The 55009-nt window shown below is 72.1% G+C and carries 53 protein-coding genes, 1 tRNA gene and 1 riboswitch (2 of these 55 cut by a window edge); of the genes, 28 read left to right on the plus strand and 26 right to left on the minus strand.

The window, feature by feature from the left end; all coding sequences use genetic code 11:
• A protein-coding gene (locus tag ABD361_RS00540; protein ID WP_344432554.1) for an acyltransferase family protein crosses the window boundary here: on the minus strand, positions 1-923 show its 5' portion. 217 nt of this gene lie to the left of the window's left edge; only the first 923 of its 1140 coding nucleotides appear in the window; it begins with the start codon at positions 921-923; the stop codon falls past the left edge of the window.
• Positions 924-1185: 262 nt separating this feature from the next.
• Here ABD361_RS00540 and cysS point away from each other — a divergent pair, with 262 nt between their 5' ends.
• The 3 genes from cysS (at position 1186) to ABD361_RS00555 (ending at position 5350) form a co-directional block, all read left to right on the plus strand.
• Positions 1186-2580 carry a cysteine--tRNA ligase gene (cysS, locus tag ABD361_RS00545; protein WP_344432555.1) on the plus strand — a complete coding sequence of 465 codons (1395 nt, stop codon included), beginning with the start codon at positions 1186-1188 and terminating at the stop codon, positions 2578-2580.
• Positions 2581-2656: 76 nt separating this feature from the next.
• Entirely contained in the window at positions 2657-3613 is a 957-nt protein-coding gene (rlmB, locus tag ABD361_RS00550) for a 23S rRNA (guanosine(2251)-2'-O)-methyltransferase RlmB (RefSeq protein WP_344432556.1), read from the plus strand.
• A 141-nt stretch (positions 3614-3754) separates the two neighbouring features.
• Entirely contained in the window at positions 3755-5350 is a 1596-nt protein-coding gene (locus tag ABD361_RS00555; RefSeq protein WP_344432557.1) for a DoxX family protein, read from the plus strand.
• Between the two features lie 100 nt (positions 5351-5450).
• Here the strand turns inward: ABD361_RS00555 and ABD361_RS00560 are convergent, their stop codons facing one another.
• From ABD361_RS00560 to ABD361_RS00570, 3 genes are all read right to left on the minus strand, one after another.
• A complete protein-coding gene (locus tag ABD361_RS00560; protein ID WP_344432559.1) occupies positions 5451-6173 on the minus strand; it encodes a nucleotidyltransferase family protein in 723 nt (240 codons plus the stop codon).
• A 66-nt stretch (positions 6174-6239) separates the two neighbouring features.
• A complete protein-coding gene (locus ABD361_RS00565) occupies positions 6240-6659 on the minus strand; it encodes a hypothetical protein (protein WP_344432560.1) in 420 nt (139 codons plus the stop codon).
• A gap of 257 nt (positions 6660-6916) precedes the next feature.
• On the minus strand, positions 6917-8053 hold the full coding sequence (locus ABD361_RS00570) for an ABC transporter ATP-binding protein (protein ID WP_344432561.1): 1137 nt from the start codon (positions 8051-8053) through the stop codon (positions 6917-6919).
• Positions 8054-8219: 166 nt separating this feature from the next.
• Here ABD361_RS00570 and ABD361_RS00575 point away from each other — a divergent pair.
• Positions 8220-8292: transfer RNA gene (locus tag ABD361_RS00575), tRNA-Thr, on the plus strand.
• 92 nt (positions 8293-8384) lie between these two features.
• Here ABD361_RS00575 and ABD361_RS00580 read toward each other — a convergent pair.
• The gene (locus ABD361_RS00580) at positions 8385-10532 is read right to left on the minus strand and encodes an MMPL family transporter (protein ID WP_344432562.1); all 2148 of its coding nucleotides are present in this window, start codon (positions 10530-10532) and stop codon (positions 8385-8387) included.
• A gap of 282 nt (positions 10533-10814) precedes the next feature.
• Here ABD361_RS00580 and ABD361_RS00585 point away from each other — a divergent pair, with 282 nt between their 5' ends.
• On the plus strand, positions 10815-11918 hold the full coding sequence (locus ABD361_RS00585; RefSeq protein WP_344432563.1) for a M24 family metallopeptidase: 1104 nt from the start codon (positions 10815-10817) through the stop codon (positions 11916-11918).
• 4 nt (positions 11919-11922) lie between these two features.
• Here ABD361_RS00585 and ABD361_RS00590 read toward each other — a convergent pair whose 3' ends face one another.
• The 3 genes from ABD361_RS00590 to ABD361_RS00600 all read right to left on the minus strand — a co-directional run bounded on the left by ABD361_RS00590 (position 11923) and on the right by ABD361_RS00600 (position 15399).
• Positions 11923-12411: a GNAT family N-acetyltransferase gene (locus ABD361_RS00590; RefSeq protein ID WP_344432564.1), complete on the minus strand. Its 489-nt coding sequence runs from the start codon at positions 12409-12411 to the stop codon at positions 11923-11925.
• A gap of 334 nt (positions 12412-12745) precedes the next feature.
• Positions 12746-14284, minus strand: coding sequence for an MFS transporter (locus ABD361_RS00595; protein ID WP_344432565.1), 1539 nt, complete (start codon positions 14282-14284; stop codon positions 12746-12748).
• 89 nt (positions 14285-14373) lie between these two features.
• Positions 14374-15399: a zinc-binding dehydrogenase gene (locus ABD361_RS00600; RefSeq protein ID WP_344432566.1), complete on the minus strand. Its 1026-nt coding sequence runs from the start codon at positions 15397-15399 to the stop codon at positions 14374-14376.
• A gap of 146 nt (positions 15400-15545) precedes the next feature.
• Between ABD361_RS00600 and ABD361_RS00605 the strand changes: the two genes are divergently transcribed.
• Positions 15546-16235 carry a pentapeptide repeat-containing protein gene (locus ABD361_RS00605; protein ID WP_344432567.1) on the plus strand — a complete coding sequence of 230 codons (690 nt, stop codon included), beginning with the start codon at positions 15546-15548 and terminating at the stop codon, positions 16233-16235.
• Between the two features lie 40 nt (positions 16236-16275).
• Here the strand turns inward: ABD361_RS00605 and ABD361_RS00610 are convergent, their stop codons facing one another.
• On the minus strand, positions 16276-16770 hold the full coding sequence (locus ABD361_RS00610; protein ID WP_344432568.1) for a hypothetical protein: 495 nt from the start codon (positions 16768-16770) through the stop codon (positions 16276-16278).
• 171 nt (positions 16771-16941) lie between these two features.
• Positions 16942-18492 carry a M4 family metallopeptidase gene (locus ABD361_RS00615; RefSeq protein WP_344432867.1) on the minus strand — a complete coding sequence of 517 codons (1551 nt, stop codon included), beginning with the start codon at positions 18490-18492 and terminating at the stop codon, positions 16942-16944.
• Between the two features lie 366 nt (positions 18493-18858).
• Here ABD361_RS00615 and ABD361_RS00620 point away from each other — a divergent pair, with 366 nt between their 5' ends.
• A complete protein-coding gene (locus tag ABD361_RS00620; RefSeq protein WP_425583100.1) occupies positions 18859-19422 on the plus strand; it encodes a GNAT family N-acetyltransferase in 564 nt (187 codons plus the stop codon).
• 33 nt (positions 19423-19455) lie between these two features.
• On the opposite strand, the gene ABD361_RS00625 is transcribed toward ABD361_RS00620, so the two are convergent.
• A complete protein-coding gene (locus ABD361_RS00625; protein ID WP_344432570.1) occupies positions 19456-19647 on the minus strand; it encodes an antitoxin in 192 nt (63 codons plus the stop codon).
• Between the two features lie 130 nt (positions 19648-19777).
• Positions 19778-20740, minus strand: coding sequence for an alpha/beta fold hydrolase (locus ABD361_RS00630; protein WP_344432571.1), 963 nt, complete (start codon positions 20738-20740; stop codon positions 19778-19780).
• Between the two features lie 114 nt (positions 20741-20854).
• Between ABD361_RS00630 and ABD361_RS00635 the strand changes: the two genes are divergently transcribed.
• A complete protein-coding gene (locus ABD361_RS00635) occupies positions 20855-21463 on the plus strand; it encodes a TetR/AcrR family transcriptional regulator (protein WP_344432572.1) in 609 nt (202 codons plus the stop codon).
• Here ABD361_RS00635 and ABD361_RS00640 read toward each other — a convergent pair.
• On the minus strand, positions 21460-22851 hold the full coding sequence (locus tag ABD361_RS00640; protein WP_344432573.1) for a serine hydrolase domain-containing protein: 1392 nt from the start codon (positions 22849-22851) through the stop codon (positions 21460-21462). The two genes, ABD361_RS00635 and ABD361_RS00640, sit on opposite strands and share 4 nt — an antisense overlap.
• A 132-nt stretch (positions 22852-22983) precedes the next feature.
• Between ABD361_RS00640 and ABD361_RS00645 the strand changes: the two genes are divergently transcribed.
• Entirely contained in the window at positions 22984-23733 is a 750-nt protein-coding gene (locus ABD361_RS00645) for a TetR/AcrR family transcriptional regulator (RefSeq protein ID WP_344432574.1), read from the plus strand.
• A gap of 517 nt (positions 23734-24250) precedes the next feature.
• On the opposite strand, the gene ABD361_RS00650 is transcribed toward ABD361_RS00645, so the two are convergent.
• Positions 24251-24511, minus strand: coding sequence for a hypothetical protein (locus ABD361_RS00650; protein WP_344432575.1), 261 nt, complete (start codon positions 24509-24511; stop codon positions 24251-24253).
• A gap of 196 nt (positions 24512-24707) precedes the next feature.
• Between ABD361_RS00650 and ABD361_RS00655 the strand changes: the two genes are divergently transcribed.
• The 4 genes from ABD361_RS00655 to ABD361_RS00670 are packed head-to-tail and all read left to right on the plus strand — an operon-like array spanning position 24708 to position 26474.
• Positions 24708-25553: a helix-turn-helix domain-containing protein gene (locus tag ABD361_RS00655; RefSeq protein WP_344432576.1), complete on the plus strand. Its 846-nt coding sequence runs from the start codon at positions 24708-24710 to the stop codon at positions 25551-25553.
• The gene (locus ABD361_RS00660; RefSeq protein ID WP_344432577.1) at positions 25543-25740 is read left to right on the plus strand and encodes a DUF397 domain-containing protein; all 198 of its coding nucleotides are present in this window, start codon (positions 25543-25545) and stop codon (positions 25738-25740) included. The genes ABD361_RS00655 and ABD361_RS00660 overlap by 11 nt, the downstream gene beginning before the upstream one ends.
• 48 nt (positions 25741-25788) lie before the next feature.
• Complete coding sequence (locus ABD361_RS00665; RefSeq protein WP_344432578.1) at positions 25789-25983, plus strand: DUF397 domain-containing protein; 195 nt, start codon at positions 25789-25791, stop codon at positions 25981-25983.
• Positions 25980-26474 carry an NUDIX hydrolase gene (locus ABD361_RS00670; protein ID WP_344432579.1) on the plus strand — a complete coding sequence of 165 codons (495 nt, stop codon included), beginning with the start codon at positions 25980-25982 and terminating at the stop codon, positions 26472-26474. Before ABD361_RS00665 ends, ABD361_RS00670 begins: the two co-directional genes overlap by 4 nt.
• 20 nt (positions 26475-26494) lie before the next feature.
• Here the strand turns inward: ABD361_RS00670 and ABD361_RS00675 are convergent, their stop codons facing one another.
• Both ABD361_RS00675 and ABD361_RS00680 read right to left on the minus strand, forming a co-directional pair.
• Positions 26495-27388, minus strand: coding sequence for an alpha/beta fold hydrolase (locus tag ABD361_RS00675; RefSeq protein WP_344432580.1), 894 nt, complete (start codon positions 27386-27388; stop codon positions 26495-26497).
• 72 nt (positions 27389-27460) lie between these two features.
• Complete coding sequence (locus ABD361_RS00680; RefSeq protein WP_344432581.1) at positions 27461-27979, minus strand: MarR family winged helix-turn-helix transcriptional regulator; 519 nt, start codon at positions 27977-27979, stop codon at positions 27461-27463.
• 68 nt (positions 27980-28047) lie between these two features.
• Between ABD361_RS00680 and ABD361_RS00685 the strand changes: the two genes are divergently transcribed.
• The 3 genes from ABD361_RS00685 (at position 28048) to ABD361_RS00695 (ending at position 30134) form a co-directional block, all read left to right on the plus strand.
• Positions 28048-28977: an EamA family transporter gene (locus ABD361_RS00685; protein ID WP_344432582.1), complete on the plus strand. Its 930-nt coding sequence runs from the start codon at positions 28048-28050 to the stop codon at positions 28975-28977.
• An 8-nt stretch (positions 28978-28985) separates the two neighbouring features.
• Positions 28986-29630, plus strand: coding sequence for an NAD(P)-dependent oxidoreductase (locus ABD361_RS00690; protein WP_344432583.1), 645 nt, complete (start codon positions 28986-28988; stop codon positions 29628-29630).
• Between the two features lie 129 nt (positions 29631-29759).
• Complete coding sequence (locus ABD361_RS00695) at positions 29760-30134, plus strand: peptidoglycan-binding domain-containing protein (protein WP_344432584.1); 375 nt, start codon at positions 29760-29762, stop codon at positions 30132-30134.
• Between the two features lie 63 nt (positions 30135-30197).
• Here ABD361_RS00695 and ABD361_RS00700 read toward each other — a convergent pair whose 3' ends face one another.
• Entirely contained in the window at positions 30198-30773 is a 576-nt protein-coding gene (locus tag ABD361_RS00700) for a TerD family protein (RefSeq protein WP_344432585.1), read from the minus strand.
• 131 nt (positions 30774-30904) lie between these two features.
• Between ABD361_RS00700 and arfB the strand changes: the two genes are divergently transcribed.
• Positions 30905-31342 carry an alternative ribosome rescue aminoacyl-tRNA hydrolase ArfB gene (arfB, locus tag ABD361_RS00705; RefSeq protein WP_344432586.1) on the plus strand — a complete coding sequence of 146 codons (438 nt, stop codon included), beginning with the start codon at positions 30905-30907 and terminating at the stop codon, positions 31340-31342.
• Between the two features lie 253 nt (positions 31343-31595).
• On the opposite strand, the gene ABD361_RS00710 is transcribed toward arfB, so the two are convergent.
• Complete coding sequence (locus ABD361_RS00710; RefSeq protein WP_344432588.1) at positions 31596-32144, minus strand: flavin reductase family protein; 549 nt, start codon at positions 32142-32144, stop codon at positions 31596-31598.
• Positions 32145-32508: 364 nt separating this feature from the next.
• Between ABD361_RS00710 and cdgB the strand changes: the two genes are divergently transcribed.
• Both cdgB and ABD361_RS00720 read left to right on the plus strand, forming a co-directional pair.
• Positions 32509-34308, plus strand: a complete 1800-nt coding sequence (cdgB, locus tag ABD361_RS00715) for a diguanylate cyclase CdgB (protein ID WP_344432589.1) — start codon at positions 32509-32511, stop codon at positions 34306-34308.
• 167 nt (positions 34309-34475) lie between these two features.
• Positions 34476-35432 carry a CBM35 domain-containing protein gene (locus ABD361_RS00720; RefSeq protein ID WP_344432590.1) on the plus strand — a complete coding sequence of 319 codons (957 nt, stop codon included), beginning with the start codon at positions 34476-34478 and terminating at the stop codon, positions 35430-35432.
• 83 nt (positions 35433-35515) lie between these two features.
• Here the strand turns inward: ABD361_RS00720 and ABD361_RS00725 are convergent, their stop codons facing one another.
• From ABD361_RS00725 to ABD361_RS00750, 6 genes are all read right to left on the minus strand, one after another.
• Complete coding sequence (locus ABD361_RS00725) at positions 35516-35857, minus strand: hypothetical protein (RefSeq protein ID WP_344432591.1); 342 nt, start codon at positions 35855-35857, stop codon at positions 35516-35518.
• A gap of 129 nt (positions 35858-35986) precedes the next feature.
• Positions 35987-36817: a class II fructose-bisphosphate aldolase gene (locus ABD361_RS00730; protein WP_344432592.1), complete on the minus strand. Its 831-nt coding sequence runs from the start codon at positions 36815-36817 to the stop codon at positions 35987-35989.
• Positions 36818-36839: 22 nt separating this feature from the next.
• On the minus strand, positions 36840-37754 hold the full coding sequence (locus ABD361_RS00735) for a 1-phosphofructokinase family hexose kinase (RefSeq protein WP_344432593.1): 915 nt from the start codon (positions 37752-37754) through the stop codon (positions 36840-36842).
• Positions 37755-37902: 148 nt separating this feature from the next.
• On the minus strand, positions 37903-39057 hold the full coding sequence (gene nagA / locus ABD361_RS00740; protein ID WP_344432594.1) for an N-acetylglucosamine-6-phosphate deacetylase: 1155 nt from the start codon (positions 39055-39057) through the stop codon (positions 37903-37905).
• Positions 39054-40022: an ROK family protein gene (locus ABD361_RS00745; protein WP_344432595.1), complete on the minus strand. Its 969-nt coding sequence runs from the start codon at positions 40020-40022 to the stop codon at positions 39054-39056. The genes nagA and ABD361_RS00745 overlap by 4 nt, the downstream gene beginning before the upstream one ends.
• Before the next feature lie 272 nt (positions 40023-40294).
• Positions 40295-41188 (minus strand): SIS domain-containing protein, encoded by an 894-nt coding sequence (locus tag ABD361_RS00750; RefSeq protein ID WP_344432596.1) that lies wholly within the window; start codon positions 41186-41188, stop codon positions 40295-40297.
• 234 nt (positions 41189-41422) lie between these two features.
• Here ABD361_RS00750 and ABD361_RS00755 point away from each other — a divergent pair, with 234 nt between their 5' ends.
• Genes ABD361_RS00755 through otsB form a run of 3 tightly spaced genes read left to right on the plus strand, consistent with a single transcriptional unit; the run spans position 41423 to position 43895 of the window.
• The gene (locus tag ABD361_RS00755; RefSeq protein ID WP_344432598.1) at positions 41423-42700 is read left to right on the plus strand and encodes an extracellular solute-binding protein; all 1278 of its coding nucleotides are present in this window, start codon (positions 41423-41425) and stop codon (positions 42698-42700) included.
• A gap of 17 nt (positions 42701-42717) precedes the next feature.
• Positions 42718-43008 carry a DUF3263 domain-containing protein gene (locus tag ABD361_RS00760; RefSeq protein WP_344432599.1) on the plus strand — a complete coding sequence of 97 codons (291 nt, stop codon included), beginning with the start codon at positions 42718-42720 and terminating at the stop codon, positions 43006-43008.
• A 47-nt stretch (positions 43009-43055) separates the two neighbouring features.
• Complete coding sequence (gene otsB, locus ABD361_RS00765) at positions 43056-43895, plus strand: trehalose-phosphatase (protein ID WP_344432600.1); 840 nt, start codon at positions 43056-43058, stop codon at positions 43893-43895.
• A gap of 35 nt (positions 43896-43930) precedes the next feature.
• On the opposite strand, the gene ABD361_RS00770 is transcribed toward otsB, so the two are convergent.
• Both ABD361_RS00770 and ABD361_RS00775 read right to left on the minus strand, forming a co-directional pair.
• On the minus strand, positions 43931-45409 hold the full coding sequence (locus ABD361_RS00770; protein WP_344432601.1) for an alpha,alpha-trehalose-phosphate synthase (UDP-forming): 1479 nt from the start codon (positions 45407-45409) through the stop codon (positions 43931-43933).
• A 41-nt stretch (positions 45410-45450) separates the two neighbouring features.
• Positions 45451-46398 (minus strand): glucosyl-3-phosphoglycerate synthase, encoded by a 948-nt coding sequence (locus ABD361_RS00775; protein ID WP_344432602.1) that lies wholly within the window; start codon positions 46396-46398, stop codon positions 45451-45453.
• Positions 46399-46579: 181 nt separating this feature from the next.
• Positions 46580-46726: riboswitch (SAM riboswitch) on the plus strand.
• Between the two features lie 17 nt (positions 46727-46743).
• On the opposite strand from ABD361_RS00775, the gene thrC reads away from it, so the two are divergent.
• The 6 genes from thrC to ABD361_RS00805 all read left to right on the plus strand — a co-directional run.
• On the plus strand, positions 46744-48051 hold the full coding sequence (gene thrC, locus ABD361_RS00780) for a threonine synthase (protein ID WP_425583116.1): 1308 nt from the start codon (positions 46744-46746) through the stop codon (positions 48049-48051).
• Positions 48052-48153: 102 nt separating this feature from the next.
• Positions 48154-48429: a ubiquitin-like small modifier protein 1 gene (locus ABD361_RS00785; protein WP_344432604.1), complete on the plus strand. Its 276-nt coding sequence runs from the start codon at positions 48154-48156 to the stop codon at positions 48427-48429.
• A 416-nt stretch (positions 48430-48845) separates the two neighbouring features.
• A complete protein-coding gene (locus ABD361_RS00790; protein WP_004954158.1) occupies positions 48846-49049 on the plus strand; it encodes a cold-shock protein in 204 nt (67 codons plus the stop codon).
• Positions 49050-49389: 340 nt separating this feature from the next.
• On the plus strand, positions 49390-51012 hold the full coding sequence (gene groL / locus ABD361_RS00795) for a chaperonin GroEL (protein WP_344432605.1): 1623 nt from the start codon (positions 49390-49392) through the stop codon (positions 51010-51012).
• A gap of 148 nt (positions 51013-51160) precedes the next feature.
• Positions 51161-53644 carry an ATP-binding protein gene (locus tag ABD361_RS00800; RefSeq protein ID WP_344432606.1) on the plus strand — a complete coding sequence of 828 codons (2484 nt, stop codon included), beginning with the start codon at positions 51161-51163 and terminating at the stop codon, positions 53642-53644.
• A 79-nt stretch (positions 53645-53723) separates the two neighbouring features.
• Positions 53724-55009, plus strand: partial view of a DNA repair helicase XPB gene (locus tag ABD361_RS00805; protein ID WP_344432607.1) — the 5' portion only. Its footprint extends 367 nt past the window's final position; 1286 of the gene's 1653 nt are visible here — the first part of the coding sequence; its start codon is at positions 53724-53726; the stop codon falls past the right edge of the window.

Here is a 55009-nt window from a genome sequence, read left to right on the forward strand (position 1 = left end):
TACGTCAGGACGCCCGCGGTCGACAGCCAGCCCCAGCGGATGCGGCGCGTCCAGCCCAGGGCCACCGCGGCCATCGCCAGGAAGAAGAGGGTGAGCAGCATGGTGGTCGGCCACTCGGGGATGTTGCGGCCGATGTACTTCTCCGCGTGCGTCTGCGCCTGCATCAGGAAGTGCTGGCTGATCAGGTAGCAGGAGGCCACGACGAGCCACAGCACCAGGTTGGGGCCGTAGCGGTACATCAGGTAGAAGGCGATGCCCGCGATGAAGTACCAGCAGTCGTCCGGCAGCAGCAGGGCGTCGAGCACCGGCACGTTCACCGTCGTCGCGAAGGCCGCGGCCAGGCCCCACACCACGCAGAAGCCCAGGGCGCGCCGGTAGGTCAGGCCCTTCCAGATCACCAGGGCGAAGAGCAGGTAGAACTTCAGCTCCACCCACAGCGTCCAGTACACGCCGTCCACGGGCGTGACCTTCAGCGGCTCGTGCAGCATGGTGAGGTTCACCGTGATGTCGCCGAGCTTGGGCACGTTGTTGATCCCCGGCCAGATAACGGAGACCAGCGCGGTGGCGATCACGGCGAACCAGTACGCCGGGTAGAGCCGGGTCACGCGCGAGGAGGCGAATTCGCCGACCGTGCGGCCCCAGGCGCTCATGCAGATGACGAAGCCGCTGATCAGGAAGAACAGCTCCACGCCCGCCCAGCCGTAGGAGGCGGGCCACGATCCGATCGTGAAGATCTGGGCGACCGGCTTGGACCAGGCGCCGGCGTTGAACGCCATGTAGTGGTAGAGGACGACCATGAGGGCCGCGAGCAGCCGCAGCCCGTCGAGGGCCGCCAGTCTTTCCTTGGCAGCTGCCGGTCGAGCGGGCGCCGGGACAGGGCGCTGCTCCTGCTGCCGTTGCTGCACCGTCACAGAGGACTGCAACGTCCCTCCTGAGTCCCGTGGCCGGGGTTCCGCTGGTCGTACCACCGGTCAATGCGCCGGTGAGCTCGCCGTCCCGCCGGGTGGCGTGACGCCCGGCGAAGCTACCATGCGGCTCTTTATCATGTGCAGATAGTAAAGAGACGTCAAAGAAGGCGGCCGGGTTCCGCGGAATGTATCGCTCCGTCGCAGCAGGCCCGCAAACCCGGGCTTTCCGGCCTTTCGGCGGGGCGAGGCACTGCCCGGGGCCCACTACCCTGGTTCCGTGACCATTCGCCTGTATGACACCAGCGCCCGGCAGATCCGTGACTTCTCCCCGCTGCGGCCGGGCTGCGTCTCGATCTACCTGTGCGGCGCGACCGTGCAGGCTGCGCCCCACATCGGACACATCCGGTCGGGTCTGAACTTCGACATCATGCGCCGCTGGTTCGCTTACCGCGGCTACGACGTCACCTTCGTGCGCAACGTCACGGACATCGACGACAAGATCCTCGCGAAGGGTGCCGAGCAGGGCCGCCCCTGGTGGGCGATCGGCTACGAGAACGAGCGCGCCTTCAACGACGGCTACGCCGCCCTCGGCTGCCTGCCGCCCACCGTCGAGCCCCGCGCCACCGGCCACGTCACCGAGATGGTCGAGATGATGCGCGGCCTGATCGAGCGCGGTCACGCCTACGTCGCCGACGGCAACGTCTACTTCGACGTGCGCTCCTTCCCCGGCTACCTGGAGCTGTCCAACCAGGAGCTGGACAACCTCCTGCAGCCCTCCGGCGAGGGCGAGACCGGCAAGCGCGACCCCCGCGACTTCGCCATGTGGAAGGCCGCCAAGCCCGGCGAGCCGTCCTGGGAGACCCCCTGGGGCCGCGGCCGCCCGGGCTGGCACCTGGAGTGCTCGGCGATGGCCCACAAGTACTTGGGCGAGGCCTTCGACATCCACGGCGGCGGCCTGGACCTGATCTTCCCGCACCACGAGAACGAGATCGCCCAGGCCAAGGCCTTCGGCGACGCCTTCGCCTCGTACTGGCTGCACAACGCCTGGGTCACCATGAGCGGCGAGAAGATGTCGAAGTCCCTCGGCAACTCCGTCCTCGTCTCCGAGATGGTCAAGCAGTGGCGGCCCATCGTCCTGCGCTACTACCTCGGCACCCCGCACTACCGCTCGATGATCGAGTACAGCCCGGAGGCGCTGCGCGAGGCCGAGGCGGCCTTCGCCCGCATCGAGGGCTTCGTGCAGCGCGTCGTGGAGCTCGCCGGCCCGGTCGAGCCCGCCGCCGAGGTGCCCCCGGCCTTCGCCGAGGCCATGGACGACGACTTCGGCGTGCCCCAGGCCCTGGCCGTGGTCCACACCGCCGTCCGCCAGGGCAACTCCGCCCTGACCGCCGACGACAAGGACACCGCCGTCGCCCGCCTGGCCGAGGTCCGCGCCATGCTCGGCGTGCTCGGCCTCGACCCGCTCGACGCGCACTGGGCCGGCGCCGACGGCGGCAAGGGCGAGGAGCTGCACGGCGTGGTGGACTCCCTGGTCCGCCTGGTGCTCGACCAGCGCGAGGCCGCCCGCACCCGCAAGGACTACGCCACCGCCGACGCCATCCGCGACAGCCTCCAGCAGTCCGGCCTGGTGATCGAGGACACTCCCTCGGGTCCGCGCTGGACCCTGTCCTGAGGGACACTTTCGTACGTACGTCTATGAGGAGCCGCCTTCCACGCGGCTCCGAGCAGTGAAGAAACAGGTGACCCCCATGGCCGGCAACAGCCAGCGCAGGAACCGCCGCACGTCCAACAAGAAGGGCGCGACGGTCGGCAGCGGCGGCCAGCGGCGCCGGGGGCTGGAGGGCAAGGGCCCGACCCCGCCCGCGCACATGCGCAAGGGACACAAGAAGAACCGCGTCGCGAACGCCCAGGCCAAGCACGCCGCCCGCCGCCCGGCCCCGCGCCGCGGCGGCCCCAAGGGCCCCAACGAGCTGGTCGTCGGCCGCAACTCCGTCGTCGAGGCGCTGCGCGAGGGCGTGCCGGCCAACACCCTGTACGTCCAGCAGTTCGTCGACAGCGACGAGCGCGTGCGCGAGGCGCTGCAGCTGGCCACGGAGAAAGGCCTCAACCTCATGGAGGCCCCGCGTCCCGAGCTCGACCGCATGACCAACGGGCTCAACCACCAGGGCCTGGTCCTGTCGGTGCCGCCGTACGACTACGCGCACCCCGAGGACCTCTCCGCCGCCGCCCTCGACGACGGCGAGGACCCGCTGATCGTCGCCCTCGACGGCATCACCGACCCGCGCAACCTCGGCGCCGTCGTGCGTTCCGTCTCCGCCTTCGGCGGCCACGGCGTCGTCGTCCCCGAGCGCCGCGCGGCCGGCATGACCGCCAGCGCCTGGAAGACCTCCGCCGGCACCGCCGCCCGTACGCCCGTCGCCCGCGCCACCAACATGACGCGCACCCTGGAGGCGTACCAGAAGGAGGGCCTGATGGTCGTCGGCCTCGCCGCCGACGGCGACGTCGAGCTGCACGAGCTCGACATCCTCGACGGCCCCGTCGTGATCGTCGTGGGCAGCGAGGGCAAGGGCCTGTCCCGCCTCGTCGGCGAGACCTGCGACTACCGCGTGCGCATCCCGATGCCGGGCGGCGCCGAGTCGCTCAACGCCGGTGTCGCCGCCGGCGTGGTGCTCTACGAGGCCGCGCGCCGGCGCGCACAGCGCTGACATCGACGTCGTACATCGACGACGTTTCGGGCGGCCGGGGACGATCTCCCCGGCCGCCGTGCGTTTGGCTGATGATGTTGACGGGTCTCGGACACATCCAACCGGTCAAGGCAGTGTCCTAACCTCCGGTCACTCGGTTAGATGAGTGTGGACACCAGAACACCCCGCACACCTACGGGGGGAAGCTCTTCCGGGTACGACGACCAGCCCGCGCTGAGTACGGTGAAGGTGCCGTCGGATCCGGCGCAGGTCATCGTCAACCACATGAGCTTCCGGGTGCAGCTCGCCCGCCCCCCACGCACCACCCGGCCCTTCGCCGGGGGAGCGGATTCGGCGCGGCTGCCCACCGCCAAGAGCGCGGCCAAGCGCCGCGCCCCCGTGGTGTGGAGCGGGCGGACGGGCCCGGGCGACGCCTCCACCCAGCTCCTGGAGGCCGTCAGGGACTCCGGCACCCCCCTGCACCCCGGCGGCGACGCCGGTGCCACGCAGGTCCTGCCCCGCATCGCCGTCGGCGACGACGCCCCCACCACCGTCATCGGCCCCCGCGGCCCCGCCGAGGCCACCGGGGCCCACCCCCGCCTCCTGGACGGGGTGCGCCCCACCGGCAGCGCGTACGACGAGGACGCCGGCGCGCACGGTCCGTACGAGGACTACCCGGACTACGACTCCGAGCACGACGACGAGGAGGAGCGGCGCGGCCGCCAGGGCGACCCCCTGCGCCACGCCTACTACCCCGGGCGCCGGATGAACCTCGGCGTCGTCCTGCTGCCCCTGCGGATCTTCCTCGGCCTCAGCTCGGTCTACGCCGGCATGGGCAAGCTGTGCGACCCCGCCTACTTCGACGGCGGCAGCCGCCGCGGCTCCATGGTCAACTGGCTGCGGCACCTCCACCCCTGGAGCGCCGCCGAGCCCCTGCGGGACTTCGCCCTCGCCCACCCCATCGGCTCCGGCCTGACGGTGGCCTTCCTGCAGATCGTCGTCGGCGTCCTGACCCTCTTCGGCCTCTGGCAGCGGCTCGCCGCCGCCATCGGCGCCCTGCTGTCCGCCGTGCTGCTGGTCACCGTCAGCTGGCAGAGCGCCCCCGTCTACGACGCCCCCGACATCATCTACCTGGCCGCCTGGAGCCCCCTGGTGATCGCCGGGGCGCCGTTCTACTCCATCGACGGCCGGCTGGCCGGCGAGGCCTGGCGGCGGCTCGGGCCGCGCGCCGAGCTGTGGGCGCTGCGCCGGCGGGTGCTGCGGCGGGGCACGGTCATGGCGACCGTCGTCATCGGTCTGGCGCTGCTCACCGGCTCGATGCTCGGCGGCGCCGTCCGCTCCTCGCGGGTCGCCGAGACACCGGGGACGCCCACGATCCCGGCCAACAGCCTGCCCGGCTCCCCGCTGCCGCAGTCGCCGTCGTCCTCGGCGCGGCACGGCTCGCACGGCCCCTCCGCGACGGGGACGCCCAAGCCGGGCGCGACCCACAAGCCCGTGGTGCCCGGGGCCACGCCCTCCGCGGCGCCCGGCACCCGTACGCCGGCCGGTTCGGCCGGTGCCACGGGGGCCGGCCCGGGCAGCACCGGCAGCGTCCGCCCGGCGCCGCAGAGCCCGCACCAGGCACCGGCCCCGGCGGCCCCGCCGCACAGCTCCTCGGGCTCGTCCACGGGCGGCACGAGCGGCACCGGCGCCGGAAGCGGCTCCAGCGGCCCCGGCAACGGCTCCGGCGGCGGCGCGCTGGGCGGCCTGCTGGGCTGACGCCGCCCCTGCACAAAGTTCCCCGCGCCCCATAGGGGCGCGGGGAACTGCGCGATCGGCCACCGACGACCCGCAGCCGACGGTGTACGGGGCGCACGCCCTAGCGGGCGAGCTCCTTGGCGGCCTCCGTGAGGTCCTTGGCGGTGTCGATGGCCCGCCAGTACGCGCCCTGCGGCAGCGGGAAGCCCGCCAGCCGGCGCTCACGGGCCAGCCGGGGGAACGTGGTGCGCTCGTGGTCACCGCGCTCCGGCAGCAGCGCCGTGAAGCCGGGGGCGAAGACGTACACGCCCGCGTTGATCAGGTACGGGGACGGGGGCGCCTCGATGAAGTCCAGCACGTGCCCGAACTCGTTGGTCTCCACCGCGCCCCAGGGGATGCGCGGGCGGGCCAGCGCCAGCGTGGCCAGGGCGTCGCGCTCGTGGTGGAAGGCCGCCATCTCGCGCAGCGAGAAGCGGGTCCAGATGTCGCCGTTGGTGGCGTACCACGGCTCGTCGGGCCGGGGCAGGGAGGCGGCGGCGAACTTCAGGCCGCCGCCCCGGCCGAGCGGTTCCTTCTCCACCACCGTCGTCACGCGCAGCGGCAGGTCGGCCGAGGCGAGCCAGTCCTTCAGGACCTCGGCCAGGTGGCCGCAGGAGACGACCGCGTCCGTCACTCCCTCGGCCGCCAGCCAGGCGAGCTGATGGCCGATGATCGGGACCCCGGTGCCGGGGATCTCGACCATCGGCTTGGGACGGTCGTCCGTGTAAGGGCGAAGCCGTGATCCTTGGCCACCGGCCAGGATCACGGCTTGGGTCGGATACGGGGAGGGCTGCGTGCCGGTCATGCTCCGCACGATATGCCGTGCCGCGAGCGGAGCCGTCGCCGGTGGCCCGCCCGGAGCCGTGGACCGTCAGTGGCCGCCCTGGACGACACCGGCCGCGAAGGCCGTGTCGCACACGGGGCGGGCGTAGGACTGCGCCTGCTTGACCGAGCGGTACTTCTTGACCGCCGCCTGGCCCAGTGCGCGGGCGATCTCCACGCAGTGCTGGGCCAGCGAGGGGCGGCCGTTGGTCGCCTCCTGCAGGTGGGTGAGCGCGACCCCGGGGTTCTTCTCCTGGAGTTCGCCCAGCAGCCGGTCGCGCAGGACCTCGTGCGGGGCGCGCGCCTTGGCGACGGTGGAGGCGTTCTCCGAGGATGCGGTGAGCACCTGGGACTCGGCGTTCGGAGCGGCCCAGGGAACGCGCGTGACCGCGAGGGTCCCCGAGAGCACGAGAACGACCGGGAGGACGAGAGCGAGAGTTCTGCCGATGCGGCGGGCGGCCTGGTTCATGCCGCAGATGGTAGCGAGGGGTAATGGGCACGCGACATTTAGTCACCCGGTCGAGGGATGTCGTCGGGCGGCATTGTGACGAGCGCGTTGACGTACGGAAGTCGAAATGGGCGGTCTGCCGCGGTATTTTCCCGGGCGGTCACCGGGCCGGCGCAGACGCATACCCCGCGCCGCCCGGTCCGCACACATGGCGTAACGCATCGTGTACGGAGCGCGGGCGGCGCGGGTGTCGTGCGAGAGGGCCCCGGGCCGGTCGCTCAGTCGCTCAGGCGCTCGCCGGAGGACGTGGAGAACACGTGCAGCTCGCCCGGGCGCGGCACGACGTGCAGCACCGAGCCCTTCTCCGGCACCCGGCGGCCGTGCACGCGCACCACGAGGTCCTGCTGGGCGCCGCCGACCTCGGCGGTGCCGTAGACGTAGCCGTCGGCGCCGAGCTCCTCGACGACGTTGACGGTCACGGCCACGCCGGCCGGGTCGCCGGCGGACTCCTTGCTCAGCGAGCGCGCGGCCTCGCCGTTCTGCTCCACGACGTCGAAGTGCTCGGGGCGCACGCCGACGGTGACCGTGCGGTCGCCCTTGTCGGCGGCGGTGGTCAGCGCCTCGCGGGAGACGGGCACCACGCTGTTGCCGAACTTCACGCCGCCGTCGGTGATCGGCACCTCGACGAGGTTCATCGCGGGCGAGCCGATGAAGCCCGCGACGAACAGGTTGGCCGGGCGGTCGTACATGTTGCGGGGGGAGTCGACCTGCTGCAGCAGGCCGTCCTTGAGGACCGCCACCCGGTCGCCCATGGTCATCGCCTCGACCTGGTCGTGCGTGACGTACACCGTCGTGATCCCCAACCGCCGCTGCAGGCTCGCGATCTGCGTACGGGTCTGCACGCGCAGCTTGGCGTCGAGGTTGGACAGCGGCTCGTCCATGAGGAACACCTGCGGCTCGCGCACGATGGCCCGGCCCATGGCCACGCGCTGCCGCTGGCCGCCGGACAGCGCCTTGGGCTTGCGGCCCAGGTACTCGGTGAGGTCCAGGATGCGGGCCGCGTCCTCGACCTTCTGCCGGATCTCCGCCTTGGGCACGCCGGCGATCTTCAGCGCGAAGCCCATGTTCTCGGCGACGGTCATGTGCGGGTAGAGCGCGTAGTTCTGGAACACCATGGCGATGTCCCGGTCCTTGGGCGGCAGGTGGGTGACGTCGCGGTCGCCGATGCGGATCGCGCCGGAGTCGACGTCCTCCAGCCCCGCCAGCATCCGCAGGGAGGTGGACTTGCCGCAGCCGGAGGGTCCGACGAGGACCAGGAACTCCCCGTCCTCGATGGTGATGTCGAGCTGGTCGACGGCGGGCTTCTCGGCGCCGGGGTAGATCCTGGACGCCTTGTCGTACGTGACCGTGGCCATGATGGTGTGGTGGTCCCTTCACCGGCAGGAACGTGCCGGACGATCCGTTGTAGAGGGAGTGGTCCAGTCCAATAGGACGGGAGTGCTGGTGACGGTACCCGCGCGGCAAGCGCTTGTCAGCAGGTGGCGGGTCACAATGCGGGTGTGGGTAGACTGCGTCACGCACGCCGCCTTAGCTCAGCTGGTAGAGCACCGCTCTTGTAAAGCGAAGGTCGTCGGTTCGAGCCCGACAGGCGGCTCTCTCACCACCACACGCGAAACCGCAGGCCCCTCCCCGAGGGACCTGCGGTTTGTCGTTGCTCGGTGTTGCTCGTCGCTGCCCTGCGGGCCGCTAGGCGCGGACCCGCTCGCCCGCGTCGGCCGCCCGGGCGGCCTCGCCCTGCGGCTCGTCCTGGTGACCGGGCCACCAGGCCTTGTGGCCCAGCAGCGAGGTGACCGTCGGGACCAGCAGCATCGCCATGATGAAGGCGGTGAGCAGGATGCCGAAGCCGACGGCGAAGCCCATCTGCTGCAGCATCGAGTTGTCGGCCAGGATCAGCACGCCGAAGGTGCCGGCGAGGATGATCGCGGCCGCCGCGACGGTCGGCGTGGACTGGGTGACCGCCGTGCGGACGGCCTCCCGGGCGGGAACGCCGCGGCGCACCTCCTCGCGCAGGCGGGCGACCATGAGGATGTTGTAGTCCGTGCCGATGGCCACCACGAAGAGGTAGACGATCACCGGCAGCATGAACAGCAGGCCGTTCTCGCCCTTGTAGTCCTGGAAGAGCCAGACCGTGGAGCCGAGGGTGGCGCCGAAGCCGAGGGCGACGGCGATCATCAGGTACCACGGGGCCACCAGGCTGCGCAGCAGCAGACCGAGGATGACCATGATCGCGATGCCGGCGACGGGGAAGACGACCCGGTAGTCGTGACCGACCGCGTCCTCGATGTCGGCCAGCACCGCGGAGGTGCCGCCGACGAGGGCCTCGGTGCCCTCGGGCGCCGCCTTGTGGCTGGTCTCGCGCAGGTCGCCGCCGGCCAGGTCGATCGCCTCGTCCGAGGTCGGCGCGTACTTCAGCACCACGCGGTACTGGGCGACGCTGCCGTCGGGGTTGGCGACGGCCGGTGCGACGGGGGCGCTCACGCCCTCGATGCCCTCCAGCTTGCCGCGGAACGCCTCGATCTCGGCGGGCTTCAGGCGGGAGCCGTCCTTGCTCTTGAGGTAGACCATGGCCGGGTCGGACTGGCCGGCGGAGAAGCCGCGCTGCATGTCCTTCATGGCCTGGACCGACTCGAGCTTCTGCGGCATCTGGCTGCTGGTGTCGAACTCCGCCTTGAAGCTCAGGGCACCGATCGCCAGCACGGCCAGGACGGCGGTGGAGAGCACCGCGACGATGCCGGGGCGGCGGGAGACGAGGTTGCCCACGCCGTTCGCGAAACGATTCCGCGGGGTCTTCTTCCACGCCTTCGACGGCCAGAAGGCCGCCCGGCCCAGCAGCGAGAACACCGCGGGGACGAGGGTCAGCGCCGCGACCAGCGTCACGGCCACGGCGATGGCCAGGGACGGGCCCATCGCCCGCATCATGCCCATCGTGGACAGCAGCAGCGCGAGGAAGGCCGCGATGACGGCACCCGCCGCGGAGGCGATGGTCTCGCCGACGCGGGCGACGGCCTCCACGAGGGCTTCCTTGGGCTCCTGACCGGCGCGCAGGTGCTCGCGGTAGCGGAAGAGCAGGAAGAGGATGTAGTCGGTGCCGACGCCGAAGAGGACGACGATGAGGATCGCCGTGATCGAGGCGTCCGCCTTCAGCCCGCCCACCTCGGCGGCGGTGCCGATCAGACCCGTGGCGACGGTGGCCACGACACCGATGATGATCACCGGCAGGATGGCGATCAGCGGGCTGCGGAAGATGACCAGCAGCAGCACGATGATCAGCAGGAACGTCGCCGACATGACCATCGAGTCGGTGTCGCCGGACGATTCCTTCGAGTCCAGCGTCTGCGCGGCCGGACCGGTGAAGCCCAGCTTCAGCTGGGTGCCCTTGAGCAGTTCCTTGGCGTCCTCGCGCAACGCCTTGACGGAATCGGGCAGTGCGTCGTCAAAGGTGTTCTTGGTGGTGGCATAGACGTTGGCCAGGGCTATTTCCCCGTTGGGGGAGACCGCCTGCTCGTTGGTGACCACCTTGGCGATCTTCGGACGGTGCTTGGCGTCCAGACCGCTCGTCACCTTCGCGACGTCACGCTTGTCGGCCTCGGACAGCTTCCCGCCGTCGGACCGCTGGAAGACACCGATGGCGGTCGGCTGCTCGGTCTGCGGGAACGCCTTCTGCGTCAGATTCCCCACCTGCACGGATTCATAGTGCGAGGGCAGGAACTCGGTCTCGTCGGTGGTGGACTTCAGGCCGGGTGCCAGCATGGCGAGCGCCACGGCTGCAATGATCCAGCCCGCGATCGTGAGCCAGGGCCGGTGGACGGCGAACCGCCCGACTCCTCGGAACATGATGCTCCTTCAACTTCCTTTTCCGCGCGTCGTTCGCGCTCTTGTTCCTCGTCGTGCAAATGGGCAGGGTTGTGCGCCGGCCCCCTCCTTCGGACAGGACCGGCTTTTCGACGGGCGTGCAGCACGGGCATGAACACGCTAGGGATGCGGGTTCCCCGGAGACAACAAAGTTCTGCGGAATCAGGGGTAAATCGATCCTGGGGATGAGGGCCTCTCACCCGTGGGGTAGAGACGGCGGCGCCGACCGCCTGCAGCTGGATGACACGGGTCTACGCTGCCCCCATGAGCGATGTCGACTTCTACGCAGCCCGCATGGACCGTGCCGCCCGCACGGCCGCCGACGCCGGGCTCGCCGGGCTGATCGTCACACCCGGCCCCGACCTCGTATGGCTGTGCGGCTACGCGCCCCCCGTCACCGAACGGCTCACCGCGCTGCTCCTGGCGCCGGGCCGGCGGCCCCAGTTGTTCGTACCCCAGCTCGAACGCCCCGATGCCGAAAAGGCCCCGGGAGCCGGCGCCCTGTCCCTCTCCGGCTGGGTGGACGGGGAGAACCCCTACGCCGCGGTGGCCAAGCAGCTGACGCCGCAGGGACGTTACGGCATCTCCGACAACGCCTGGGCCCTGCACCTGCTCGCCCTCCAGCGCACCGTCCCCGGCCTCGGCCTCGGCGCCCTGACCGAGGCCCTGCCCATGCTGCGGGCCGTCAAGGACGCCCACGAGACCGACCTGCTCGCCGCCGCGGGAGCCGCGGCCGACGCCACGTTCGAGGAGATCGTACGGCTGCGCTTCGCCGGCCGCCGCGAGGACGAGGTCGCCGCCGACCTCGCCCGGCTGCTGCGCGAGCACGGCCACAGCCAGGTCGACTTCACGATCGTCGGCTCGGGCCCCAACGGCGCCAACCCCCACCACGAGGCCGGCGACCGCGTCATCGAGGACGGCGACATGGTCGTCCTCGACTTCGGCGGCCTGAAGGACGGCTACGGCTCCGACACGACCCGTACGGTCCACGTGGGCGAGCCCACCGCGGAGGAGCGCAAGGTCCACGACCTGGTGCGCGAGGCGCAGCAGGCGGCGTTCGAAGCCGTCCGCCCCGGAGTCGCCTGCCAGGAGATCGACCGCGTCGCCCGCCAGGTCATCCGCCGCGCAGGCTACGGCGAGTACTTCATCCACCGCACCGGCCACGGCATCGGCGTCACCACGCACGAACCGCCCTACATGGTCGAGGGCGAACACCTGCCGCTCGTGCCGGGCATGTGCTTCTCCATCGAACCGGGCATCTACCTGCCCGGCCGCTTCGGCGTCCGCATCGAGGACATCGTCGTCTGCACGGAGACCGGCGCACGCCGCCTCAACAACACCGCACGGGAGCTGCGCGTGGTGGCGTGAGCACTCACAGCCGCTGGTACATGACGAGCAGCCCGGTGTACGTCCCGTCCGGCAGCCGGAAACCCTCGGGGACGGTGCCGATGACGGCGAAGCCGAGGGAACGCCAGAGGGCGACGGCCGGGGTGTTCGCCTCGACGACGGCGTTGAACTGCATGCCGCGGTACCCCTCGGCGCGGGCCCACGCGAGGGCGTGCTCCCCCAGCGCCCGGCCGACACCGCGCCGGCGGTGACCGGGCGCGACCATGAAGCTGGCGCTGGCGATGTGGGAGCCGCCGCCGGCCTGGTTGGGGTTCATCTTGGCCGTCCCCAGAACCGCACCGTCGTCGTCCACGGCCACGACCGTGCGCCCGGGGGCGTCGAGCATCCACCACGAACGGGCCACGTCGGGGGCGAGGTCGCGGGGGTAGGTGTAGGTGTCACCGGCGGCGGTGACGGCACGGAAGACCGGCCAGATGGCCGGCCAGTCGCCGGCTTCGGCGTCTCGGATGAGCATGAGGGCGAGAATGCGGCCCCCGAGCGGGACCCCGCCACCGAATTTCGCGGGGCGAGTGCCGATTTCAGCCCGGCCGGCGTTTGAGGCCACCGCGCGTCAGCGCGGCCCGGGGGTGCCACGGCGCCCCGCAAGGGGCGCGGGGAACTGCGCGACAAGCCACGACGCGCCCGCAGACGAAGTGCCGTGCTGCGCCCGGACTCCGTGGGCGGTACGTCGACTGCGGGCCGTCGGTGGCCGATCGCGCAGTTCCCCGCGCCCCTACGGGGCGCTGCGTGGTGCACCGGGCACGCCCGAGGAGCCGGCAAGAGGGGGGTGGGGCGGGCGCCCCGCCGCGCTACTCCGCGCGCATGCGGTGCGGGTCGTACGTCGCGGGGTACCCGCCCTCCGGGCGGCCCCGCTTCGGCGCTCCCGCCGTCACCAGCGTCGTCGCCACCAGCCCGGCCGTCAGCATGATGACCGCCGCCCACCCGATCGCCACGTTGAACCCGTGCACCACCCCGGCCTTGGCCACCGCCACCCCGGCGACCCCGGCCTTGGCCCGTGCGGCCACGTACGCCGTTCCTGCCGACGTCGCGATCGTGTTGAGCAGGGCCGTACCGACGGAACCGCCCACCTGCTGCGCCGTGTTGACCGTGGCGGAGGTGACGCCCGAGTCCTGTGGGGCGACGCCTCGGGTGGCGACGTCCATGACGGGCATGAAGGTGAGCCCCATGCCCAGGCCCACCAGCACTTCCGCCGGCAGGACGTGCGAGACGTACGCCGGTTCGACCGGCAGGAACGTCAGCAGGAAGAGCCCGGCTGCGGCGAGGAGCGTGCCGGGGCCCATGAGGAGTCGCGGCGGCAGGTGGTTCATCAGCCGCGCGGAGATCTGCGTCGAGGCGAGGACGATGGACGCGGTCACCGGCAGGAAGGCCAGCCCGGTGCGGACGGGGGAGTAGCCGAGCACGACCTGCAGGTAGTAGGTCATGAACAGGAACATCCCGAACATGGCGATCACGGCGAGCCCCATCGTGAGCACCGCTCCGCCGCGGTTGCGGTCGCGCAGGACGTGCACGGGCAGCAGCGGGTGCGGCGCGTGCTGCTGCCACTGCGCGAAGGCTGCGAGCAGGGCGACGCCGCCGCACAGGAGGCCGAGGACGAGCGGGTCGCCCCAGCCGCGCGGTTCGGCCTCGCTGCAGGCGTAGACGATGGCGACGAGCCCCCCGCAGCCGAGCAGGACGCCGGGCAGGTCGAGGGAGGGGCGGTGCGCCCGGTCGGGCCGGTGGTCGTGCAGCAGGGCGAGGGCGCCGAGGAGGGCCACGAGGGCGATGGGCACGTTCACGTACAGGCACCAGCGCCAGTCGAGGTACTCGGTGAGCAGCCCGCCGGCGATCAGGCCGATGGCGGCGCCGCCGCCGGCGATGGCGCCGTAGATGCCGAAGGCCTTGCTGCGTTCCCTGCGGTCGGTGAAGGTCGTGGTCAGCAGGGACAGCGCGGAGGGCGCGAGGAGGGCGCCGAAGACGCCCTGCAGGGCGCGGGCCGCGAAGAGCATGCCGGAGTTGTGCGCGGCGCCGCCGATGGCGGAGGCGGCGGCGAAGCCGACGAGCCCGGTGCAGAAGGTGCGCTTGCGGCCGGCGAGGTCGGCGATCCTGCCCCCGAGCAGCAGGAGTCCGCCGAAGGCGAGGGTGTAGGCGGTGATGACCCATTGCCGGTTGCTGTCGGACATGCCGAGGGCGCGCTGGGCGGAGGGCAGTGCGATGTTCACGATGGTGGCGTCGAGGACGACCATGAGCTGGGCGACGGCGATGACGACCAGTCCCCACCAGCGCCGGGGGTCGGGCTCGGTGCCGGGCCGGTGGGGCGGGGATATGGGGGGCTGGTTGGCCGAGCTCATCACGCACCTGCTCTCGACGTGTGCCGGGCGCGGTCGGTCGCAGTCCAGCGTAGGCCCTGTGGGTGAGGTACGCGCGCGGAACGCGAAGGTCAGGGCACCAGGACGACCTTGCCCATGGTGCCGCGCGTCTCCAGGGCGCGGTGGGCGTCGGCGGCCCGGGCGAGCGGGAAGCGGTGCACGGTGGGGACGACGTTGCCGGCGGCGGCCTCCGCCAGGGACAGCTCCTCGAGCCGGCGGAGTCCCGCCCGACCACCGCCGAAACGTTCCAGCATGGCGGGGCCCAGGACGCTGCGCGAGGTGATCCCCCGCGCGGCGAGCTCCTCGGCGTCCGGCTGCCCGCCCTGCCCGCCGGGGGCGGCGCCCGTGCGGCCCTGCGAGGACCAGCCGAAGACCAGGTGCAGCCCGCCGGTCCCGAGCAGGCCGACGGCCTCGCGGCCGACGTCGCCGCCGACGCCGTCGAGGACGACGGTGGCCGGGCGCCCGCCGAGGGCGGCCCGGGCGGCCTGCGGCCACGCGGGGTCGGTGTAGTCCAGGGCGATGCCGGCGCCCAGTTCGCGGGCGTGCGCCACCTTCGCCGGCCCGCCGGCCAGGGCCACGACGGTGGCACCGGCGTTGCGGGCGTACTGCACGAGCAGCGAGCCGATGCCGCCGGCCGCGGCGGGCACGACCACGACGTCGTCGGCGGTCAGCTCGGTGAAGGAGAGGATGCCGAGCGCCGTGCGCCCCGTACCGATCATGGCGATCGCGGCGGCCTCGTCCAGTCCGGCGGGCAGCCGGTGCAGCCGGTCGGCGTCGGCCACGGCCAGCTCGGCGTAGCCGCCGCCGGGGGCGTCGTGCCCCAGGTGGGCGACGACGCGGGCGCCGAGCCAGGTCGGGTCGGTGCCCTCGCCGAGCGCGTCGACGGTGCCGGCGACCTCGCGCCCGGGGACGTACGGCAGCCCGGGCAGCACGTACGGGCCGTTCGGGTCGCCCGAGCGCTGGGTGGTGTCGACGAGGTGCACGCCCGCGGCGGCCACGGCGATGCGCACCTGGCCGGGGCCCGGGAGCGGGTCGTCGGTGCGCTCGTGGGTGAGGTTCTCGGCGGGGCCGAAGGCGTGCAGCCTGACTGCGTGCATGGCGGGGGCTCCTCGGTGCGGGGGGTTCTTCCGTTGGCGTTCTTCCGTGGCGTCGCATCGAGTCTGCGACCTCGACCGGACTTGAGGTCAAGGCCCGAACTTCCTGCTCACAGGCCGTTGTCAGTGCCGTGTGGCACGGTGGGGCCATGACGAACACGAGGCGCGGGCAGGGTGCGGTGACACGTCGTCCACGCCTGCCGCAGGTGCGGCTTCCGGAGCTGTGGACGTACGAGGGCGCGGGGCTGGAGCCCGAGGGGGATCACGAGGGCGTCGGCTTCCGGGGGGCCGACTTCACGGGGCAGGACGGCACCACGTCGCGCTTCATCGACTGTCTGTTCGATCAATGCGTGCTGGACGACACGGGGCTCGGCCGGGCCCGGTTCGCCGACTGCGTCCTCCAGGCGCCGCGCGGGGTGGGCACCGGGCTGGCCGGCGCGTCCCTGCGGGACGTCGAGATACGGGACGCACGCCTGGGCGGGACGCAGCTGCACGGCGCCGTGCTGGAGCGGGTCCTGGTGCGCGGCGGCAAGATCGACTATCTGAACCTGCGGTCGGCCGTGCTCAAGGACGTCACCTTCGAGGGCTGTGTGCTGGCGGAGGCCGACTTCGGCGGCGCGACGCTGGAGCGCGTGGCCTTCCGCGACTGCGTGCTGCGCCGCGCCGACCTCACCGGGGCGCGGCTCACCGACGTCGACCTGCGCGAGCTGGCCGAGCTGGACGTGGCCGCGGGCATCGAGCGGCTGGCGGGCGCGGTCGTCACCCCGGCCCAGCTGCTCGACCTGGCCCCGGCGTTCGCGGCGCACATAGGTCTGCGGGTGGCGGCGCCGGGGGAGTGACGGGGCCGCGGGCTCCGGCGCCGACCGGGGCGCCGTCGCGTCACACCCGGGGGAAGCGGGTCTGCAGGTTCCAGACGGCGGGGTTGTCGGCGAGGCCCTCGTGCATGTCGGCCAGGTCGGCGATCAGGTCGTGCAGGAAGTCGCGGGCCTCGCGGCGCAGCTCGGCGTGGCCGAAGGTCAGCGGGGCCTCGTCGGGCGCCCAGTCGGCGGTGACGTCGACCCAGCCGAAGCGGCGCTCGAAGACCAGGCAGTCGGTGGACTCGGTGAAGTCGAGCTCGGCGAACTGCGTCGTGGCCGAGCGGCTGCCGCGGGGGTCGCGGTCGAGCTGCTCGACGATGTCGCACAGGGCCCAGGCGAAGTCGAGCACCGGCACCCATCCCCAGGCTGTGGACAGCTCCCGGTCGGCCTTGACGTCGGCGAGGTAGACGTCGCCGCAGAACAGGTCGTGCCGCAGTGCGTGCACGTCCGCGGTCCGGTAGTCCGTCTGGGGCGGGTCCGGGAAGCGGCGGGAGAGGGAGTAGCCGAGGTCGATCACGCCTCGATGGTACGTACTGCCCGGACGGCGCGTACTGCCCCGGCGACGGGTGCTGCCCCGGCTGCGCGTACTGCCCGGACGGCGCGCTGCCGGGGCAGCGCGTACGGCGACAGGCCCGCGCCCCCGCCGCCGTGGGGCGGAGGGGGCGTGAGCCCTGGGGAGGACCTGCGGTTACTTGACGTTGATCGCGGACCAGGTGGCGGCGACCGTCTTGTACTCGTTGCTGGTCGAGCCGTACAGGTCCGCGGTGGCCTTCAGCGTCGCGGTCCGGGCGGCCTTGTAGTTGGTGGTGGAGGTGAAGTACGTGGTCAGGGCCTTGTACCAGATCTTGGTGGCCTTGTCCCGGCCGATACCGGTGATCTTGGAGTTGTTGTAGGTCGGGCTGTTGTAGCTCACGCCGCCCAGGACCTTGCTGCCGCTGCCCTCGGACAGCAGGTAGAAGAAGTGGTTGGCGGGGCCGGACGAGTAGTGGACGTCCACGTTGCCGAGCGAGGAGGACCAGTAGTCGCGCGAGGAGCCGTCCTTGCTGGGCTTGTCCATGTAGCGCAGCGGGCTGCCGTCGCCGTTGATGTCGATCTTCTCGCCGATCAGGTAGTCGCCCGGGTCGGCGGAGTTGTTCGCGTAGAACTCGGCGGCGGTGCCGAAGATGTCGGAGGTCGCCTCGTTCAGACCGCCGGACTCGCCGCTGTAGTTGAGGTTGGCGGTGGCGGCGGTGACGCCGTGGCTCATCTCGTGGGCTGCCACGTCGAGGGAGGTCAGCGGGTGGGCGTTGTTCTCGCCGTCGCCGTACGTCATGCAGAAGCAGTCGTCGTCCCAGAAGGCGTTGACGTAGCCGTCGCCGTAGTGGACGCGGGAGTAGGCGCCCTTGCCGTCGTTGCGGATGCCGTTGCGGCCGAGCACGTTCTTGTAGAAGTCCCAGGTGACGGCCGCGCCATAGGCGGCGTCCACGCCGGCGGTCTGGCGGCCGCCGCCCCACACGTCGCTGGAGTTGGTGAACAGCGTGCCCGTGCCGGACGTGCCCTGGTTCAGGTCGTACGTCTTGTGGCCGCCGCGGGCGCCGTCGGTGAGGCTGTAACCGGAGGACGTCTTCGTCGTCGTCAGCGGAACCGTGCCGCTGTAGGTGCTGGTGCCCGTGCCGGTGTGCACGCGCTCCTCGGAGTACAGCTTCTTGCCGGTGTTCGCGTCGGTGATGATCCGCAGCTTGCTGGGCGTGCCGTCCTTCTGGACGCCGGTGACGAAGGTCTCGTACGCCAGCACGGCCTTGCCCTGCGCCGCCCAGATCACCTTGCGCGGCGCCTGGCCGGCCTCGGCCTTGGCCGTCTTCTCCTCGGCGGCGGCGCTCAGCGCGCTCTTCTTCGCCGTGCCCGGCCCGAGGGCGGAGGTCGCGGTGGGCACGGCTATCGGGGCGTCGGTCGCCTTGGTGACGTCGCGGGCGCCGTTCTTCTTCTCGTGGACCACCAGGTCGCCGCCGAGCACCGGCAGACCGTCGTACGTGCGCTCGTAGCGCGTGTGCACCGTGCCGTCCGCGTCCTTGACGACGTCGCGGGCGACCAGCTTCTCCTTGCCGTCGAGGCCGATCTTCGCGGCGGTCGAGGCGGCCTCGCCCTGCGCGTCCTTGATGGCCGCGGCCCGCTGGCCGGCCGACAGCGCGAGCTGCTGCCCGCCCTCGGCCTTGTCGGCCGAGGCGTTCGCCGAGCCGGTCGTCGCGCCGATCACGACCATCGCGGCCGAGGCGACCAGGGCGGCTGCACGCAGGGAGGTCGTGCGGGGGGTGGCGGTGTTGCTTCTCAACTCAGTCTCCTATGAGGGGGGTTACGGGCAGCGTGCGCCGACGCCGCTCGTTGGTACAGGAGTTGTGCAGGAGCGAATTGAGGAGAGAGTGCCACTGATCGACCGACTTTGACAGGGGCGCAACAAGGATTTGATCTATCGGTAAACAAATAGCGGTCATTTGCGTCCGCTATGCGGTGAGTTGGGAAGTCTCGAAGGAGTGTTCACCCGCCGGTCGGGCGCCGTTTGTATGCAGAATCGAATCGACCGGCGAAGGGGGAGAGGCGAGAGGATGCGCGCGTGTCGATCCGAATCTATATGGAGTCAGATGTTCCGAGGAATCTGCGCGTTCAAGTGGACGCACTGCACGAGGAGGCGTGGCCCGGCACGGGCGGAAGCGGCGGACACGACCCCGCACTGCACCCGGTGACCCTGCTGCTGGTCTCGGCGCAGGACGAAGTGCTGGCGGCCCTCGACATCCTCACCAAGGACATCGAACACGGCGCGCCCGGCGGGCCGATCGAGCGCTACCGGGCCGCGGGCCTGAGCGCGGTCGTCACGGCGCCGGCGCACCGGGGCACGGGAAACGGGCGGCGGCTCGTGGCCGCCGCCCGTGACGAGATGGCGCGAAGCGGTGCCGACCTGGGGATCTTCACCTGCGACCGCCCGACGCGGGGCTTCTACGAGAGCGCGGGCTGGCGGGTGCTGGAGGGTGCGGTCCTCATCGGCGGTACGCCGCAGGACCCCTTCCCCAGCGACCGGCCGGGGTTCGACAAGGTGACCATGGCCGACTTCTTCACCGAGCGCGCGCGGCGCGCGGAGCCGGCCTTCCGGGGGAGCCGCATCCGGCTCCACCCCGGGGAGATCGACAGGTTGTGGTGAGGCGGTTGTGTTGGGGCGGGGGGACGGCTCCGACTACTGCTGGTCGTCCGGCCGCCGCTCCTGGGTGCCGAGCTGCTCGTTGATCTTCTGCTGAGCGGTGTCGACCTGGCTCTGGTACTTGTTCCCCGTCCGGGCGTCGAAGGCGTCACCGCCCTTCTCGACACCCTGTCGGGCGACGTCCTCGTGTCCCTTGAGCAGTCCCTTGAGCTTGTCGAGCATGGACATGGCGCGATCCTCCCGGGGCGCGGTCCTTCTCCGTGTGTACCTGACCCCCTCAGGATCGCCAGCGCGGCCCCGGCCCGCATCCCGAGCCCAGGGCGTACGGGTGCGGGGGCGGGGCGTACGGATGGCCGGGTCAGGCTTCGGGCCGGGCTCCGGGCCGGGCTTCGGTTCGGGCTCCGTCGACGGCGTCCATGAAGCGCAGCAGCCGGCCGTTGGTCGCCTCGGCGTGGTCGATCTGGGGGCCGTGACCGGTCTGGTGCACGATCTCGACCCGGGCGCCCGGCACCAGCCGCGGGACGCGTTCGAGCTGCCGCTGCGGGTGCAGCAGCAGGCTGCGCGCCCCCAGCAGGACGTGCAGCGGCGTACGGACCGTGGCCAGCTCCTCGTCGGTGAGCGGGAGCGGGGCCGGCCGGCGTATCCGGTAGGCGCGCACGCCCAGCATGACCATCCGCTGCAGTTCGGGCATGACCAGGACCGGCTGGTCCAGCCACACCGCCAGGCGCCGGCGCAGCGGGCCGGGTGCGAAGGTGGCGAACGCGCTGAGGAAGATCCAGGCGAAGAAGCGCGCCCCCACCTTCTCCAGGCCGCCGGGGTCGAGAAGGGTGGCCGAGGCCAGCCGGGCGGGGCGGCGGTGCGCCTGGTTCAGCGTGAGCCAGCCGCCGTAGGACGCCCCGACCAGGTGGACCTCGTCCAGACCGAGGCCGGCGAGCACCTCGTCCAGCCACTGCGCCGCGCGTTCGGGCTGGTGGATGGCCGTGTGCTGGACGCTGCGCCCGGGATCGCCGGGGGTGTCGACGGCGTACACGGTGCGCTGCGCGCTGAGGGCGGCGACGTTCGGGTACCACATGGCGGAGTTGGAGCCGGCGCCGTGCACCAGCACGACGGGGGTGCGGTGCGGGTGCGCTGCCGCGGGGCCGTAGCGGTAGACGTGCGTGGTCCCGAAGGCGGTCTCCACGTCCGCTTCCGCGGCCGGGGCCGGGCCCAGGGCGAAGACCTCGTCGCAGGCGGCGAAGTAGCGCTCGCGCAGGGCGTCGTTCACGTAGCGGCCCACGTCGGCCGGGAGACGGTCGCGGGACGTGGTTGCGGGCGCGGACATGGGTCGACCACCTCCGAGGGGGTGCGGTTTGTGGTACGACCGTACCATGAACGTGATACGGCTGTACCATGAAGATCGGAGAGCGGACAGGGGAGCGGACAGCGGGGAGCGCAGATGCCCAAACGCGTGGACCACGACGAACGACGCCGGCAGATCGCCGAAGCGCTCGTCCGGGTCGCCGGCCGGCGAGGACTGCACGCCGTCGGCATGCGCGACGTGGCCGCCGAGGCCGGCGTCTCGCTCCGACTGGTGCAGTACTACTTCGAGACAAAGGAGAAGCTCCTCCTCTACGGCCTGCGCCACCTGACCGCCGGACTCGAAGCCCGGGTCGCCGCCCGCGTACGAGCAGCCGGCGCCGCCGCCGGCCCCCGCGCCCTCATCGAGGCCCTCCTGACGGAAGCGCTGCCCACGGACGAGGAGAGCCGCACGTTCCACCTCGTCCACACCGCGTACGCCGTCCTGTCCGTGACGGACGAGGCCCTGGCGGCCCAGCCGTTCACGGACGACCCCGACGCGGCGGAGAACGCGGTGGCGGGCCTCCTCCAACGCGCGAAGGACGCGGACCTCGTACCCCCGCAGACTGACGTCCGCACGGAGGCGATCACCCTGCTGGCCCTGTCGGCCGGCCTGGGAACGTCGGTCCTGGTGGGCCAGCGGACGGCGGAGTCGGCAACGGCGGTGCTGCGCCACCACTTGGACCGGCTGTTCGGGGACAGGCCCTAGCTTCGGCTGCGGGCGGAGTCCTTCGGTGCCGCCCGCATGCCGACGTAGCAGCAGGGCGTGCCGTCCTGGAGGGCGGAGAAGACCACGGGCATCCAGTCCTCGCTGAAGGCGCCGCTGCCGGGTGCGGCGAAGACGTTGCCGGTCACGGGGACGAGGTCCGCCTCGAGGGCCGGTGACAGGTTCTTCATCCCGTCCACGAACTCGTACAGCAGGTGCAGGCCGCCGTCGGTCCGCTCGGTGACGGTGATGACGACGCCCTCGCGGCGGTACGTCCCCGCGAACGGCGTGGCGGCGACGGCCGGCGGCTGCGCCGCCGGGCCGAAGGCCGGGGGCAGTTCGACGCCGGCCAGTTCGCCGAGGAGCTCGCGGGACAGGTCGGCGTGCAGGCGGCGCGAGCCGCCGCCGTTGGTGAGCAGGGCGACGGCGACGCCCGCGCCGGGAACCACGCGCAGGAATCCGTACTGCCCGATCGTGGCGCCGTCGTGGCCGAAGCCCGGGGTGCCCAGCCAGTCGTACAGCGTCCAGCCCAGGCCCCAGCCGTCCGAGTCGACGGTCCACTTGTCCGGCGAGTCGGCGTGCCGCCGCTGCATCGCCGCGACCGCGTCGGCGCCGAGCAGGCGCGTGCCGTCCGGCGCCGTGCCGCCGGCAAGGTGCATCCCGGCGAGCCGGACGACGTCGCCGGCCGATGCGCACAGCACGCCGCCGTACGGGCCGGAGGAGCGGGGCAGCATGTTCCACGCCGGCGCGGGCTCGGGCTCCTGCCCCGGCCCGCCCAGGTGCCCCATGGCGGCCCGGAACCGCAGGACGTCCTCGGGCAGCGTCACGGTGCGGGTGAGGCCGAGGGGCGCGCACAGCCGCTCCTGCAGCGCCTCGTCCCAGGTCTGCCCGGTCAGCACCTCGACGATGCGGCCGAGGACGTTGTAGCCGACGCTGCTGTAGGAGAACGTGCCGGGCGGCCCGTCGAGCGCCACACCCGCGGCCGCCTCGACGTAGCGCGCCAGGCAGTCGTCACCGCGCCCGGTGTCATGGGTGAAGTCGCACGTCAAGCCGCTGGTGTGGCTGAGCAGTTGACGCGTCGTGATCACCTTGGTGGCCTCCGGGTCGGCCGTGGCGAACTCCGGCAGCACGTCCACCACCGGCGCGTCCAGGTCGAGGGCACCGGACGCGGCGAGCTGCATCACGAGCGTGGCGGTGTGCAGCTTGGTGATCGAGCCGACCTGGAACACGGAGTCGGTCGTGACCTCCACGCCGGTCCCGCGGTGCAGTACGCCGCCGGCCACCTCGTGGACGACGCCGTCGACCAGGACGGCGAGGGACGCGCCGGGGACGTGGTGCGCGATGCGGAGCTGGTCCAGCCGGGCCTGCCAGTGGGCGGTGTCGAACGACATGAGTGTTCCCCCTGAGTGATGTGCGGTCGGTCGCCGTACGGTGTACGGGACGTCGAACACTGTACGGCGAGCGAACACAATTCGTAAAGCCGTACACTGTTCGGCGCAGGTGGATGGGGCGAGGAGGCCGCAATGAAGCAGTCGGAACAGTCGGCACAGCAGGCGTTGCCGTCGGTGTGGACGAGGCCGGAACGCCGACGCCGCGACCAGCCGGCACTGAGCCGGGAACAGATCGTGGCCACGGCCCTGGAACTACTCGACAGCGAGGGCATCGACGCCCTGAGCATGCGCAAGCTCGGCGCCCGCCTCGGCGCAGGCGCAGCCTCCCTCTACACGCACGTCGCCAACAAGGACGAGCTCATCGAGCTGGCCGTCGACGAGGTCTACGGAGAGGTCGAGCTCCCGGAGGCGGGTGGGGCGGCGGACGGTGAGTGGCGTGCAGCCGCGGCCCAGTGTGCGCACGGCCTGCGGGCGGCGTTCCTGCGACACCCCTGGATCGCCTCCGTACTGGGCGAAGCGGGGCTCTCCCACCTCGGACCCAACATGCTGCGCATGTCCGAGGCAATGCTCGGGGTCTTCGAGGACGCGGGCTTCCCCCTGGAAGAGGCCGACCAGGCGGTGAACACGCTCAGCGCGTACGTCATCGGCGCGGCGACCAGCGAGGCGGCATGGCTCACGCTCCTGACCCGCAGCGGCCGCAGCGAGCAGGAGTGGGTGGAACACCTGTGGCCGGCGGCCGAGCGAGCGGTGGAACCGTACCCCCGGCTGCGCAGGCTGTACGCGACCCGGCGCGCCCAGGACGCGGAGGGCGCCCGCGGCGATGCGTTCGGGACGGGGCTGGACAGTGTCCTGGACGGGCTGGCGACCCGGCTGCGGGGGTGAGCGCGGGTGCGGCCCGGGGGTTTGGTGGCGGAGTGTGCGCTGCGCCGCTGCGCGGCTTGGGGGGCGGAGGGCCGGGCTGCGCCCTGGGGGCCCACCCGCTGCGCGGCTGGAAGGGCGAGCCCCGAACTGGCGGCGTTCCCCTTTCTTGTTGGGCGGTCGCTCCGCTTCGCTGCGCTGTCAGGCGGGCCGGAACTGGGTTGGGTGCCGTCTTGGCAGCGGAAACCCTCGCGGGGGGTGCCCTCGCGGTGAGGGGTAAGGCTGCCAAGCCGCGCAGCGGCGGGCTTCACTGCGATCCGGGGTGACCTCCGCCTTGCGGGGCTCGCCCTTCAGCCGCGCAGCGGCGCAGCTTCGCTTCATCACCCACCCCGGTGCCGGGCATCGATCCCGTGCGGGGTGCGCGCTTCCAGCCGCGCAGCGGGTGGGCCGCCCAGGGCGCAGCCCGGCCCTCCGCCCCCCAAGCCGCGCAGCGGCGCAGCGCACCCTCCGTCACCAGACCCACCCACCCGCACCCGCTCGTTCAGCCCCGCTGCGGCATCAGGTGTGCCCACCGGAAGTGGCTGCGCACGGCCACCGTCGCATCGGTGATGGCCTTCGTGTCGCCGCCCTTCACCGCCTCCCGCCGCGCCGCCTCCAGGTCGGCGCACTCCGTGCAGCCGATCGGCGATGCCGAAACGGTGCCGGGCAGGCCGGCGGCCCGGCGCTCCTGCGGCGTCGCCAGGCGCAGCGCGTTCGTGGGTACGTACCACTCGTACGCGCCGCCCGGTTCCTTGACCCGCACGTGCGGTCGGCGTTGCCCAGTACTTGCGCGAGCGTCGCGTCCCGCGTGTCCACGACGTAGGCCCCTTCGCGGTAGGTCACGGAATGTTCCCTTCGGGTTGTGCTGACCGATGCGGGCCTCAGCCTGGTGCGACAGGTCCTAGCTTCGGGAGGGGGCACGCGGTTACAACAGCACTGTGGGCAAGGAGAGTTAGGCCATGGCCAACACATCGGGTGGTACCGGCTGGCACAGCAGGGCGAAGTTCGGATGGGAGTTCTTCGGGGCCGAGCTGAAGCGTCGCCGTGAGGAGCGTGGTCTCTCACAGCAGGAGCTGGGACGTCGAGTCTTCTGTTCCGGGTCGTACATCGGTCAATTCGAAGCAGGCATGCGTAAGCCGCAGCTGGAGATCGCCGAGCGCATCGACGTGGAGCTCGGGACCGACGGCTTCTTCGCCAGGATGTGCCGGCAGCTGATCGACAACGAGCCCTACTTCGACTACTTCGTGGAGGCGAAGTACCTCGAAAGCATCGCCACCGCGATTCACGCGTATGCGCCGCTGTACGTGCCCGGACTGTTTCAGACCGCCGCTTACGCCCGATCTGTGATGATCGGCAGCTTCCCGCTGGCGCCGGACAGCGATATCGAGCGATGGCTTGCCGGTCGGCTGGAGCGCCAGGCGATCCTTGAGCATCCAACAAAGCCCTTGCTGTGGGCTGTCCTCGACGAAAACGTCATTCGCCGCCCGATCAGCGGGCCCCGTGTCATGCACGAACAGCTGGTGCACCTGGCGGCCCTCGCCGACAGGCGGCGCATTATGTTGCAGGTGGTACCGATGAGCGAGGGCACTCTCACCCTGGGTGGGCTGCTCAAGCTCATGAGCTTTGAAGACGCTCCAACCGTCGCGTACGAGGAAGGTGCCATGAGCGGCATGCTCAGGGATGATCCAGCACAGGTGGCCCGCTACCAGCTTGCCTACGATTTCATCAGGGCGACTGCGCTGTCACCGGCGGCTTCCTTGGACCTGATCAGAACCGTGGCGGAGGAGTATGGAGATGAGTCGTGAAGACCAGTCGCCGAGTGGCGCCGTTTGGCGCAAGAGCCGCTACAGCGGAGGTGGCGGCAACGATTGCCTCGAAGTCGCCGACAACCTACCGAACTTAACCCGCGTCCGGGACAGCAAGCGTCCCCAGGGCCCCACCCTGGCCTTCCCCGCACCCGCGTGGGCCGCCTTCGTGGCGTACCTGCGGTAGAAGCTGGCGTGGGTCGGACCAGCGCATCCGTGGCGGAGGAGTATGCAGATGAGTCGTGAAGATCAGGTGCCGGGCGACGGTGTTTGGCGCAAGAGCCATTACAGCGGGGCGGGCGACGATTGCCTCGAAGTCGCCGACGACATACCCCACATAACCCGCGTCCGCGACAGCAAGCACCCCCAGGGCCCCACCCTGGCCTTCCCCGCACCCGCGTGGGCCGCCTTCGTGGCGTACCTGCGATGACGTACCGCCGGCGTTCCGCCCGAGTGCTGCTGCTCGACGGCGCGGACCGCATCCTCCTGCTGAAGTTCCACGTAGATCCGGAGGATCCCGCGGCCGGGCACGGGTGGTGTGCGCCCGGGGGCGGGGTGGAGGACGGGGAGACGTTGGCGCAGGCGGCTGCGCGCGAGCTGCGGGAGGAGACGGGGCTGGTCGTGGCGCCGGAGGCGCTCGGGCCGGCAGTTGCGTACACGTCCGGGTACGCCGATCTCGGGTGGGCGGAAGGGGTCTTCCGGGACGACTACTTCCACTGCCGCGTGGCGCGTCACGCGGTCGACATCAGCGGGCAGGGCGCCCATGAGCTCAAGTACCACGCCGGGCACCGCTGGTGGGCGCCCGGCGAGCTCGTCGGTACCGCGGAGACCGTCTACCCCGCCGGCCTGGCGGGCCTGCTCGGCGAGCTGGTCGCCGGGCGCGTGCCGGCCGAGCCCGTACGGCTGCCCTGGCATCACTGACGGCGGCATCACTGACGGCGTCAGCCGCCGGCCTCCGCGCGCCGGACCAGGGCGGCTATGCGGGCGGTGATCGCGGGCCACACCTCGCGGGGGAGGCTGTGGCCCATGCCCTCGACCAGCAGGAGTTCCGCGCCCGGGACGGCGGCCGCCGTGGCGCGGCCGCCGCTGGTGTCGCACATGACGTCGTCGGTGCCGTGGATGACGAGGGTGGGGACGCGCACCGAGCGCAGGGCGCTCGTGCGGTCGCCGGAGGCGAGGGTGGCGACGGACTGGCGCAGCATGCCGGTGAGGTCGTGGCCCCGGTCGTAGGCGCGTCCGGCCCGTTCGGCGGCGGCCTCTTCGTCGTACGGGAATCCGGGGGAGCCGGTCGTGCGGAAGGCGCGGACGCGCCAGTCGATGTAGCCCTGGCGGTCCGGCGGTGGTGCGCCGATTCCGGCGAGGGCGGCGAAGCGGGGCTGGCCGACGCGGCGGTCGCCGGTGGTGGCCATCATGGACGTCAACGACCGGACGCGGCGGGGATGTTCGATGGCGATCGTCTGGGCGACCATGCCGCCCAGGGACGCACCGACGAGGTGGGCGCTGTCGAGTCCGAGGGCCTGGAGCAGGCCGACGGTGTCGGCGGCCATGTCGGAGAGGGTGTACGACGCGGAGGTGAAGTCGCCTGCCAGGGCGGCCTGGAGGTCGGGCGCGGGCGCGTCGTGGAAGTGGGTGGAGCGCCCGGAGTCGCGGCTGTCGAACTGGATGACGTGCAGGCCGTGGTCCACGAGTGCGGTGCAGAAGCCGTCGGGCCAGTCGGTGAGTTGGGCGCCGCCGCCCATCAGCAGCAGGACGGGCGGGTTCTTGGGGTCGCCCAGGCGCTCGTAGGCGATGTCGATGGCGGACGGTCCGACGTTCAGGGCCTTTTCCTCGCTCACCGTCGTACCAGCTCCTCGGTGCAGAGGGTGTGCGGAGGGGACGACGGAGAGGCTTCCCTGGCGCCGGTTTCCTTATCCGTCGCCCAGGGAGCACAGGAGGCGCTTGAGGGCGCCTGCGAGTGCGTCGCGTTCGGGGCCGGTGAGGGCGGTGAGGAGGCGTTCTTCGGTGGCGACGTGGTCGGGCAGGGCGCGGTCGACGAGGGCCCGGCCCTCGTCGGTGAGGGTGACGACGACGCTGCGGCCGTCGTCGGGGCTGGGGGCGCGGGTGACCAGGCCGCGTTCCTGGAGGCGGTCGAGGCGCTGGGTGATGGCGCCCGAGGTGACCATGGCCGAGCGCATGAGCGCGGCGGGGGTGAGGCGGTGGGGCGGGTCGCTGCGCCGCAGGGTGGCGAGGACGTCGAAGGATGCCCTGTCCAGGCCGTGTGCCGCGAACGTGCGGCCGAGCTCGGCGGTGACGAGCTGGTGCAGGCGTGACAGGCGGCCGATGACGGCCATGGGGGAGACGTCGAGGTCGGGGCGCTGGCGGGCCCACTGTTCGAGGATGCGGTCGACGTGGTCGGTGTCGTGGGCGGTCTCGTGGTCGGTCGTCACGGCTCCAGCCTAGCCCCGGATTGCTTAGCGGTGAGACAGATTGCTTAGCGCTGAGATATATTGGCTTAGTGCTAAGCAACCCGAGGGGTGGCCGCAGGGCCGCCACCGTGCTCACGACCGCGCTGGCGCCCGCCGTCTGGGGCACCACCTACTTCGTCACCACCGAGTTCCTCCCGCCCGGCCGGCCCCTGCTCGCCGCCGTCGTCCGGGCACTGCCGGCCGGTCTGGTGCTGGTGGCTCTCACCCGCCGGCTGCCGAGCGGCAGCTGGTGGTGGCGGGCGGCGGTGCTCGGGGCGCTGAACATCGGCGCCTTCCTCGCCCTGCTGTTCGTCGCCGCGTACCGGCTGCCGGGTGGCGTCGCCGCCACCGTCGGGGCCGTCCAGCCGCTGATCGCGGCCGGGCTCTCGGCCGCGCTGCTGGGCGAACGCCTCTCGCTGCGCACGGTGGCGGCCGGTGTGGCCGGCATCGCCGGGGTGAGCCTGCTCGTGCTGCGGGCCGGTGCACGACTGGACGGGCTGGGCGTCGCTGCGGCCCTCGGCGGCGCGGTGGTCATGGCCACCGGTGTCGTGCTCAGCAAGCGCTGGACCTCGCCCGCGCCGCTGCTGGCGACCACCGGCTGGCAGCTGGTGGCGGGCGGCGTGCTGCTGCTGCCGGTCGCCCTGCTGGTGGAGGGCCCGCCGCCGGCGTCGCTGACGACCGCCAACCTTGCCGGGTACGCCTACCTCACGGTCATCGGCTCGGCGCTGACGTACGCGCTGTGGTTCCGCGGGATACGGGCGCTGCCCGCCACCGACGTCACCTTCCTGGGGCTGCTGAGCCCGGTCGTCGCCACGACGGTGGGGTGGCTGGCCCTCGGCCAGGACCTGACGCCGGCGCAGGTATTGGGCGGCGTCGTCGTGCTCGGCTCGCTCGTCGCCGCCCAGATACGGACGCGGAAGCCGGCGCCGCAGTCGCGGCCGCAGCCGCGGCCTACGGTGCCGCAAACCCAAAGGAGCTGAGAGAAATCATGCGCATCACCGTCTTCGGCGCCGCCGGAAGCGTGGGCAGCCGGATCGTGGCCGAGGCCCTGCAGCGGGGACACGAGGTGACGGCCGTCGTACGGGACGCGGCCCGCTTCGGCGAACTGCCGCCGGGCGCCCGGCACCGTACGGGCGACGCCTCGGTGGCCGCCGACGTCACCGCGCTGGGCGCGGGCCAGAACCTCGTCGTCGGCGCCACCCGGCCCGCCGCCGGCCGGGAGGACGACCACGGCGCCACCGCCACCGGCCTGCTGGCGGGGCTCGCGGGGACGGGCGTACGGCTGCTGGTGGTCGGCGGCGCGGGCAGCCTGGTGGTACGGGATTCGGGCAAGCCCGTGTACGACGACCCGCGCTACGTGCCCGCTGCGTGGCGGGGCATCGCCCTGGCGAGCGTCCGGCAGTTCGAGGTCTTCCGGAACGCCGGTACGGCCGCCGTCGACTGGACGTACCTGAGCCCGCCGGCGCTGCTGGAGCCGGGCGCGCGGACGGGGACGTACCGGGCGGGGCGCGACGAGCTGCTCGTCGACGCCGCGGGCCGCTCGGAGATCTCCGTCGAGGATCTCGCGGTGGCCGTGCTCGACGAGGCGGAGCACCCGCGCCGCCGCGGGCGGCGCTTCACGGTGGCGTACTGAGGGCCGGTCGCTTCGGCTGTGGCCGAAAGTCTGTGCGATGTCCCTCGGCTTCCCGGCACGCTGACGACGTAGCTGACGGCGTACCGGCATGTCGGTACGTCACGTGGGTGTCATCAGGAGGGGAACGTCATGCGAGTGAGAGACGCCGCCATCGTGCTGGCGGCCGCTGGTGCGCTGCTCGCGCCGGTGGCCGGGACGGCATCGGCGGCACAGGCCACGCCGCAGTCGGCTCCGGCCGTCCACTGCCGGCTGGAGAACTTCATCGGCTACTACTGCGGCCACTACAGCGGCGCGGACTACACCGACTTCGGGGATCGTGGGGAGCGGGTCAAGGAGATCCAGTCGCTACTGGTCTTCAGCGGGTACTCGGTCGGTTCCACGGGCATCGACGGCGAATTCGGGCGGGCCACGGAGCGGGCCGTGAAGAGGTTCCAGGCCGACAACGGGCTGAAGGACGACGGCAAGGTGGGCCCCAAGACCTGGCACGCATTGCGCACGCCCTGACCGGCCGCTCTTGACGCGGTGACGCCCCGCACGGCGGGGAGTCACCGCGTCGGCGGTGCGTCTTCAGACGTTGACGCCGAAGTCCTGGGCGATGCCGACCAGGCCCGAGGCGTAGCCCTGGCCCACGGCGCGGAACTTCCACTCCGCGCCGTGGCGGTAGAGCTCGCCGAAGACCATGGCGGTCTCGGTGGCCGCGTCCTCGCTCAGGTCGTAGCGGGCGATCTCGGCGCCGCCGGCCTGGTTGACGATGCGGATGTAGGCGTTGCGCACCTGGCCGAAGTTCTGGCCGCGGGAGGCCGCGTCGTAGATGGAGACCGGGAAGACGATCTTGTCGATGTCGGCCGGCAGGGCGGCCAGGTTGACGTTGATCTGCTCGTCGTCGCCCTCGCCCTGGCCGGTGCGGTTGTCGCCGGTGTGGACGATGGACTGGTCCGGCGTCGACTTGTTGTTGAAGAAGACGAAGTGGCCGTCGGAGTAGACGCGACCGGACGGGTTGACGGCGATCGCGCTCGCGTCGAGGTCGAAGTCCGTGCCGGTGGTGGTGCGGACGTCCCAGCCGAGGCCGACCGTGACGGCCGTCAGGCCCGGGGCCTCCTTGGTGAGGGAGACGTTGCCGCCCTTGGACAGGCTTACAGCCATGGGATGGTCCCTTTCTGCGTACGAGCTGCGTCGCCCCTCATAACGCCATGTGGGGGACCGAGGGTTCCAGGTCCCTTTACTTTCTTTGCCGGACATTAACGGGATGACGAGTTCCGGCCGTCGGGGACATCATGGAACGCATGTCCGGCCCTTATGTCATCCGCGGTTCCGTCACGCTCCCCGAGGGGGAGCTGATGTGGCGTTTCTCCCGTTCGTCCGGGCCGGGCGGGCAGCACGTCAACACCAGCGACAGCCAGGTGGAGCTGCGCTTCGACCTGGCGGCGACCGAGGCGTTGCCGCCGGTGTGGAAGGAGCGCGCCCTGGCCCGGCTCGCGGGCCGCCTGGTCGACGGCGTGGTGAGCGTACGGGCCTCCGAGCACCGCTCGCAGTGGCGCAACCGCGAGACCGCGGCCGTACGGCTGGCGGCCCTGCTGGCGGAGGCGAGCGCCCCGCCGCCCAAGCCGCGCCGGGCGACGAAGATCCCTCGCGGTATCAACGAGCGCCGGCTGCGGGAGAAGAAGCAGCGCGCCGAGACGAAGCGGGGGCGCTCCGCGCGGGACTGGCACTAGGCGCCCCGTAAGGGGCGCGAGGAACTGCGCGACAAGCCACGACGCACCCGCAGACGAAGTGCGGGCTTCGCCCGGCCCCCGGGGCGGTGCGTCGACTGCGGGCCGTCGGTGGCCGCTCGCGCAGTTCCCCGCGCCCCTTCGGGGCGACGTGGTGCTGCATGACGCACTCCGCCTGCGGGTGCGTCGCGGCTCGTCGCGCCCACGCGGCGGCAGCCGCAGATCGATGCCGCCCCGCGCCCCTTACGGGGCGCTGCTACGCCAGGTGGCGGTAGCGGCCCTGGAAATACGTCAGGGGGCCGCTGCCCGTGTCGGGCGTGTCCACGCGCAGCACGCGGCCGATGACGAGCGTGTGGTCGCCGGCGGTCACGCACTGCTCGGTGCGGCACTCCACGGCGGCGAGGGCGCCGCGCACCAGCGGGGCGCCGGTGACCGGGCCGCGCGTGGTGGCCATGTCCTCGAAGAGCAGCCGGTCGCTGAGGCGGCCCTTCATCGCGAAGCGGCCGGCGATGTGGCGCTGCTCCTGCGCCAGGACGGAGACGGCCCACAGCGGCTGCCGCTCCAGCAGCTCGTCCATGCGCGAGCCGGTGCGCACGCTCACCATGACCAGGGGCGGGTCGAGGGAGACGGACAGGAAGGCGGTGGCCGTCATGCCGACGTCCTCGCCGCGCGGCCCGTCCTCCGGGTCGTGCGCGGTCACCAGCACCACGCCGGCGGCGAGCCGTGCGAGTGCGGCACGGAACTCGTCGGCGGTCACTCCCTCACGGGCACCCTCACTGGCACCACTGGCACTGGCGGCGGTCACCCCTTCAGGATGGGCTATGCCGGTCACGGTGGGCGTAGTCGTCTGCAACACGCTCCGCACGCTAGTCGCCCCGGGGGACGGGACGCATCGGGCCCGGGGACGAGAGGGGGAGGGAGCAGGGTCCTAGGTCGCAGGGCCCCGTGTGCCGCAGGGCCCCGTGTGCCCGAATTTGCGTTCACGAAGCATAGAGGCCACTCGAACGCCAGTAGCGCGACGCGATCACTCACTGTGACATGAGTCACAGTGGCCTCTAATTGTTGACCCTGTGTACCGGGCAGTCAGCTCGCTGTGATTCAGTGGCCGGGTAATCGGACGAAAACAAGAAGTCTGGAGTTGCTGTCGAGGTCTCGGGGGAGAGCGAGCTATGGAGACCGAGTCGGAGCCGTACGTCCGCCTGGCGACCTTGAAACAGGTCCACCGGGCCATCGCGGACCTGAACACCGCGCGAAGCCTCGCGGACACCTTGCAGACCGTGGCCGACGGTGTCGTCACCGGGCTCGGCTACGAGCTCTCGGCCGTCAATCTCGTACGACCGGACGGTGACCTCGTGGTTGCCGCGGTGGCCGGCAGTGCCAGTGCCGAGGCGCTCATGGCGGGGCGCGTCGGGTCGCGCGTGTCGTGGGAGCGCCGGCTGGCCATGGGCGACCAGTGGGGCGAGCTGAGGTTCATTCCGTACACGGAGGGCTGGGTCCTCGACGACGACGACGTTCCGCAGTGGCACACCGGCGGACCGGCGCCGCGCTTCGCCGACGAGTGGCACCCGATGGACCGGCTGTTCGCGCCGATGTATACGACCGGGCCGTCCGGCGGCGAACTGCTGGGCGTCATTTCGGTGGACAAACCGCGCAATGGGCGCAGACCGGGCGCATGGGGCCGCGAAGCCCTTCAGATGTATGCATCGCAAGCGGCGATTGCAATCAGTAACGCTCGCTTGCGCGCAAACATGCAACGCGCGTTGGTCAGACTCGAACGCGAACAGCAGGCCCTGCGCGCCAGTGAGGAAAGCTTCCGCCAGGCCTTCGAGTACGCCCCCAGCGGCATGGCCATCGCCGAGATGGGCGGCGACCAGCACGGCCGCCTGCACCGCACGAACGACGCCCTGTGTCGGCTGCTGGGCCGCTCCGCCTCCCAGATGCGCCGCTACTCCTTCTCCGACCTCGTGCACCCGGACGACGTCGGCACCCTGCTGCGCACCTCCGCCGAGGGCGGCCGCGCCGAACTGCGCCTCGCTCGGCGCGACGGCACCTTCGTATGGGTCTCCCTGCGCAACTCCGTCGTCGCCGACGCCGCCGACGGGCCCCGCTACCTGCTCACGCACGTCGAGGACATCGAGGAGCGCAAGCGGCACGAACTGCAGCTCGCGCACCGGGCCAGCCACGACTCGCTCACCGGCCTGCCCAACAGCGCCGAACTGCGCGCCCGCCTCAGCAGCCGGCTGTGCGGCCGGCCGCCCGGCAGCGAGACGCACGGAGCGGCCACCGTCGCCCCGTACGGGCACCTGGAGGGCTTCGCCGAGGTCGAGAGCGTCACCGCGGGCGTCGGGGTGCCGGCCGCGCTGGAGACCGCGGGCATCGGGGCCGGTGCGGGGGCCGGCCCGGGCCACGGTCACGGCCACAGTCACGGCTTCGGCTCCGATGCCGGGCCCGACTACGCGCCGGACTTCCCCCCGGTCTCCCCGGAGGACTACGGCAGCATGCCGCCGGCCAGTGGCTACGACCACCATCACGAGCACGCCATCGCCCCCGACGAGGACATCGCCGACGGCACCAAGGGCCTCGCCGTCCTCTTCTGCGACCTCGACGGCTTCAAGGCGATCAACGACCGCTTCGGGCACCACACCGGTGACGAGGTGCTCATAGAGGTCGCTCGGCGGCTCAGCAGCGGGGTACGCGACGGCGACACGGTCGCCCGGCTCGGCGGTGACGAATTCGTCGTCCTGGCCGACGGGCTCACGCCCGCCGACGCCGAGGATCTTGCGGCCCGGCTGCGCAATGCCATCATTCCGCCCATAAGGGTCGACGGACGCGCCGTGCGGGTGGGGGCCAGTTTCGGAATCGGCTGGGCCGGCTGCGGAATGTCCGCCGACGAGGTGCTCCACTCGGCCGACCAGCGGATGTACGTCGAGAAGAGATCACGCGCCAAGGCGGGAAGACGTGCCGGCTGAGTGCCGGGAGCATGGGGTTTTGCGTACGTTGTGAAGGGCAGGGGCACGGCGTGAAACCACCCTCTCGGGGTACGCTTCGCCGATGCGGCAACCGCCGCCGACAGCTGCGGTTTCGGCGGGTATCAGCGTGGGCGCCGAAGGGCACACCATGTGGGGAGTGACAGGGGATGACGGCCGGTAACAACGGCACGGGCACGGGCCCGGGCACCGGTACGCCGGAGAACGACGATCCGTTCGGCTACCTGTACCGCTCGGAGGGCGGCGAGGGCACCAACCAGGACTCCGCCGGCTACCAGCCGGGCGTCCCGCGCACGTCGTACAACCAGGTCCGCCCGGTCGGCTCCCGCACCTACGGCGGCGCCCAGGGCGTCGGCGCCACCCAGCGCCCGAACCCGCACTACGCGGCCCCGGAGACGCTCGGCCGCGGCGCGCCGGCCCCCAGCGCCCCGCCCCAGGGCGGCCACGCCGCACCCCCTGCCCGGCCGAAGCGCCGCGGGCTGCTCATAGCTGCGGTGGCGGTCGTGCTGGTCGTGGCGGGCGGCATCGGCGCGGCGATCGTGACCAACATGTCGGGCGACGACAAGAGCGACCAGCAGAACAGCGCCAGCGGTGAGGACCAGGGCGAGGCCCAGAAGTCCAAGAAGGACAGCGGCGCGAAAAAGGGTGACGACAGCCCCAAGAACCCGTCGGCGGCCGGCATGATGCAGCGGGACGCCGCGAGCCTCCGGCTCGGTGGCGGGGCCACCACGGCCAAGGACGTCAAGGGCGCGAAGGCCGACGGCGGCACATACGTCGCCGGCATGAACACGGTGGGCGCCTCGGTCGAATGGGTGCTGGAAGTCCCGCAAGCTGGTGAGTACACGGTGTTCGTCGGCTACGGCGTGCCGGGCGTGGACGCCAATTCCACGCTCTCCATCAATGGGTCCGCGCGCAGCCAGGCGCTGAACATGAAGAACTTCGCCCAGGCCAAGAACGGTGATTGGGAGAAGGGCTGGACCCGTACGTACGCCTGGATCGACCTGAACAAGGGCACGAACACCATCAAGGTCTCGTGCGAGCAGGGCAATCAGTGCAACTTCAACCTCGACCAGGTGTGGCTGAAGCCGGGGCATGTGAACGGCTGACGCCGGAGAAGCGACGAAAGCCCCGAGCCTTCGCGTCCCGAGGCGGAACGCGAAGGCCCGGGGCTTCGTGCCGGGCGGGTCGGTCAGCCCTGGCCGAAGCCCACGCAACGGCTCGCAACCCAGGCCTTGCGGCCCTTGTAGTTGAGCGGGGTCCACGTGTTGTACTTGGTGGACGAGCCGGGGCAGGTGTAGGAACCGCCGGTCTCCTCCCCCGTGCAGTACTCGTACCAGCAAGGAACATCCTGCTTGGCCGGAATCCTGGCGAGCACGGGCGCGGACGTGGTCTGCGCGGAGCGGACGTTCCACGCGTTGTTCCAGTTGCTGGCCTGACCCCAGCCGTAGGCCTGGGCGGCCGACGATCCCGCAAACAGTGCGCCCAGTGCGAGCACGCCGCTCATGGTCATCATCCGTATCCCTCGGCGCATTTCTTCCCCTCGGACAGTCTCGTGGTCACCTCTCGCAACCGGTACCGGGGCGAGAGGTTCAAGATCATATAGATTTTTTGTTCGATTTAATAATCGGATTCCAGCCGGTTTGCTCCCCCTGACTCCGCCTCAAGAGCGCACGGCCTCCAGGAACTGCGTCACCACCCCGGCCATCGCCTCGCGGGCCGGGGTGAGGTGTTTGCGGGGGTCCGTCGCCTGGGGGTGGGATCCGAGGGAGGCGCGGAGCGTGGTGGTGAAGGCGCGGTTCAGGGCCGTGCCCACGTTGATTTTGCGGATGCCGGCGGCGATCGCCGCGCGGAGTTCGGAGTCGGGGACGCCCGAGGAGCCGTGGAGGACCAGGGGGACGGGGACGGTCGCGCGGAGGGTGGCGATCAGGGTGTGGTCCAGGGTGGCCGTGCGGGTGGTCATGGCGTGGCTGCTGCCGACCGCCACGGCGAGGGCGTCCACGCCGGTTTCGGCGACGTAGGCGGCGGCCTCGGTGGGGTCCGTACGGACGCCGGGGGTGTGGGCGTCGCCCGGTTTGCCGCCGATGCGGCCGAGTTCGGCCTCCAGCCAGATGCCGCGGGCGTGGGCCCAGCGGGCGGCTGCGGCCGTGGCCTTGACGTTGTCGGCGTAGGGGAGTTTCGACGCGTCGTACATGACGGAGTCGAAGCCGTGGGCGTGGGCGGCGTGGAGGAGGTCCACGGTCTCGACGTGGTCGAGGTGGAGGGCGAGCGGGGCGCTGGAGGTGCGGGCCACGGCGGCGGTGGCGGCGGCGAGGGGGCCGAGGTTGCCGCCGTGGTACTTCACGGCGTTCTCGGAGATCTGGAGGACGGCGGGGGCGTTGCCCGCGGCTTCGGCTCCGGCGGCGATGGCTTCGGCGTGTTCGAGGGTGATGACGTTGAAGGCGGCGAGGGGGCGGCCGGTCTTCATGAGCTCGCTGGTGCGGGTGAGGGGCATGTGCGGCTCCTGTCGTGGGGTGTCACATTGCCGTGACCCGTACCTGCGGGAGCAGGTCCTCGTACGCCGCCGCGTCGAAGTCGCCCGCCGTCGGTGAGCGGACGGTGGCGGCGGCGAGGGCCACGGCCTGGGTGAGGCGTTCGGGCCAGGGCAGGTCGCGGGCGAGCAGGAGGCCGGCCACGGCCGAGTCGCCGGCGCCCGTGGGGTTGCCCTGCAGGGGCCGGGGTGTGGTGGCCCGCCAGGTGCCGTCGGAGGTGACGGCCAGCATGCCGTCGGGGCCGAGGGAGGCGGCGACCGCGTGGGCGCCGCGGCGGCGGGCGTCCATGGCCGCGCGCAGGGGTTCGGTGGAGCCGGTGAGTGCCGCCAGTTCGGCGGCGTTGGGCTTGACGAGGTCGGGGCGGGCGGCGATGCCGCGTCGCAGGGGTTCGCCGCTGGTGTCGAGCAGGACGGGTACGTGGCGGGCGCGGGCCTGGCGCACGAGGTGGGCGTAGGCGCCCACCGGTACGCCCGGTGGCAGGCTGCCGCACAGGGCGACGGCCTGCGCGTCGCGCAGGAGTTGGACGTAGCGGTCGGTGAAGGCGGCCCATTCGCCGGGGGTGATGTCGGGGCCGGTCTCGTTGAGCTGGGTGGTGGTTCCGGTGGCGGCGTCGGTGACGGCGACGGTGCGGCGGGTGGTGCCGGTGACGGGGAGGAGGGCGTCGGTCAGCGGCCCGGGTGCGTCGGCCAGCAGCCGGCGCAGGGTCTCGCCGGTGGGTCCGCCGGCGAAGCCGGTGACGACGGTCTCGTGGCCGAGGGCGGCCAGGACGCGGGCGACGTTGAGTCCTTTGCCGCCGGGGCGTTCGAGGGCCTGGGTGACGCGGTGTTCGGTCTGCGGGAGCAGCCGGGGGACGCGGTAGGTCAGATCGAGCGCGGCGTTGAGCGTGACCGTGAGGATCATCGGCGCCTCTCTCTCCTCGACTCTCTCCTCGGATCTCTCCTCGGACTCTCTCCTCGCCCGGTGGACGACAGCGCCAGTGATCATGCCAAAAGCGCGGCGGCAGGCCCAGACCTCGGGACCTGCCGCCGCGACGCAAGTGAGGGAGGAATCAGCCCACTTCGGGACGGACCAGCCACGCACCCCTGCGCATGACGCCCACCAGGTCGTAGGAGCCGTCGAACACGAGCAGGTCGGCGTCCTTGCCGGGTTCGAGGGAGCCGACACGGTCGTCGACGCCGAGCAGCCGTGCCGGATTGGCGGACAGGGCCCGTACGGCGTCCTCGACCGGCAGCCGGTCGACCGTCACCGCGCGCTTGAAGGCCACGTCGAGGGTGAGCGTGGAGCCGGCGATCGAACCGGCCGTGGGGCCGTCGGCGATGCGGGCGACGCCGTCCGTGACCTCGACCCCCATCGGGCCGAGCGTGTACATGCCGTCGGACATGCCCGCGGCGGCCATGGCGTCCGTGATGAACGCGACGCGGTCCGCGCCGGCCCGGGCGAAGGCCAGCTGCAGGACGGCCGGGTGCAGGTGGGTGCCGTCGTTGATGAGCTCGACGGTGACCCGCTCGTCCTCCAGCAGGGCCGTGACCGGCCCCGGCGCCCGGTGCAGCAGCGAGGGCATCGCGTTGAACAGGTGGGTGGCCACCGTGGCCCCCGCCTCGACGGCCTGCAGCGTGGCCTCGTACGTCGAATCGGTGTGGCCCACGGCGGCGACGACGCCGTGCTCGGCGAGCAGGCGCACCGAGTCCAGCCCGCCGGGCAGTTCGGGGGCCAGCGTCATCATCCGGGCGGCGCCGCGGGCCGCGTCCAGCAGCTTGCGCACGTCCGCCGGGTGCGGGTCGCGCAGCAGCTCCGGCTGGTGGGCGCCGCAGCGGTGCGGCGAGATGAACGGACCCTCGAAGTGGACGCCCGCCAGCTCGCCCTGCTCCGTCAGCTCCGACAGCAGCGCCGCCTGCCGGGCCAGGTCGTCCAGGTCGCCGGTCACCATGGAGGCGACCATGGTCGTCGTGCCGCGCGCGCGGTGCGCGCCGATCGCCGTCATCGCCTCCTCGGCACCACCCGCCTGGAACGACGCGCCCCCGCCGCCGTGCACGTGCATGTCCACGAAGCCGGGGACGATCAGGTGCCCCGTCAGGTCCATGGTGGGCGCCTCGTGCGGCACGCCCTCCGCGATGCGGGTGCCCTCGACCGTCAGCCGGCCGTCCTCCGCGACGCCGGACGGCAGGACCACGCGGGCTCCGGTGAGAACCGTACGTTCGTTCATCGGGCGGATACCTCCGTGGTGTCGTCCGTGGTGTCGGTGGGGACGGCGAGCAGGTCCCAGGCGAGCAGACCGGCGCCCAGGCAGCCGGCGGCGTCCCCGAGGGCCGCCGGGACGATGAGGGGGAGCTTGCGGAACGTCACGCGCTCGGCGACCGCCGCGCGCAGCGGCGCGAACAGCGTCCCGCCGGCCTCGGCCAGCCCACCGCCGATGATCAGCGTGCCGGGGTCCAGCAGGCTGACCGCCACGACGAGGCCGTCGGCGAGGGCGTCCACGGCGCGCTGCCACACGGCACGCGCCCGCTCGTCGCCGGCCTCGACGGCCCGCGCGCAGCCGGCCGCGTCCGCCGCCGGGTCGCCACTGGCCTCGGCCCAGGCACGGCTGACGGCCGAGGCGGAGGCCAGCGTCTCCAGACAGCCCCGGCCCCCGCAGCCGCACAGCGGCGCGTCGGGACCGGTACGGACGGCCACGTGGCCGATCTCGCCCGCATTGCCGTGGGCGCCGGCCTCGATACGGCCGTCGATGCCGATCGCGCCCGCTATGCCGGTGCCCAGCGGCACGAACAGGAAGCGGTCCGCACCCCGGCCCGCACCGATACGGCCCTCGGCCAGCCCGCCGGTCCGCACGTCGTGGCCGACGGCCACGGGAATGCCGCCGAGACGCTCGGCCAGCACGTCCCGCAGGGGCACGTCGCGCCAGCCGAGGTTCGCGGCGTAGACGGCGGTGCCGGAGGCGGTGTCCACGATGCCGGGCACGGCCACCCCGGCGGCCACGGCCCCCTGCCCGTACCGCTCCTCGCCGACGGCCCGCAGCTCGGCGGCCAGCCCGAGAATCCCGTCCACGACGGCATCGGGTCCCCGCTCACGGCCGGTGGGACGGCGCGTCTCGTACAGGAGCGTGTGGTCCGGGGCGACGAGGGCCGCCTTGATGGTGGTGCCGCCGACGTCGAGGGCGATGACGTGTTTCACGCCTGTAGTTTTGCGCGTCGGAGCACGAAAGGTCTAGTCCACTCGCCGGGCGCCTGCGGCGGGCCGCGTCCCGGCCCCGACCTCTTCCCGTCTCCCAGGGCGTGCCCCCGGCGGTTGTGCAGCGCCCCGCAGGGGCGCGGGGAACTGCGCGACAAGCCACGACGCTCCCGCAGACGAAGTGCTGCGCTGCGCCCGGGCCCGCCGGTCGCATGTCGGCTGCAGGCCGCCGGTGGCCGATCGCGCAGTTCCCCGCGCCCCTATGGGGCGCCGTGCTATGCGGGCAGGATGACGCTCCGCGTCAGGTTGCGGGGGGTGTCCGGGTTCAGGCCTCGGGTCTCCGCCAGGGCCACCGCCAGGCGTTGGGCTCGGGTGAGGTCCGCCAGCGGGTCGCGGTCCTTCGCGTGGACGAGGGTGCCGCCGGTGGCGGCCACCTCTGCCGGCAGGCCGTCGGGTACGGGGCCGAAGGCCCAGGTCACGCGGCCGGGGGCGGTGATCGCTATCGGGCCGTGGCGGTATTCCATCGCCGGGTAGGCCTCCGTCCACGCGCCGGCCGCCTCGCGCATCTTCAGGGCCGCTTCCTGGGCCAGTCCGTACGTCCAGCCGCGGCCGAGGAACGTCCACTGCTCGGCGGTCAGGGCCGCCTCCGGCAGGGGTTCGGCGAGGGCCTGCTCCGCGTCGGCCGCGGCCTTCTCCACCGTGGCGGCGCCGTCGATGCCGGTGCGCAGGTAGGCCAGGGCGGTGGTCGCGAAGCGGGTCTGGACGACGGATTCCTCGTCGGCCCAGTCCAGGACGGCGACCTCGGTCGCCGCGTGCATCACCGGTGTGTGCGGGTCGGCGGTCAGGGCGAGGGTGGGGGTGCGGCCGCGGAGGGCGTCGAGGAGGTGCAGGACCTCGGTGGTCGTGCCGGAGCGGGTGATGGCGACCACGCGGTCGTACGTCCGGCCCGTGGGGAACTCCGAGGAGGCGAAGGCGTCGGTCTCGCCGTGGCCGGCGGCCTCGCGCAGGGCCGCGTACGCCTGGGCCATGAACCACGACGTGCCGCAGCCGGTGACCGCCACGCGTTCGCCGCGGGCGGGGAGTCCGGGGGCGTGGGCGGCGGCGGTGGCGGCGCGGCGCCAGGAGGCGGGCTGGGTGGACAGCTCACGCGTGGTCAGTGACGGCTTCATGCGGCTGCGCTCCTTGCGGGTGCGGTGGTGCGGCATTCGGTCGTTCCCGTGCATAGCAGTCCGCGCTGACCTGGGGGAAGGGCGTTAGGGCGATACCGAAGCGCAACGCGGGATCCGTAGACCGTAAGGTTGCGCGCGGGAGAAACTCACGGTCTCCACGGGACTCACGAATCCCAGGGGGGAGATTCACGGTCTCCATAGTGCGGACACGAACCACAAGGTGGGTAGCAGAAGGTGCAGCGGCGGCGGTTCCTGGGCATGACGGCGGCGGGCGTGGCGACGGCGGCGCTGGCGCCCGTTCTGACGGCGTGCGGGAGTGAGAGCCCCGTCGGCGACAAGAAGCTGAAGCTGGTCGCGGCGGACTACGGCGACAAACCGGACAACAGCTCCAAGAAGTACTGGAATTCCCTCGCCCGGGACTTCGAGTCCAAGCACAAGGGCATCAAGATCGACGTCGAGGTCTACAGCTGGACCGAGGTCGACAAGAAGGTCGCCGACATGGTCGCCGCCGGCAAGGCGCCCGACATCGCGCAGATCGGCGCGTACGCGGACTTCGCGGCCGCCGGCAAGCTCTACAGCGCCGACCAGCTGATCTCCATCCCCACCCAGGCGGACTTCATCACCCCGATCGCCAAGGCGGGCGAGGTGCACCGGGTGCAGTACGGCCTGCCGTTCGTCTCCAGCACCCGCATGCTCTTCTACAACCAGTCCCTCTTCACCAGGGCCGGCATCGCCAAGGCGCCGGAGACCTGGGAGGAGCTGCAGGCCGCGGCCGTCAAGCTCAAGGCGGCCGGCGTGAAGATACCCTTCGGTCTCCCGCTGGGCCCCGAGGAGGCGCCCGCCGAGACGATGCTGTGGATGCTGGCGGGTGGCGGCGGCTACACCGACAACACCGGTGCATACACGATCAATTCGGACGCGAACATCAAGGCGTTCGCCTGGGTGCGCGACGAACTCGTCGGCAAGGGCCTCACCGGCCCCGGCGACCCCGCCCGCACCAACCGCCAGGACCTCTTCGACGCCTTCTGCAAGGGCGAGGTCGGCATGCTGCACGGCCACCCGACGCTGATGCAGCAGGCGGAGAACGCCAAGCTCAAGTACGGCACGGCGCCGCTGCCGGGCATCAAGGGCAAGGCCGCCTCCACCATGGGCGTCGCCGACTGGATCATGGCCTTCAAGCAGAACGGCCACCGCGAGCAGATCGGCACCTTCCTCGACTTCCTCTTCACCAAGGAGAACCACCTCAGCTTCACCGGCCAGTACCAGCTGCTGCCGGTGACCGAGTCCGCCTCGGCCGCCATGCACCTGGACCGGCAGTACGAGAAGCTGTGGCCGTTCCTCGACCAGCTGCAGAACGCCGACTTCTACCCGGCCGACAAGACCTCCTGGGCCAAGGTCAGCGCGACGATCAAGGAGAAGATCGGATCCGTCGTGCAGAAGAGCGGCGACCCCGCCGCCGTCCTCGGCGAGATCCAGCGCGAGGCCGAGGCGACGGAGCTGGCCGACCGGTAACCGGTACGTTGGGGTCCGTGAGCGGGAACGGTGAGGAGAAGGACGTGCCGCAGGACCGCCCCCGGGGCGGCCTGTCCGCACGCGACCTCGCCGTCCTCGCCCTGGAACGGCAGTCCTGGCCCGGGCCCGGCGCCAAGGAGCGGGCCGTCCGCGAGCGGCTCGGCATCACCCCCACCCGCTACTACCAGCTCCTGAACGTCCTGCTCGACGACCCCCGCGCCCTCGCCCACGACCCCGTCACCGTCAATCGGCTGCGGCGCCTGCGCGAGGAGCGGCGCGAGCGCCGTGAGCGCCGCGAGGGGCGCTGAGGCGGATCGGGCGCGGCGGCCGCCGCCGCACCGGTAGGGTCGGCCGCATGGGCAGCCAACCGCTTCCGGAACCCGTGACCGACGCCGGCCGCGAGGGCCTGGCCGCGCTGCTCGCGCGGCCCGAACACGCCGTCGTCGCCCTCGACTTCGACGGCACCCTCGCCGAGATCGTCACCGACCCCGAGCGGGCCCGCGCCCACCCCGGCGCCGTGCCCGCCCTCGCCCGCCTCGCCCCGCACCTCGCCTCCGTCGCCGTCGTCACCGGCCGCCCCGCCGGGGCCGCGGTGCGCCACGGCGGCTTCGCCGGCGTGCCCGGCCTGGAGCGCCTGGTGGTGCTCGGCCACTACGGCGCCGAGCGCTGGGACGCCGTCACCGGCACCGTACGCGCCCCGGCACCGCACCCGGGCGTGGCGTCGGTACGGGCCGAGCTGCCCGGCGTGCTCGACGCGTCGGGCACGTGGCAGGGCACCTGGACCGAGGACAAGGGGCGGGCCATCGCCGTGCACACCCGGCGCGCCACCGACCCGCAGGCCGCCTTCGAGGCGCTGCGCGCGCCGCTCGCGGCGCTCGCCGAGCGCCACGGGCTGATCGTCGAGCCGGGGCGGTTCGTGCTCGAACTGCGCCCGCCCGGCGTTGACAAGGGTGTCGCCCTCGCCGGCTACCTCCGCGAGACCGGTGCCCGTGCGGTGCTGTACGCCGGCGACGACCTCGGCGACGTGGCCGCCTTCGCGGCGGTGGAGGAGCTGCGCGGCGAGGGGGTGGCGGGGACGCTCGTGTGCAGTGGCAGCGCGGAGGTGACGGTGCTCGCGGAGCGGGCGGATCTTGTCGTGGACGGGCCGTCGGGTGTGGTGGAGCTGCTGACGGCGCTGGCCGACAAGCTCGGCTGAGCGGGCTGCGGGGGGGCGAAGCCCCCCGCAAACACCTACCGCCGCAGTGCTGCCAGTTGGTCGGTGAACCAGCGGGCCGGGGGGAGGGCGGTCGCCGCGGAGGAGAGGCGTTTGGTGCGCTCCGCGCGCTCGGCCGGGTCCATCAGCAGGGCCATGTGCAGGGCGCGTGCCGTCGCCTCCACGTCGTACGGGTTCACCACGAGCGCGTCGTCGCCCAGTTCCGCCGCGGCGCCGGCCTCGCGGGAGAGCACGAGGGCGCAGCCGCGGTCGGAGACGAGGGGGACCTCCTTCGCGACGAGGTTCATGCCGTCGCGGATGGGGTTGACCAGGGCGACGTCGGCGATGCGGTAGGCGGCGAGGGAGCGCGCGAAGTCGTCCTTGACCTGCAGGGAGACCGGTTGCCAGGAGTCCGTGCCGAAGGTTGCGTTGATCTCCTGGGCGACGCGCTGGACCTCGTCCGTGTAGTCGCGGTAGACCTTCAGGTCCTGCCGGGAGGGGTAGGCGAAGGCGAGGTGGACGACGCGGCCGCGCCACTGGGGGTGGTCCTCCAGCAGGCGCCGGTAGGCGTGCAGGCCGCGCACGATGTTCTTGGACAGCTCCGTGCGGTCGACGCGCAGGACGATGCTGCGGTCGGGGCCGATCTGCTCGCGCAGCCGGCCGATCCACTCCTCGACGTCCGGCCGGTGCGCGCGGGCGCGCAGGAACTCGGCGTCGGCGCCGAGCCCGTGCACGCCGAGCCGGGTGGTGCGGCCCTCGAAGCGGACGGCCGCGGCGGTGCCGTCCTCCTCGGGCAGGATCTCCGCTCCGGGCAGCACGCTCGCGCAGCAGGCGGCGAAGGACTCGGCCCAGCGGCGGGTGAGGAAGGCCGCCCGGTCGCCGCCGAGCATGCCGCGCAGCACCTGTTCGGCGATGTCGTCGGGCAGCAGGCGGTAGTAGTCGGGCGGGGCCCACGGAGTGTGGGAGAAGTGGCCGATGCGCAGGTCGGGGCGGCGGGCGCGGAGCAGCCCGGGCACGAGGGTGAGGTGGTAGTCCTGGACGAGGACGCCGGCGCCCTCGGCGGCCTCCTCGGCGACGGCGTCGGCGAAGGCGGTGTTGTACGCCTCGTACTGGGCCCACTGCTCGCGGAAGCCGCTGTCGAAGGAGGGTTCGAGCGGGGTCTGCCAGAGCATGTGGTGCAGGAACCACAGGACGGAGTTGGCCACGCCGTTGTAGGCGGCGGCGAAGGTGGCGGAGGGGATGTCGAGCATCCGCACCGGCTGGTCGCCGGTGTCGGCGGCGTCCAGCCGCCGCCCGGCGCGCCGGGCGGCGAGCCGGTCGCCCTCGCCGAGGGCCGCGCAGACCCACACCGCCCCGGCGTCCGGGCCGATCGCGCTGAGCCCCGAGACCAGCCCGCCGCCGCCGCGGCCCGCATGCAGCGTGCCGTCCTCGCCGAGCCGGTAGGAGACCGGGCCGCGGTTGGAGGCGACCACGATGGGCGCCGTGCCGGGGGCGGTGTGGGTGTGCTCAACGACCATGTCGCCAGCCTTGCCCCGGGGGGAACCGCTCAAACGTACGCTTACGCGGCATGCCGGCGGGCGTACTCCGGGATTTCGGCCATCGGGGGGCGTTCCTCCGTGTCGACCGGGTAGGTCCGCGGGACGAAACCTTCCGCCGTTCGCTCGAACTGGGTCAGCGCGGGCCGGACGAGGTGGCCGCGGGCCAGCCGCAGCTGCGCCGTGCGGTAGATGGTCGCCGCCATCCGGCCGAGCGCGCGGCCGTCCTGGTGGCGGTGCTTGCGCTCGCCGACGTCGACCTGGGCGAGGGCGTCCAGGCCCACGGTGTGCAGCGCGTCGACGAGCAGGCCGAGCTCCACGCCGTACCCGACGGGGAAGGGCAGCCGCTCCAGCAGCGAGCGGCGGGCCGCGTACTCGCCGCCCAGCGGCTGGACGAAGCCGGCCAGCTGCGGCCAGTGCAGGTTCAGCAGCGGGCGGGCGACCAGCTCGGTGACCCGGCCGCCCTGGCCGGGGGCCTCGCCGAGGGGACGGTCGTACATCCCCTTGACGAACTGCACCTCCGGGTCGGTCAGCAGCGGGCCGACGATGCCGGAGACGAACGTGGCCGAGAAGTCCCGCAGGTCGGCGTCGACGAAGCACACCACGTCGCCGGTGGTGACCAGCAGCGAGCGCCACAGGACCTCGCCCTTGCCGGGCAGCGCCGGGATGCGCGGCAGCACCTCGTCGCGGTGCACCACGCGCGCCCCGGCGGCCGCCGCCTCCGCCGCCGTACGGTCGGTGGAGCCGGAATCCAGCACCACCAGCTCGTCCACCAGCGGGACGGCGTCCGTCATCAGCTCGCGGCGGATCGTCGCCGCTATGGCGCCGACCGTGGCCTCCTCGTTCAGCGCCGGCAGTACGACGCTGACCGTGGTGCCCGAGCCGCGTTTGGCAGCGAGAAGCCGGTCGAGCGGACGATCGGCTGCGGACCAGGACCGCTGGGCCAGCCAGCGCTCCACCTCATCCAGCACGTGTAGGACTCCCTGCTGTGCATCGTCTCGATGGTCGCCGATGCGCCCGTGCGACGCATCTCGCGGTTCGGACGGCCCTCTGCTGCGGCCACCCCTTCCGTTACAGTCTGAACAACGCGGACGGCCGTCCTATGTCGGGGTCGTTCCGCGCACAAACGCCTGGGTCCGCCCAGCGCCATACCGCTCATCCAGAGGGGCAGAGGGACACGGCCCGATGAAGCCCCGGCAACCCTCCAGCCGGTCTTTCGTCCGCAACGGACGCGAGGCTCCCGGCGGGGAAGGTGCCAATTCCGTCTCGTGGCGAGGTGCGCCGCGAGGAAGATGAGGAGAAAGGGCCTCGCCTCCATGGCCGTCGAAGCCGTTGAAAGCCGTACCACTGCATCTTCTTCCGGGTCCGCTTTCGGGTCCGCCTTCGGACCCGCCGTCGCGCTCTCCTGCCGCGAATGCGGCGAGCGCTCCCCCCTCGGCCCCGTCTTCGCCTGCGCCTCCTGCTTCGGACCGCTGGAAGTGGCCTACGAGCTGCCCACCGGCGACCCCGAGGAGCTGCGCCGGCGCATCGAGGCCGGCCCCGCCAGCATCTGGCGGTACGCGCCCCTGCTGCCCGTCGCCGCGGACGTCGCCGAACGGCCCAACCTCAACCCCGGCCTCACCAAGCTCGTCAAGGCCGACAACCTCGCCCGCGAACTCGGCGTGACCGGCGGCCTGTACGTCAAGGACGACTCCGGCAACCCCACGCACTCCTTCAAGGACCGCGTCGTCGCCGTCGCCGTCGAGGCGGCGCGCACCTTCGGCTTCACCACCCTGTCCTGCTCCTCCACCGGCAACCTCGCCGGCGCCGTCGGCGCGGCCGCGGCCCGCGCGGGCCTGCGCTCGTGCGTGTTCATCCCGCACGACCTGGAGGCCGGCAAGGTCGTCATGGCCGCGGTCTACGGCGGCGACCTCGTCGGCATCGAGGGCACGTACGACGACGTCAACCGCTTCTGCTCCGAGCTCATCGGCGACCCGCTCGGCGAGGGCTGGGGCTTCGTCAACGTCAACCTCCGCCCGTACTACGCGGAGGGCTCCAAGACCCTCGCGTACGAGATCTGCGAGCAGCTCGGCTGGCGGCTGCCGGACCAGATCGTCGTACCGGTCGCCTCCGGCTCCCAGCTGACGAAGATCGACAAGGGGCTCCGGGAGCTGGTCGCCCTCGGGCTCGTCGAGGACCGGCCGTACAAGATCTTCGGCGCCCAGGCCGAGGGCTGCGCCCCGGTCTCGGCCGCCTTCAAGGCGGGCCACGAGGTGGTGCGGCCGGTACGGCCGGACACCATCGCCAAGTCCCTGGCGATCGGCAACCCGGCCGACGGGATCTACGTGCTCGACATCGCCCGGCGCACCGGCGGCGGCGTGGAGGACGTCGACGACGCGGCGGTCGTCGACGCGATCCGGCTGCTCGCCCGGACGGAGGGCATCTTCGCCGAGACCGCGGGCGGGGTCACGGTGGGCGTGACGCGCAAGCTGCTCGCGAGCGGCGCGCTGGACCCGGAGCTGACCACGGTCGTGCTCAACACGGGGGACGGGCTCAAGACGCTCGACGCGGTCGCGGCGGGGCCGACGGCCACGATCCGCCCGACGCTCGACGCCTTCCGCGCGGCGGGCCTGCAGGGCCGGTAGTTCCCGCAGGGGCCCTTCGCCCGAACGGGCGTCCCCCTTCTCTCACACCTCACACCTCACACCTCACACCTCACCCGACGCACAGAAGGCCGAGGCATACCCATGAGCGTCACCGTCCGCATCCCCACCATCCTGCGCACCTACACCGCCGGGCAGGCGGAGGTCGCCGCCGAGGGCGCCACCCTCGGCGAGGTGATCGCCTCCCTGGAGGCGAACCACCCCGGCATCGCCGCCCGGGTGCTCGACGACGCCGGCAAGCTGCGGCGCTTCGTGAACGTCTACGTGAACGACGACGACGTCCGCTTCGAGGACGGCCTGGGCACGGCCACGCCCGACGGGGCCGGCGTCTCGATCGTCCCGGCCGTCGCGGGCGGCTGAGCCGGCCCCGCGCGAGCACGCTCGGCGAGCAGTCGGAATCGCCCCGTCCGCAAAACGGACGAGGCGATTCCGCCTGTTGAAGCGCGCTACAGTTGGGGCGTTCCCCCTCTGGCGTCACTGCCGAGTGCGTACGAGAACCCGTCAAGTTGTGCCCATTGCGAGGATGCGATTTGCCGGGTTGGTGGCGTTTTGCCCGGCCCGACTTGCCCGGGAAGCTGTGGAAATCGGTACGAATAACCGATCGGCCGCCGCCGGATTTCTCGTCCGAGTGACCTGTTGCAGACGGCATCCGTGCAGATACATTCAGCCGCGGTCGACGCGTTCCGGCGCACACCCCCACCCTGTCTGGGGGTGAGGTCTGACCCGGGTCCGCGAAGTGCGGTCCTGTGCAAGGGCCAGTAATAGGGGAGTTAGGCATGGCTCAGGGCACCGTCAAGTGGTTCAACGCGGAGAAGGGGTACGGCTTCATCGCGGTCGACGGTGGTGCGGATGTATTCGTCCACTACAGCGCGATCCAGATGGACGGTTACCGCACCCTCGAGGAGGGGCAGCGGGTCGAGTTCGAGATCTCGCAGGGCCAGAAGGGGCCGCAGGCGGACATGGTCAAGGTGACCGCCTGATCGGTGCGCATCGACCACCGGCGCACTCAAGCTCACTGAAGCTCGCCGAGGGGCCCGCGTCTGACCGACGCGGGCCCCTCGCGTGTTTGCGGGCACCCTTGGGCACCACGTGTGACCGGAGGCCCGGCGGGGCAGGCTGCACCGGTAGGGCGGCCTTGCACTCTCAGGGTGCGAGTGCTAATCATTGGGCTTAGCACTCTCCAGGTGAGAGTGACAGATTTGGACCGTCGGTGAGGTCGCGGGCCAAGCGGGGCAAGGAACCGCGGGGCAAGCAGGCCGTCCGTCGCGGGCGCCAGCGCGGTCCGGAGCAATCCACCCCGTCCTGGGAGGACCACTTCACATGGCCAAGATCATCGCGTTCGACGAGGAGGCACGGCGCGGTCTCGAGCGCGGGATGAACCAGCTCGCCGACGCCGTCAAGGTCACCCTCGGCCCCAAGGGCCGGAACGTCGTCCTCGAGAAGAAGTGGGGCGCCCCCACGATCACCAACGATGGTGTGTCCATCGCCAAGGAGATCGAGCTCGAGGACCCGTACGAGAAGATCGGCGCCGAGCTGGTCAAGGAGGTCGCGAAGAAGACGGACGACGTCGCCGGTGACGGCACGACGACCGCGACCGTCCTCGCCCAGGCGCTGGTCCGCGAGGGTCTGCGCAACGTGGCCGCCGGTGCCAACCCGATGGCCCTCAAGCGCGGTATCGAGAAGGCCGTCGAGGCCGTCTCCGCCGCCCTGCTCGAGCAGGCCAAGGACGTGGAGACCAAGGAGCAGATCGCCTCCACCGCCTCCATCTCCGCCGCCGACACCCAGATCGGCGAGCTCATCGCCGAGGCGATGGACAAGGTCGGCAAGGAAGGCGTCATCACCGTCGAGGAGTCCAACACCTTCGGCCTGGAGCTCGAGCTCACCGAGGGCATGCGCTTCGACAAGGGCTACATCTCGGCGTACTTCGCGACCGACATGGAGCGCATGGAGGCCGCCCTCGAGGACCCCTACATCCTCATCGCCAACTCCAAGATCTCCTCGGTCAAGGACCTGCTCCCGCTGCTGGAGAAGGTCATGCAGTCGGGCAAGCCGCTGCTGATCATCGCCGAGGACGTCGAGGGCGAGGCGCTGTCGACCCTGGTCGTCAACAAGATCCGCGGCACCTTCAAGTCCGTCGCCGTCAAGGCCCCGGGCTTCGGCGACCGCCGCAAGGCCATGCTCGGCGACATCGCCATCCTCACCGGTGGCACGGTCATCTCCGAGGAGGTCGGCCTCAAGCTGGAGAACGCCGGTCTCGACCTGCTCGGCCGCGCCCGCAAGGTCGTCATCACCAAGGACGAGACGACCATCGTCGACGGTGCCGGTGACAGCGACCAGGTCCAGGGCCGCGTCAACCAGATCCGCGCCGAGATCGAGAACAGCGACTCCGACTACGACCGCGAGAAGCTGCAGGAGCGCCTGGCGAAGCTGGCCGGCGGCGTGGCCGTCATCAAGGCCGGTGCCGCCACCGAGGTGGAGCTCAAGGAGCGCAAGCACCGCATCGAGGACGCCGTCCGCAACGCCAAGGCCGCCGTCGAGGAGGGCATCGTCGCCGGTGGTGGCGTGGCCCTGCTGCAGGCGTCCGCCGTCTTCGAGAAGCTGGAGCTCGAGGGCGACGAGGCCACCGGTGCCGCCGCCGTCAAGGCCGCCCTGGAGGCCCCGCTCAAGCAGATCGCCGTCAACGGTGGTCTCGAGGGCGGCGTCGTCGTGGAGAAGGTGCGCAACCTGGCCATCGGCCACGGTCTGAACGCCGCCACGGGCGAGTACGTCGACATGATCGCCGAGGGCATCATCGACCCGGCGAAGGTCACCCGCTCCGCCCTGCAGAACGCCGCGTCCATCGCCGCGCTGTTCCTGACCACCGAGGCCGTCATCGCCGACAAGCCGGAGAAGGCCGCCGCGGCCGCTCCGGGCGGCATGCCGGGCGGTGACATGGACTTCTGATCGACCGCACCGGTTGATCGACCGTCCTGATCGCCGGGGCGGCACCCCTCTCCCAGGGGGTGCCGCCCCGGCGGCGTTTTCGCCCGCCGCGGCCCGCCCGGGCCCGTACCGTGTGGAGGCACACGGAACGTGAGCGAGGGGGCGGGGCGTGCACAACGACATATCCGGCGGCGTCTTCTTCAACACCGTCGTCCAGGGCCAGAACGTCACCCTCCAGCTGCCCCGTGAACTGCCGCCCCACCTCACCGGCATGCCCGATCCGTCGCCGGCCTTCACCGGCCGCGGCGCCGACCTCGCCTTCCTCAAGGACGTCCTGCGCCCGCGCCCGCCCGGCGACGGCGCGCCCCGCGTGTGCTCCGTGGCCGGACTGCCCGGCGTCGGCAAGACCGAACTCGTCCGGCAGGCCGCCTGGTACGCCTGGCGCGAGCAGGACTGGTTCCCCGGCGGCGTCCTGTTCATTGACCTCTTCGGCTACGACGCGGAGCGCCGGCTCACCCCCGAACGTGCCCTCGGCTCCCTGCTGCGTGCCCTCGGCGTCACCGACGAACACCTCCCGGCCGACCTGCAGGACCGCGCCCGCCTGTACCGCTCGGTGCTCGCCGCCTACGCCGACCAGGGACGCCGGCTCCTCGTCGTCCTCGACAACGCCGGCAGCAGCGACCAGGCCCGGCCGCTGCTCTCCGGCGACCCGCGCATCCCCGTCCTCGTCACCTCCCGCCACACCCTGACCGGCCTCGGCGCCCGGCTGTACGACCTGTCCGTCCTGGACGAGACCGCAGCCGTGGACCTGCTGGCCGGCGCCGTGCGCCAGGCCCGCGGCGAGGACGACACCCGCGTCGCCGACGACCCCGGCGCCGCCGCCCGCCTCGCCCGGCTGTGCGGCCACCTGCCCCTCGCCCTGCGGATCGTTGCCGCCCTGCTCGCCGAACTGCCCAGCCGCCCACTGGCCTCCATGGCCGGCGCCCTGGAGGACGGCCGCAGCAGACTCGAGCGCCTGACCAGCGAGGACGCCACCGTCCGGGCGGCCTTCGCGCTCTCCTACGCGCACCTGCGCCCCGACCAGGCCCGCCTCTTCCGGCTGCTGTCCCTCAACCCCGGCCCCGACCTGTCCACCGAGGCCGCCGCGCGCCTCGCCGACACCGACCCCCACGCCGCCGAGGAGCTGCTGCGCGCCCTCGCCCGCGGCCACCTGCTGGAGGCGGGCGCGACGTACGGGCGCTGGCGCATGCACGACCTGATGCGGCTGTACGCCGCCGAACTGGGCGAGGCCCACGGCACCGAGGACGCCGCGGCCCGGGCCCTCGAACGGCTCCTGCAGCACTACGTCACCACCGCCCGGGCCGCCGCCGGCCACCTGGCCCACGACAGCGAGCCGCACCCCCTCTTCCCCACCCGCAACCAGGCCCTGACCTGGCTCGACGACGAGCGCATCAACCTCATCGCGGTCGCGACGACCGCTGGTGCCCTCGGCGCGTCCCCAGTGCCCCTGATGCTGTTCGAGTCACTCGGCGAGTACTTCTCCCTGCGGCGCCACTTCGACGACTGGCTGGGCCTGGGCGCCGTGGCCATGTCGGCGGCCCGGGCCATGGAATGGCCGCTCGCCCTCGCCGGAGTGCTCAACAACATCAGCGTGCCGATGCGCCACCTGCGACGGTTCGAGGAGGCGGTCTCGCTCATCGAGCTCGCCGCGGACCTGTACCGGCAGATCGACGATCGCAGCGGCGAGGCCGGCGCCCTGAGCAACCTCGGGCTGGTGCTCGGCGAGACGCGCCGCTTCGACGAGGCGATCACCGTCCTCGAGAAGGCCATCGCCATCCACCGCGAGACCGGCGAACTGCGCAGCGAGGGCATCGCGCTGACCAACCTCGGCCTCGTCCTGCAGGACCTGCGACGCTTCCCCGAGGCCATCGAGGTCCACCGCCGGGACGCCGCCATCTGCGCGCGCATCGGCGACCGCCGCGGGGAGGCCCTGGCCCTGAACAACCTCGGCGCGGTCCTGCGCCACGAGGGCCTGCTCGACGAGGCCGCCGAGGCCCTCATCCGGGCCCAGGGCATCCTGCACGAACTGGGCGACGTCCACGGCGAGGCCCAGACGCTCACCAACCTCGGCCTCGTCCGCTCCCGGCAGGGGCGTTCCGAGGAGTCCCTGGACGCCCAGCGCCGGGCCGTCGAGGCCTTCCGCGCCTGCCACGCACCCCACAGCGAGGCCAACGCACTGGGCAACCTCGGACTGTCCCTGATCAGGGCCGGTCGCAACGAGGAGGCGCTCGCCCCGCTGGAAGAGGCCGTCGTCCGCTACCGCGAGCTCGCCGACCGCAACGCCGAGGGCAGGATCCTCGTCAACCTCGCCTCCGCCCTGGCCGGCGCCGGCCGCCCGGCCGACGCCCTCACGGCCTGCACCGGGGCCGTCGCCTGCTACCGCGACACCGACGACCGCTACCACGAGGGCCTGGCCCGGGTGAACCTCGCCCAGGTCCTCCAGGAGACCGGCGACCCGGCCGGCTCGGCCGCCGCCCTGGCCGAGGGCGTGCGCGCCCTGCGCGAGACGGGCGTCCTGGAGCAGGACGGGCCCGCGCCGCAGACCCTGGAGGACGTCCACAAGATGCTGGAAGCCCGTGGAATCGTCGACTGACCGGCCGGTCGCGAACCCCCGACGTGACCACCCCCGCATGAGGCACACTGGAGGTTTAGCCGTAGCGAAAGGGTGACGCGTGAACGGTCCGCTGATCGTGCAAAGCGACAAGACGCTGCTCCTGGAAGTGGACCACGAGCAGGCCGACGCCTGCCGGCGGGCCATTGCGCCGTTCGCGGAGCTGGAGCGGGCGCCGGAGCACATCCACACCTACCGGGTCACCCCGCTGGGGCTGTGGAACGCGCGGGCCGCCGGGCACGACGCGGAGCAGGTCGTCGACGCGCTCGTCACCTACTCCCGCTACCCCGTGCCGCACGCGCTGCTCGTCGACGTCGCCGAGACCATGGCGCGCTACGGGCGGCTGCGGCTGCTCAAGCACCCGGTGCACGGGCTGGTGCTGGAGAGCACCGACCGGCCGGTGCTGGAGGAGATCCTGCGGTCGAAGAAGATCGTGCCGCTGGTGGGGGCCCGGATCGACGACGACACCGTCGCGGTGCACCCCTCCGAGCGGGGGCAGATCAAGCAGACGCTGCTCAAGCTGGGCTGGCCCGCGGAGGACCTGGCCGGGTACGTCGACGGCGAGGCGCACCCCATCGAGCTGCGCGAGGACGGCTGGGCGCTGCGGCCGTACCAGCAGCAGGCCGTCGACGGCTTCTGGCACGGCGGCTCGGGCGTGGTCGTGCTGCCGTGCGGTGCGGGCAAGACGCTGGTCGGCGCGGGGGCCATGGCCAAGGCCAAGGCCACGACGCTGATCCTGGTGACCAACACCGTCTCGGCCCGGCAGTGGAAGCACGAGCTGGTCAAGCGCACCTCGCTGACCGAGGACGAGGTGGGCGAGTACAGCGGGACGCGCAAGGAGATCCGCCCGGTCACCATCGCCACGTACCAGGTGCTGACCACCAAGCGGAAGGGCATCTACCCCCACCTGGAGCTGTTCGACTCCCGGGACTGGGGCCTGGTCGTCTACGACGAGGTGCACCTGCTGCCCGCGCCCGTCTTCAAGTTCACCGCCGACCTGCAGGCCCGGCGGCGGCTCGGGCTGACCGCGACGCTGGTGCGCGAGGACGGCCGGGAGTCCGACGTCTTCTCCCTGATCGGCCCCAAGCGCTTCGACGCGCCGTGGAAGGAGATCGAGGCCCAGGGCTACATCGCCCCGGCCGACTGCGTCGAGGTGCGGGTGAACCTCACCGAGTCGGAGCGGCTGGCGTACGCGACGGCGGAGACCGAGGAGAAGTACCGCTTCTGCTCGACCACCGACTCCAAGCGCAAGGTCACCGAGGCGCTGGTGGCCCGGCACAAGGGCGAGCAGACGCTGGTCATCGGCCAGTACATCGACCAGCTCGACGAGCTCGGCGAGCACCTGGA

This window comes from Streptomyces luteosporeus, from assembly GCF_039532865.1.
GTDB classification, from domain to species: domain Bacteria; phylum Actinomycetota; class Actinomycetes; order Streptomycetales; family Streptomycetaceae; genus Streptomyces; species Streptomyces luteosporeus.

Bases quoted from the DNA above. Each gene is read 5' to 3' on its own strand.
- ABD361_RS00565 (WP_344432560.1), bottom strand. From the start codon at position 6,659: ATGAACCAGGCCGCCCGCCGCATCGGCAGAACTCTCGCTCTCGTCCTC.
- ABD361_RS00725 (WP_344432591.1), bottom strand. From the start codon at position 35,857: ATGCGCCGAGGGATACGGATGATGACCATGAGCGGCGTGCTCGCACTG.
- ABD361_RS00695 (WP_344432584.1), top strand. From the start codon at position 29,760: ATGCGAGTGAGAGACGCCGCCATCGTGCTGGCGGCCGCTGGTGCGCTG.
- otsB (WP_344432600.1), top strand. From the start codon at position 43,056: ATGGGCAGCCAACCGCTTCCGGAACCCGTGACCGACGCCGGCCGCGAG.
- ABD361_RS00750 (WP_344432596.1), bottom strand. From the start codon at position 41,188: ATGAAGCCGTCACTGACCACGCGTGAGCTGTCCACCCAGCCCGCCTCC.
- arfB (WP_344432586.1), top strand. From the start codon at position 30,905: ATGGAACGCATGTCCGGCCCTTATGTCATCCGCGGTTCCGTCACGCTC.
- nagA (WP_344432594.1), bottom strand. From the start codon at position 39,057: ATGAACGAACGTACGGTTCTCACCGGAGCCCGCGTGGTCCTGCCGTCC.
- rlmB (WP_344432556.1), top strand. From the start codon at position 2,657: ATGGCCGGCAACAGCCAGCGCAGGAACCGCCGCACGTCCAACAAGAAG.
- ABD361_RS00645 (WP_344432574.1), top strand. From the start codon at position 22,984: ATGAAGCAGTCGGAACAGTCGGCACAGCAGGCGTTGCCGTCGGTGTGG.
- ABD361_RS00585 (WP_344432563.1), top strand. From the start codon at position 10,815: ATGAGCGATGTCGACTTCTACGCAGCCCGCATGGACCGTGCCGCCCGC.
- ABD361_RS00570 (WP_344432561.1), bottom strand. From the start codon at position 8,053: ATGGCCACGGTCACGTACGACAAGGCGTCCAGGATCTACCCCGGCGCC.
- ABD361_RS00690 (WP_344432583.1), top strand. From the start codon at position 28,986: ATGCGCATCACCGTCTTCGGCGCCGCCGGAAGCGTGGGCAGCCGGATC.
- ABD361_RS00790 (WP_004954158.1), top strand. From the start codon at position 48,846: ATGGCTCAGGGCACCGTCAAGTGGTTCAACGCGGAGAAGGGGTACGGC.
- ABD361_RS00620 (WP_425583100.1), top strand. From the start codon at position 18,859: ATGGAGTCAGATGTTCCGAGGAATCTGCGCGTTCAAGTGGACGCACTG.
- ABD361_RS00590 (WP_344432564.1), bottom strand. From the start codon at position 12,411: ATGCTCATCCGAGACGCCGAAGCCGGCGACTGGCCGGCCATCTGGCCG.
- ABD361_RS00605 (WP_344432567.1), top strand. From the start codon at position 15,546: ATGACGAACACGAGGCGCGGGCAGGGTGCGGTGACACGTCGTCCACGC.
- ABD361_RS00555 (WP_344432557.1), top strand. From the start codon at position 3,755: ATGAGTGTGGACACCAGAACACCCCGCACACCTACGGGGGGAAGCTCT.
- ABD361_RS00700 (WP_344432585.1), bottom strand. From the start codon at position 30,773: ATGGCTGTAAGCCTGTCCAAGGGCGGCAACGTCTCCCTCACCAAGGAG.
- ABD361_RS00720 (WP_344432590.1), top strand. From the start codon at position 34,476: ATGACGGCCGGTAACAACGGCACGGGCACGGGCCCGGGCACCGGTACG.
- ABD361_RS00630 (WP_344432571.1), bottom strand. From the start codon at position 20,740: ATGTCCGCGCCCGCAACCACGTCCCGCGACCGTCTCCCGGCCGACGTG.
- ABD361_RS00625 (WP_344432570.1), bottom strand. From the start codon at position 19,647: ATGTCCATGCTCGACAAGCTCAAGGGACTGCTCAAGGGACACGAGGAC.
- ABD361_RS00735 (WP_344432593.1), bottom strand. From the start codon at position 37,754: ATGATCCTCACGGTCACGCTCAACGCCGCGCTCGATCTGACCTACCGC.
- ABD361_RS00635 (WP_344432572.1), top strand. From the start codon at position 20,855: ATGCCCAAACGCGTGGACCACGACGAACGACGCCGGCAGATCGCCGAA.
- ABD361_RS00580 (WP_344432562.1), bottom strand. From the start codon at position 10,532: ATGTTCCGAGGAGTCGGGCGGTTCGCCGTCCACCGGCCCTGGCTCACG.
- ABD361_RS00785 (WP_344432604.1), top strand. From the start codon at position 48,154: ATGAGCGTCACCGTCCGCATCCCCACCATCCTGCGCACCTACACCGCC.
- ABD361_RS00665 (WP_344432578.1), top strand. From the start codon at position 25,789: ATGAGTCGTGAAGATCAGGTGCCGGGCGACGGTGTTTGGCGCAAGAGC.
- ABD361_RS00730 (WP_344432592.1), bottom strand. From the start codon at position 36,817: ATGCCCCTCACCCGCACCAGCGAGCTCATGAAGACCGGCCGCCCCCTC.
- cdgB (WP_344432589.1), top strand. From the start codon at position 32,509: ATGGAGACCGAGTCGGAGCCGTACGTCCGCCTGGCGACCTTGAAACAG.
- groL (WP_344432605.1), top strand. From the start codon at position 49,390: ATGGCCAAGATCATCGCGTTCGACGAGGAGGCACGGCGCGGTCTCGAG.
- ABD361_RS00660 (WP_344432577.1), top strand. From the start codon at position 25,543: ATGAGTCGTGAAGACCAGTCGCCGAGTGGCGCCGTTTGGCGCAAGAGC.
- ABD361_RS00595 (WP_344432565.1), bottom strand. From the start codon at position 14,284: ATGAGCTCGGCCAACCAGCCCCCCATATCCCCGCCCCACCGGCCCGGC.
- thrC (WP_425583116.1), top strand. From the start codon at position 46,744: ATGGCCGTCGAAGCCGTTGAAAGCCGTACCACTGCATCTTCTTCCGGG.
- ABD361_RS00615 (WP_344432867.1), bottom strand. From the start codon at position 18,492: ATGGTCGTGATCGGCGCGACGACCGGCTCGGCGAACGCCTCGGCCGAC.
- ABD361_RS00770 (WP_344432601.1), bottom strand. From the start codon at position 45,409: ATGGTCGTTGAGCACACCCACACCGCCCCCGGCACGGCGCCCATCGTG.
- ABD361_RS00640 (WP_344432573.1), bottom strand. From the start codon at position 22,851: ATGTCGTTCGACACCGCCCACTGGCAGGCCCGGCTGGACCAGCTCCGC.
- ABD361_RS00560 (WP_344432559.1), bottom strand. From the start codon at position 6,173: ATGACCGGCACGCAGCCCTCCCCGTATCCGACCCAAGCCGTGATCCTG.
- ABD361_RS00600 (WP_344432566.1), bottom strand. From the start codon at position 15,399: ATGCACGCAGTCAGGCTGCACGCCTTCGGCCCCGCCGAGAACCTCACC.
- ABD361_RS00670 (WP_344432579.1), top strand. From the start codon at position 25,980: ATGACGTACCGCCGGCGTTCCGCCCGAGTGCTGCTGCTCGACGGCGCG.
- ABD361_RS00655 (WP_344432576.1), top strand. From the start codon at position 24,708: ATGGCCAACACATCGGGTGGTACCGGCTGGCACAGCAGGGCGAAGTTC.